Genomic DNA, 54597 nt, shown 5'->3' with positions numbered 1-54597 from the left:
CGACCGACAGATGACCGCCGTCGTCCAGTCGTTCCAGGTTCGAATCGGCGACCGCTGTCGTCCGACTCTTGAGTCGCTGGATCGCCTGTGTCGCGGACTCGACCGGGTCGCGGGCCTCCTTCTCGTGAGAGGCCCCCCGGAAGTTCGTCAGGTACCGGTAGATGGCCTGATGCGAGACGAAATCGCCCGTCACGTCGTCGACGTCGACGCCGTCGCGTTCGAGACTGCGGGCGGCCTGTGTCCGGGCGCTCGGGCCCACGTCGTCGCCGGTCAGCAGCTCGTATTTGGTCTCCAGTTCGGGGTCCGAGAGATAGATTCCTTCGCGCTCGAGCGCGGCCTGCAGCACTTCGAGGTTGAAGTAGTCCGCCAACTCGCGGAGGCTGTACTGATCGTCGCCGTCGGTGGTCCAGAGTCGTTCGAGGTCGTCCCCGAGGGTATCGAGCCCGTAGGACTCGATGACGCGACCAACCTTGCTGCGAGCGTGGTCGCTGGACGAAACGCTGGGGGAAGTCACAGGGATACCTATCCGGTTTGGGGATTAAAAGCTACCGTCGAAAATTGAAGAACTGGTGATATGTTGGGCCGAGGTGGTCAGATATCCAGTTCGACAGTCGTCCCGGCACCGATACCGAGTTCGTCTGCGTAGCCCTGGTTGACGGCGATGACGTACAGTACGGGTGCGTCGCTCTCGTAGCGAGTGAGCTGGTCGTCACTGACGCCCGGCTGTGGGTTCGCCTGCTCGACGTTGACCACCACGTTGTCCGCGCCCACGAAGATGAGGTCGAGCGGAATCGTGGTATCCTTCATCCACATCGAGACGAGGTACTCCTGGTCGAAGACGAATGCCATCCCGGCCTGGTCGGGCAGCGCGGTCCGTCCGCTCAGACCCACTTCCTGTTCGGCAGGGGTGTCGGCGACCTCGAGGCTCGCGCTCCCGACGGTGAAGCCGTCCACGACGAAGATGGCGGTTCCCTCGTTGGTGAACTCGCTCTCACCGCCCGTGTCCGGCGTGGTGGTCGGCGGAGCCGTCGTCGGCGGGGTCGTCGTCGGCGGCACGGTGGTCCCGTCGTCCGGAGCGCCGTCACTGCCGGGGTTCGCTGGCGGTGTCACGTCCGGCCCGAAGTCGTCGTCCGAGCTGGTGGGTGATTCGTTCCCCTCGTCACCGATGGGCGGGAGGATGATGTCGTCACCGGAGCTGTTCGCGCCGGGGTCTGTCACCGGGTCCTGGCTGTCTCCGGGATTCACTGCAGCCTGTCCGCCACCCTGGAGCACGACGGCCGCGACCAGTACGACGACGATAGCGACGAGTATCAGGGACTCGCTTCGCACGTTCATGGCAGTACAGAGACGCAGCAAGGGGAAAAGTTCTCCATAACTGTGCAGTCACGGAATCACGTTGAAAACACGAACGGGGCACCCGACAGGTGTGGAGAATGTCAGGTCGGTGTCACAGCGACTACGGCAGTCGGGTGCCCGGGACGCGACCGCCTCGTCAGGGAGTTCGGCGACGTGACCTCGCCCTCACGCTCAGTACCAGTAGCGGCGACCGTAGTAGCCGTCGACGCTGTCGACCTTGATGAAGCCGCCGTCGACGTACCGGATGTCGAGTTCGCCGGCCGCCTCGTCGATGTCGAAGTGTGCGACCGCACACGGGCCGCCGTCGAGGAGCTGCACGTCGAGGCCGCTGTAGTCACAGTCGATGTAGACGCTGGGGCTCTCGAACTCGAAGCCGCCGTAGGGGTCCTGTTCGAAGCGGGCGTAGCCGTACGGCCCGACGAACTCGACCTCGGTGTCACCGGCGTTCCAGGCGTCGAGCGAGTCGAAGTCGAACGTCGCCCCGGTGCCGCAGTAGTCGTTCACACGGAGCCGGAAGGCGTTGCGGTACGGCGCGAACCGGCGTCCGTAGTAGCCACGATAGTAGTTGCTGCGGGCGAACGTCCCACCGACGTCGGCGGTCGGGGTCGCCGTGTTACCGACGGCGGCCGAAGCGGAGCCCACCACGGTACCGGCAGTGAGCAGCCCGGTGCCGAGGGTCTTGAGTAGCGTGCGTCGCGAGGTTCCTGAGTTGGTAGTGCTGTCCATTGGGTGATTTCCTCCTTCTCACTAACTCATAGGTGGGCTCCACAGATAACACGTCTACTATCCAACCAGTTACGACAGTACGCCGAAGTTTACCGATGGAATGGAAGTTCCACAGTGACGAGACGACGATACATCTGGTCACAGATGGGCCGAACCGGTGGTTTGGCAGGTTCCAGCGCGGTGAGGAGCCGCGCCTCGACGGGGAACAGGACATCGTGCGGAGAGCTCGGCTGGACGCTGCGGTGAAGCCGAAAAAGCGGTGTGGCAGCCCCGAACCGCCGGTTCACGGAACCCAGGTACTGAAAAGGCAGACCGCAAGCGGTCTGTGTGGCCGCTGTCGTCGCCGGCCACCGAGGCACTGAATGGCAGGTTTGCGTCGGTGGTGACGGCGGTCGTCGGCCGGTGGTAGCGTCTCGCGCCCGCTCGACCGGTAACGGTCTATTCGCGGGCAACCAGACCAGGTGTGGCACGTATGGGCAGTCTCGAATCGGCTGTTCTCGGCGTTCGTGAGTCGGTGGTGCTGTCTATCGTGAGATTTCGTCCGTCTCAGTTACCCATAGGTGTGCCATGGTAATGAATAGCTCAGTTTCCGGATGGAAACGTCGACACCTGCCGCTCGTTTCGTCCGGGAAGTCCTCGCGCGAGAGACACTACCTCAGTGACCGACCCACCGAGTGCGGTCGCTCAAGAGCCGGACTCACAGAAAAATCGACGACCGGCATTGCTATGGTTCAGACAGCAAGGAGTACCCTGGGTCCGGTCGACCCAGTTAGCCGTTCTCAGTAGCAGGCACCGAAGTCCGCCTCGAGGTCGTCACCTTCGACCTCGAACTTGATCACGTCACAGCGACCGAAGGTCTCGAACTCCATGTCGCCGTAGGCGTAGTCGTACTCGAAGTCGATCTCGGCGCTCTCGAACTCGATGTCACCGGTGTAGTCGTCGCGCTCGTACTCGAACCCGCCGGCGAGGATGTCGCCGCGGACCTCGACCTCACCGTGGTCGAACTCGAACGAGCCGCCGTAGTACGGACCGTAGTTGCTGCCGTAGTACGGGGCCGGGGCGTTGTGGCTCGATGCGCCGATGTTCTGGCTCCCGGCAGGACCGTTGCCCGAACTGAAACTCCGGCTGGGGCCGCCGCGGTGGCCGTAACTGTTGCTGCGGCCGTAGCCGCGGTGGCCGTAGCTGTTGCTGCGGCTGTAGCCACGGCCACCGTAACTGTTGCTGCGGCTGTAGCCACCGCGGGTGTTGTAGTTCCGGCGGTTCCGCCGGAAGTTGCGGCTGCGGTAGCCGCCGTCGTCGGACGCGGCGACCGCCTGGGAACCCACCCCGATGGTGAGGAGGCCGGTGCCGATGGTCTTGAGCAGGGTACGTCGCGTGCTTTGCTTCGAGGAATGTTGTTTCATGGTGGTAGTTCCCTCTCAGCCAGTACCTAGGCAGTGTCCGGGAATATAATGTTAGCTAATAAACTGGTTACGCGGGTACCACGGAGTTGTCCGGAAGAATGGACTTACCAGCTGGAAGGTGCAAACGGAGATAACGTAACGACTGCATTATGAGCCGCGGGATGCGTACTTCCTGCCCGGTCAGGGAACGTGACGCGTGTCAGTGTGACGAGGCCGGTTCGCCGGTGCCCGGCTCTCCTGTTCCGGCCGCCTGCCCCAGCTCTCCGAGTCGTCGGGTGCTGCGCGAACAAAAACCGCTCGGGTCGATGTTGCCCCGCTCAGTACCAGTACGAGTAGTAGTACGGGTAGTAGTACCCTCTGTAGTACGGGTAGTAGTACGGGTAGTAGTACGGGTAGTACCCGCCGTAGATGCGGATGTCGATGTCGTCATCGCGGTACCGCCGGCGGTAGTACCGACGACCGTAGCGGCGGCGGCGGAAGCGGCGGCGGCCGTGGCGGCGGCGACCGCGACGGCGGCCACGACGGCGGCCGCGACGGCGACCACGACGGCGACCACGGCGACCACGGCGGCCACCGTCACCGCGCTGGTACTGCCCGTCATCGACGGGGCCACCAGGCGAGACGGCCGGAGCCTGCGGCTTGCCACCTTCGGCAGCGGAAACGGCCTGGCTGCCGACGCCGAGCGTCACCAGTCCGAGTCCCACGGTCTTCAACAACGTTCGTCGATACACTCCCTGATCACTTTCGGGATACATTTTCAACTCCCTCCAGGTAGAAATTGGCGTTATCACCGGATAATAACGCGGTAGTAACGGGGTTACGCGGCTACCACCAAGTTGCACGACGACACGAAGTTTCCATCCAGAAACGTAGTCCCGCGGACGGTTCGGTCGGCGCATCCCGCGTTCTTACCCCGAGAAACGGGAGTCGAGACGACCGGGTCAGTCGAAGTCCACCTCGACGTAGCCGCCGGGCCCGAAGTAAACGTACTCGTCGTCGTCCACGAAGACCGGGCCGTACCCGCCGTAGTAGCCCGAGTAGTACGGGTCGCCGTACACCGTGATTTCGACGTCGTCACCGTAGTAGCCGGGGTAATAGCCGGCCCACCCGTAACCGTGGCGGCGGTAGCGGCGGTAGCGACGGCGACCGTGCCGGTAGTACCGTCGGCCGTAGCGACGATAGCGACGACGACCATATCGGCGGTAGCGACGACGATGGGACGCCTGGGTCGGCAGCTCGCCGGACTGGACGGTCGGTTGGCTGGGCCCGGACCGGTCGGCCGCGGCGGCGATGCCGCTTCCGAGGCCGAGCGACACCAGCCCGATGCCGACGGTCTTGAGGACGGTTCGTCGGGACGTTCCCTCGATGAAATTTCGTTTCATGGGTGAAAGCCTCTCGAACAGAAGCTATGCGAGCCTCGAATATATCTCTGAAGTGATGATTCGGTTACCGGGACACCACCGAGTTGTCCGACCACACGTAATCTCTCACTGAAACGTCCTCACCACGGGGACGTAACCGCGCGGAGACCGACCGGTGTTCGCTGCAGCGACAGGCGAGAAAGAGGGCCGAGTCCGCGGTCAGACCCGGTAGTAGACGCCGTCGAACCCGACGTAGCCACAGTAGCCGTACTCGAGCTCGATGATGCCCTGGTCGTGATCGACACCCGTCACGCGGCACGGACGACCGTTGACGTACACCACGTCGAAGTAGTCGTCGTCCCAGTAAACGTCGTACCCGTACACCGGGATGAAGGTGTAGGTGAACCGCCGACGCGGGTAGTACCGCCGGTAGTAGAACCGGTGACCGTAGCGGGGCCTGCGGTGTCTGCGTCTCCGCCGCCGTCGGTCGTCGCCGTCACGGCGGCGTCGTCTGCGGCGCCGGCGATCGTCATCATCGTCGCGGCGTCTTCGTCTGCGGCGGCGGCGATCGTCATCGTCGTCGGGGCGTCGTCTGCGGCGTCTGCCGTCGTCATCGTCGTCACGGCGTCGTCTGCGGCGTCTACCGTCGTCATCGTCGTCGGGGCGTCGTCTGCGTCTTCTGCCGTCGTCATCGTCGTCGGGGCGTCGTCTGCGTCTTCTGCCGTCGTCATCGTCGTCGCGGCGACGTCGTCTGCGGCGTCTGCCATCGTCATCGTCGTCGGGGCGTCGTCTACGGCGTCGACTATCGCCATCGTCGTCACGGCGGCGTCTGCGCCGTTGCCCGTCGTCGCCACCCTGGCCACGGCGGCGATCGACGGGGTCGTCGCCGTCCTGGCGTCGGCGACCTCGGTCTCGCTCCTGTTGGTGCTGCAGCGCTCCCTGGGGTCCGGCAGCCGCGGCGGTACCACTGCCGAGGCTCAGCAGGCCGAACCCGACGGTCTTGATGAGTCGTCGTCGAAGTCGAGACGACGGTGAACGTAACGTCATGATCGAGTCTACGGGAGTACTTTGCCCTCGACGGGGATAATCACCAGTTGATAATCTCGTTACCAGAGTACCATCGGGTTACTAGAGACACTGGACTTTCCAGCGGATACTACCGGCAGGTAATCACGTCGTGGTGTGCTCCCTGGCACGCGCGTCTGCTCCGTGGGTGAGAGGGACTCGAAAAATACGTGGAGACGACGGCTGGGCGATGCCAGCCGCTCGTTCGTTCAGGCGGCGATATTAGTAGAGAGCGGGCCGGGCGTACCGGCGGCGGCGGGAACGGAAGCGGCCACCGTAGAGACCGCGGCCGTAGGAGCCCCGGCGGTACAGGCCACCAGCGCACGGGTCAGCACAGGGGTCGACCGCACAGGGGTCGACGTCAGCGCAGGGGTCGGCGCACGGATCGACGTCCGCACACGGGTCAGCACAGGGATCGATGTCCGCACACGGGTCGGCGCACGGGTCGATGTCCGCACACGGGTCGGCACACGGGTCGACGCCACAGCCACCGACGCCACCGTAGTAGCCGAAGCGGCCGCGGTAGCCGTAGCCGCGGTGGCCGTAGCCACCGTAGTAGCCACGGTATCCGCGCCGGCCCCAGTACGGCCGGAGAATCTCCGAGCCTTCACTGTTGCCACCCTGGGCCGCCGAAACGGCCTGGCTACCGACGCCGACGGCAACGATGCCGACACCGACGGTCTTCAGGAGCTTGCGGCGGAACATTCCGTGAGAATCTTGGTTGGTCATTGTTGTTCGAACCTCACACTGACAAATGTGCTATTGAGATATATTACTGAGCTGACATTCTGGTTACCCGGACACTACGAAGTTGTCTAACGTAGCGATACTACCAGTCGAAATGACCATCGCGGAATCACTTCCTCGACCGGGAACTTCGGTCGCGTGACGTCGGAACCGAGTCGGAATGTCCCGCCGGGTACGCAACTGCGGAACGAACTGTCCGTTCTGGTGCGAGTTGGTCGCGAAGGATGTGGGTGAGCCTCTCGACATGCTTCGAGAGATCGACGCTCTCACCAGGATGAGCGGATCCGACTACCGTCCAACGAGTTCTGTGGTTGCAGTCGCTCGGTGGCGGTCAAGTTCAGACGAGCGAAAAATAATCACCCTCGACTAGAGTCGTTCTAGTCGATATTTCGACAGCTTACACGACGATTTCAGTAGAGAGCGGGCCGGGCGTACCGGCGGCGGCGGGAACGGAAGCGGCCACCGTAGAGACCGCGGCCGTAGGAGCCCCGGCGGTACTGGCCACCAGCGCACGGGTCAGCGCACGGGTCGACGTCGGCGCAGGGGTCAACTGCGCACGGGTCGGGTGCAGCACACGGGTCGACGTCGGCGCAGGGATCTGCGCACGGGTCGATGTCCGCACACGGGTCAGCACACGGGTCGACGCCACAGGGGTCGACACCGTAGTAGCCGATGCGCCCGCGGTAGCCGTAGCGGCGGCCACGGAACCGGCGACCGTAGAACCGGCGGCCACGGAACCGGCGACCGTAGTAGCCGCGGCGGCGGAACCGGAAGCGGCCACCGTAGTAGCCGCGACGGCCGTACCACTGTTCCTCACCGAGGCCACCCTTGACACTCGGCGATGCGCCCTGGTTCGCAGAAACAGCCTGGCTCCCCACACCGACAGCAACGAGGCCGACACCGACGGTCTTCAGCAGCTTTCGTCGATACATTCCTCGAGTGTTATCTTGAGTCATTTTGGAGTTCAACCCCCGCACTTCGATAAGAGTTAATAAAATATAGCTCCGAGGTAATAATTCTGTTACTTCGGTACTACGAAGTTGCACAATGTAACGGAATTACCAGCGAAAACGACCAGCAGGGAATCACGTCCCGGTATCGAACTCCCTGTCGGTAGTCGCCTCCTGGTGAGGGCCTTCCCAACCGGGGACGACTGGGCATCGCTCACGGGGACAGTTCCGGAAAAATCGGCGACGTCCGACGGCTGGACAGCAGCACATCGGTGGTCGTGGTTAGTACAGGCGGACTTTCACGCGGCCACCGCGGCGGCTGTACCGGAAGTACGACGGGCCGTAGCCGTAGCCACCGTAGTAGCCACCGTAGTAGCCACCGTAGTACGGGCGGTAGTAGCCGCGGTAGCCGTAGCCGTACGGGCGGTAGTAGCCGCGGTAGCCATAGCCGCCGTAGTAGCGACCGTAGTACCCACGGTGATACGGCTGGGCGGTGCCGGGAGCGCCGGTGTCGACGCTGGGCTCGACGGGCCGTCCCTGGTTCGCGGAGACAGCCTGGCTGCCGACCGCGACGGCGGCGAGGCCGATGCCGACGGTCTTCAACAGCGTGCGGCGTCCCATACTCCGAGTATCGTTATGAGTCATGAATTCTCAACCCCTCGGCGCAGCTATAGGGGTTGTTAAAACATAATTACACGGTAATAATCTGGTTACGGGCGAACCACGAAGTTACACGACGACACGGAACTACCAGTCGAAACGAGCACGCCGTAGTCACGTTTCGCTCCCGGTATCACTGCCGGGTAACCACGACACAGAGTCTCGGAGCTGGGCAGTGCTTTCTGGGACTTTGGCCGACGAGCTGCGAACGCTCTCTGGAGACGGGAAAATAAACAGGATGGGACGACGACGGCTGGACAGCGAGCCGTCTTGATGTTCGACTAGTAGTACCGGAACCGGAACCCACGGCCGCGGAACCGGAGGTACGGGCGGCCGTAGAAGCCGCGACCGTAGAACCGGCGTCCGTAGTAGCCACGGCCGTAGAACCGGCGTCCGTAGTAGCCGCGGTAGCCGTAGCCACGCCAGAACGCGTGTCCGGCACACTCGTCACAGTACGGGTTGTAGTACCCACCAGTACGCCAGTAGGCACCCCACGGGCCGCCCCAGTACGCACCGAACTGCTCCTCGGTGGGCTTCTGTCCGGGTGCGACAGCAGGGGTCTGGCCCTGCTTGGCCGAGGCAGCCTGACTGCCGACGGCGACGGCTGCGAGGCCGACACCGACGGTCTTCAGGAGCTTGCGACGATACATTCCTCGAGAGTCGTTGTGAGTCATTTTCCCAATTCCCCCGCAAACAGTAGGCGATTCCGAAGTATAATTTCGCGGTAGTGATGCCGTTACGTCAGTACCACGGAGTTGTCCGACGAAACGTAATCACGGCCCGAAATGACCAGACCGATACGAGGTTTCCCCGACGAAAGGAGCGGCTCCAACAGGTCTGTCACGAGCTGTGCGAAGACGGCCGATCTCCGGCCGCCCGGAACTCCAAAAAACGGTCGGGCCACCTGGAGTGGCCCGGTCCTCGACGAACGGTTCGACTAGTAGTACCGGAAGCGGAAGCCGCGCCCACGGAACCGGATGTACGGCCCGTAGCCGTAGCCACGGTAGCCGTAGTAGCCGCGGTAGTACGGGCGGTAGTACGGACGGTAGTACGGGCGGTAGTACCGGCGGTAGTACGGACGGTAGTAGCCGTACGGGCGGTAGTAGCGGCCGTAGTAGCCACCGTGGAACGGCTGTTCGGTGGGCTCGGCTCCGGCTTCGATGCTGGGCTCTTGGCCCTCTTTCGCGGAGGCGGCTTGGCTGCCGACCGCGACGGCGGCGAGGCCGAGGCCGACGGTCTTCAGCACTTTACGACGATACACCCCTCGAGAGACGTTGTGAGTCATAGTTTTTCAACCCCCTCGGCGAGCAGTAAGCCATCCCGAAATATAGCGCCGAGGTAGTAACGTCGTTACACCCGTACCACGGAGTTGCCTGCAGATACGTAAGTACCAGCCGAACTGACCGAGTAGTAGTATCGTTTCGTCGAAGAAACGAACGATTCCAGAGCTACGATTACAGATTCAGTCGCGCTGGATACTGCAGAACCGGCCGGTTCTGGGCACCGTCGAACTCGGTCGCAGACACGACCCACCGCCGCGATGTTGAGGTGTCGATGCGCTCTCAGGTCACCGGGAGATGGGGCGTGCACTCCCCATACTCGTGGAACATTATTCTTCCCATGGACGCTCCTACGTCCGACACAGAGGGAGTACAATGAGTGAAGAGACACACGAGTTCGGTGACATCGAAGAACAGATCGAAGCGGGACCGCAGATGACGACGCTTTCGGGCGACTGGCGACCGCTGCTGTTCGCGGGTATCGCCCTCGCCATCGGGGGCGTCCTGGCCATCATCTTCCCGTTCGTCACGGGTATCTCGATATCGGTGCTGCTCGGTGCGATACTGGTGCTCGGCGGCCTGGTCAACGTCGGCCACGGGATATCACAGATGAACTGGAAGGGGTTCGTCAGCCAGAGCCTCCTCGGCGTGCTCTACGCGGTCGCCGGGATATTCCTGATGGCGAATCCGGTCATCGGACTCGCGTCGCTGACGCTGCTACTGGTCGGGTTCTTCATGCTCGACGGCATCATCGAGATATTCCTCGGCCTGAAGCTCCGCGAGGAGCCGAACTGGGGATGGCTCGTCGCCAGTGGCGTCCTCTCGCTGGTGCTCGCGTCGTTCGTCCTGGCCGAGTTCCCGAGCAGTGCAGTGTGGGCCATCGGGCTCCTGTTCGGTATGAACCTGCTCTCGACGGGTCTCTCGTTCGCCCTGTTCGCTATCGGTGCACGCAAGACGACCGAACAGGAGACGACCCCGCCGGTCAGCAAGCCGAGGCAGGCGTAGACCTCGCGGTCACAGCGGTTCGGATTTTTCGAAGAAAGTGGTCACCAGTACCGACGTCAGACCACGCCGGTCACTGCGAACCGGAGTCGGGCTCGCTCTCGACGCGGGCCTCGCCCGCGCCGGAGCCGAACGTGAACTCACCGAGCGTGTCGCTCGCGGCGCGCGAGAGTCGGTCGAGCATCGAATGCTTCGTCGTCCCGGTGACCATGGCGGCATCCAGGACCTCGCCGATGTGTCTGACGGGGATGATCTCGACCTGCTCGCGAATCTCGGGCTCGACGAGCACGTCACGCTCGTTGGCGAACGGGATGATGACCCGCTTGCTGCCGGCTTTGACGGCGGCTTCGACCTTGTGGGTGACGCCACCGACCGGGAGCACGTCGCCCCGGACCGACAGCGAGCCGGTCATGGCGACGCTCTGGTCGACCGGCACACCGGTCAATGCGGACAGGATGGCGGTCGCGACCGTGACGGAGGCCGAGTCGCCCTCCACGCCGTCGTACGCCTGGACGAACTGGATGTGGATGTCCTTCTGGTCGAGGCTCTCGTCGGAGTACTTCTTGACGACCGCGGAGACGTTCTGGACCGATTCGGTCGCTATCTCCTGGAGCTTGCCGGTCGCGATGACCTCGCCCGTCCCCTGTGACGGTGCGACCTCGGCCATGACGGGCATCACGATACCGCTATCCTCGCCCATGACGGCGAGCCCGTTGACCCGACCGACGACCGCGCCCTCGTTGACCGTGAGGTCGTACTCGCGGCGGCGGTCGATGTAGTCGTCTGCGATCTGTTGCTCGATGGAGCGCGCCCGGCGCTTGGCCTGGATGACGTGCTCACGGGTCGTGAACAGGGTTCCCTCGTCTCGCGCGATGTCACCGGCGACACGGACGAGCCCGCCGAGGTCACGGAACCGCAGGGTCAGGTGGTCCTGCCGGCCGGCACGTCGCTGTGCCTCGCGGACGATCTCCGCGATGGCGCCCCGGGTGAAGTGGGGAAGACGCCCGTCGTTCGCCACTTCCTGGGCCACGAACCGAACGAACTTGCGCCGGATCTCCGGCGAGTCGTCGATGGTGTCGTCCATGTAGACCTCGTACCCGTAGCCCTTGATACGGCTGCGGAGTGCGGGGTGCATGTTCTCCATCGCGTCGAGGTTCCCTGCAGCGATCATGACGAACTCGCACGGGACCGCCTCGGTGTGGACCATCGCCCCAGACGAGGTGTCTGACTGGGCGGTGATGGAGTACTCGCGCTCCTGGAGCGCCGTCAGTAGCTTCTGCTGCGTGCGGACCTCGAGCGTGTTGATCTCGTCGATGAACAACACACCCTTGTCGGCCTTGTGGATCGCGCCGGGTTCGACGCGGTCGTGGCTCGGCGTCTCCATCCCACCGGACTGGTACGGGTCGTGGCGCACGTCGCCGAGGAGTGCCCCCGCGTGGGCACCGCTCGCGTCCTGGAACGGCGCACTTGTGCGCTCACTGTTGTCGACCAGTATCTTCGGGACCATCCGGTTCCGGTTCCGGGCACCGCTCCGGAAGATGTAGTAGATGACTGCGATGGCGAGGATGCCAAGCAGCAGTTGCTGGACGATGATGGTGTAGATGAACACGAGCAGTATCGTCGTCCACATCGCGAACCAGCGGAGCTGGAGCCCCTTCCGGGCGCGCTGGCGGTGCTCCCTGATGACGAGCTCGCCGCCACCGGCCGGGACGATCTCGACCTTCGGGCGGTTCCCGTCGTCCTCGTTGTGCATGACGAGCACGTCGGAGAGTTCACTACTCGGGAGCAGTTCGGCCATCGCCTTTGCGAGCATCGACTTCCCGGTCCCCGGGGAGCCGATCATCATCACGTGGCGGCGCTGTGTCGCGGCCTTCTCGATGATATCGCGGGCCCGGTCCTGCCCGATGACCTGGTCGATGAGCATGCGCGGGACCTCCACGTCGGCGGTGCTCTCGATCTCGAGGCCGCCGAGAAGCTCGGCTGTGGCCTCGTCGGCGTCGTCGTCCGGCGCTGGCGCTGGCGGGAACGGCCCGTATTCCCTGCTCGTGGGCGGGGTGTCGGTACTTGCAGCTAACTCAGAGGTGTCCTTCTCGATTTCCATGGTCTGATCGGTACATCACTCGTGTGTGATATAGACGCACAGGCTTCATATCCTTTCTACTTACCTGATGGTTCTCTGTCGTTACCCCGTTACGACGCGGCGTGAAAGCCTTATCAGACAAAATACCGTTTTTATACGCATGAAGGGGGTCCCAGCAGTGCTTCTCGCACTCCTCGTGTTACTCTCGGGTACCGTTGTCTTCGTCTCGTTCGACGACGCGCCCGTGAGCGCCGTACCAGACGACGATTATCCACCGGTCGTCGATGACCCCGCACCCACACCGGACGTGACACCACCTGCGGGCGAGGGGAGCGACGGTGGGGAGAGCCCCGACGTGGACGGCCCGGCGACCGGGACTGACACCCCCGCGCCCGATGTCGACACGCCCGACGAACCGGCCGTTGGCGACCCGGACAGTCCCGACACACCTGTCACCGACGGCGGCTCCGGTGCGGGTGAGCCCGACGTCTCCGACCCTGAGGCTGGCGGCAGCGACGGCGGCGACCCGGCCGTTGACCCATCCCCTGACGGGACACCCGACACGCCCGACACCGACGGGCCGTCCGGCGGGGGCGACGCCCCAGGCACCGACGGCGGCTCGGATGCCCCTGCAAACGACGGTGGCTCGGACGCCGGCCAGCAAGGCGGTGACAGTTCGGCGGGTGGCGACCCCGACGTCATCCCCGGTGACACCGGCGGCACGACCGATGGCGGCGTCCCCATCGAGGACGGCGGTGAGGGCACGCCAATCGGCAGTGAGGACGACGGCATCATCGGCTACGAGGCCGGCTACTGGTACAACCAGACCGTCCTCATCGACCAGAGCGACGGCGTCTCCGACGCCGAACTCGACGCCCTGGTCGCGGTGACGATGGCTCGCGTGGAGTACATCCGCGGGCTGGAGTACCTCGAACCGGTCGACGTGAAGATCATCTCCCGCGCGGAGTACCGTGAACAGCTCGCAGAGGGCTCCAACGAGACCGAGGACCACTCCCTGTGGAACAACCAGGTCTGGGAGGCGCTGTTCATCGTCGGCGAGGACGAGAACATCTCCGACGAGTTCAACAAGCTGTTCGGCTCGAACGTGCTCGGCTACTACGCACCGAAGACCGACGAGATGATAATCGTCTCGACGGACCCCGACCAGCCGACGGTCGACCCGAACGTGCTCGTCCACGAGATGGTCCACGCCCTGCAGGACCAGCACTTCGACCTGACCTCCTCGCTGAAGGACGTCCAGGACGAACAGCTCGCCCGCAACGGCGTGGTCGAGGGTGAGGCCAACTACATCACGGCGCTGTACAAGCAGCACTGTGGCACCACCTGGACCTGCACCCAGAGCCCGCCGAACACCGGCGCGGACACCAGCGGCGAGTCCCCGGCGACCGGGCTGCTCATCGCCATCTTCCAGCCCTACTCCGACGGTCCCGTCTGGATGGACTACATGGTCCAGCAGAAGGGCTGGCAGGCCGTGACGTACTCGTTCGAGAACATGCCGACGACCACCGAGGCGGTCATCCACCCGGCCAACACGGACCGCCCGACCCGCGTCGAGGTTACCGACGCGACCACGGGCGGCTGGGCCCGGTTCGAATCCGGTGACGAGGGTGCGGACGTCCTCGGCGAGGCGTCCATCTACGCGATGTTCTACCACCTCGCGAAGGAGGAGAACTCCCGCGTCATCAGTGCCTACGACATCACCAACGTCGAGTCCAGCTACGACACCTACAACTACGTGAGCAAGCCCTCTGCTGGCTGGGCCGGCGACCGCATCGTCCCGTACCACAACGAGGGCGAGTACGGGTACGTCTGGGCCACCGAGTGGGACACCACCACCGACGCACGGGAGTTCTACGAGGCGTACACCGACGTCCTCGAGGAGTTCCGTGCCGACCGTGTGGGCCAGAACACGTGGGTCATCGAGCGCGGCCCGTTCGCCGACGCCTTCCACGTCACCCTCGACGGCACCCGCGTCACCATCGTGAACGCCCCGACCGTCGACCAGCTGTCGGAGATTCGGACCGACGTCGTGGTCCAGCCCTACTCGCGTGTCTGGCGCTAAGTCACCGCGGCGGACCCCGTGACGCCTCGGTCTTGAACCCGACCCGTTCGACCGTGTAAGCGCCTGACCCGCGAGTTATCGGATTTCCTCGGTAGAAGGGTTATCTTCGAGCATCGCTTCTCTGAGTATAGAATGGTGACGATACCGCTGTTCATCGGAGGCATCGGCGGCCCCGAACTCATCGTCGTGCTTCTGCTCGTCGTTCTCCTCTTCGGCGCGGACAAACTGCCGAAGCTGGCACGAGCGAGCGGTGAAGCGATGGGCGAGTACCAGAAGGGCCGAGAGAAACTGGAAGCTGAGATCACCGGCGTGAAAGAGGAGACTCGACGCGCCGTCGTCGGCGACGAGATGGACGACGACATGTCGGTCGACGCTGCCCCGGCCGACGAGCCGGCAGCGATGGACGACGATGTGGCGGAACCCGTCGAGGATGCGCCACCCGAAACCGACGCTGCCGAGTCGGGCGAGCGCGAGGTCGAAACCGAGCGCAATTCGGACTGATCTCGTCGGCTGCGGACCGATTCTGTTGACGCTCCCGACGCACCCGGAGAATCGGTTTTAATTAACAAACGTGGGTACAATTCTTTATTGGGGTTGCTGAATACGAGTGTCTGAAGCGATATGTGCTGTTCTGGCACCACGGCTACTCGCTATTAGTTAATAAAAATACCGTCGCCCGATTCGCCGCTCTCACCGTCAATCCGCCCGCCGGCCGTGGACCTGTTCCACGGCGGACTTTGCAGCGTCCCTGACCTCCGGTTCGGTGTCGGTCTGGCACTCGTAGAGGTCGTCGAGGGCGGTCTGGACGCCGAGGTTTCCGAGCGCGATACACGCGTTCGCCCTGACCTGTGGGTTGTCGGCCGAGAGCAGGTCGAGGACGGCTTCGACCGGCAGGTCGCCGACCGAGACCTGCGTGCTCGCGTCGGTCAGCGCGACGAGAGCACTACTCGCCAGGCGAACGTCGTGGGGGTCGCCCCCGTCGGCGAGCATGTCGAGGACGGCCTCGACGGCGGTCTCGGGTGGATTTCCGAGCAGGCCGAGGGCGATGCCGGCGTTCCCCCTGACGGCGACGTAGTCATCGTCCAGGGCCTGCACCAGCAGGTGGCGGTACCGCTCGACTGCGGCTGGCTGGTCCTCTGCGATGACCGCGACCGCCCAGGCCGCGTTCCGGCTCACCCGGTCGACACCGCCGGTGAGCTGTTCGAACAGGGCGTCGAGGTAGTCCGCCACGACCACCGGGTAGGTCTCGGCGAGCACGCCGAGCAGGTAGGCGGCGTTGTGACTCACGCCCTCGGTTCGCGTCAACCCGTCGGCGAGCGGGTCGAGGTGGTCTACCAGTTCCTCAGGTTGTGTCCAGCCGATGGTCGCCAGTCCCAGGTAGAGGTTCGCGGCGACGCGTGTATCCTCATCGCCGGTGGCACGAACCAGCGTCTCGAGATGGTCGCTCAGGACACCCGGCCGGTAGTCGGCGACCGTCGTGAGGACGTTCGAGGCGCTCGTGCGGGTCTCTTCGTTCTCGTCGTCGAGCAGTGAGACGAACGCGGCGTGGTGGTCCAGCGAGACCTCCGGGTACGCCTTGACGATCTGCTGGACGACCGCGGCGACGTTCTGGCGGACCCGGCCGTCGCCGTCATCGAGACAGCGGACCAGTCGGGGGACGGCTGGCTGGATGCGTCCCGGGAACACCGTCGCGAGCGGGCCGAGCGCGGCGGTCGCCATGACGCGGACGTTCTGCCGGCGGTCGAAACACCGCTCGATGAGGTCCTCGGTCGCTCGGACGCAGACCTCCGGGTGCTCCGAGGCGATTCCACGGAGCACCGCGACCGCACTCAGGCGAGTGGCCTGCTCCGGTCGGGTGAGGAGCCGGCGGAGCGGGTCGACCGCCTCGACGACCTCTCCGGGCGTCGTCCAGGCGATCGGCCACAGTGCGACGGCGGCGGCCTCGCTGGTCCCCCTGCGGTCCTCCTCGAGGAGTCGACAGAGGTCGGAGGCGACCGGCTGGACCAGCGACGGGTCTTCGTCGCTGACGATTGCGACCACGTTCACGGCCTCTCGAACCGTCTCCGAATCGGGGTCGTCCAGCGCGTCGAACACCACGTCGAGTACCGGTTCGACGGGGTCGATACTGGTCTCCGCGAGTTCGCACAGTCCTTCGACCGCGAGACGACGGACAGCAGGCTGGTCGTGTGCGGCGAGCGCGGCGAGGTCGTCCGCCAGCCCCATCGGGTCTGTCGGGTCGTCCATGGCCGCGTCCCGCAACCGTTCCGCCTGCCGGGAAGCGTCGTCTTGGCCCATTTCTATCAGTACACTCCGGGGGGTGACTTAGTTCTGCGCATTAGCATGATAGGTGTCAGCTAGCGCCCTCGTCCCGGCCGGTCCGGTTCCCGCCTTTCCGGTGCCTGTGTGTCTTTAGGCTTCGAGTCCCTACTTCATCCCATGACGACGAACAGTGCCACATTCGGCGGTGGCTGCTTCTGGTGTATCGAGGCCGCGTTCGAGGAACTCGACGGCATCGAATCCGTCACCTCCGGCTACGCCGGCGGGCACGTCGAGGACCCGACCTACGAACAGGTCTGCTCCGGGAACACCGGCCACGCCGAGGTCATCCAGGTCGAGTACGACACGAACGTACTCGGGTACGAGGACCTGCTCAAGGTCTTCTTCACCGTCCACGACCCGACCCAGCTCAACCGACAGGGGCCCGACGTGGGCAGCCAGTATCGCTCGGCCATCTTCACCCACGACGAGGACCAGCAGGAACTCGCCGAGGGCTTCATCGCCGAACTCGAAGCTGAAGGAGCCTACGACGACGACATCGTGACCGAGGTCGAGCCCCTGGAGACGTTCTACGAGGCCGAGGACTATCACCAGGACTACTACGAGAAGAACCCGAACGACACCTACTGCACCTTCCACGCGCAGCCCAAGATCGAGAAGGTTCGCGAGAAGTTCGCGACCAGAGCGAACCGCTAGGTCGGTTCGCCCACCAACCGGCTTCAGTCGTCCGCTTCCGCATCACTTCCACTCTCAGTGCTGTCCTCCGATTCCGCAGTCCCACGTCCGTCACTCTCGGTGTCCTCCGTGACGGACGCGACCTGGAGCGTCATCCGCACGTGCGCCCCGTCGTCGTTCCAGATGGCCAACTCACCGTCGGACTTCGAGACGAGCCAGTGGACGAACCAGAGGCCGAGGCCGTTCGAGTGCACCAGCGGTGTCTCCTCGGTCGATTCCAGGACCGCAACCTCGTTCTCGGGGATGCCCGGGCCGTCGTCGCTGACGGTGACCGCGACGTGGGCGTCGTCGACCTGTGAGACGTCGACGTGGACCGCCGGTGCCTCGGTGTCAGCGTGTGTGACGGCGTTGTCCAACAGGTGGTCGAGGGCCAGCCGGAACCGCTCGTGGCCCGACACCGCCGGCACCGACTCGCAATCGAGGACGAACTCCGCCGCCGGGTGTGTCTCCCTGGCGGCCGTGACCGCCGCCTCGGCCATCTCGTCCACGGACACCCGGACCCGGCCGGTCCGTTCGAACGCCTGCTCGATCTCGCGTGCCTGCTTGCCCACCTCGGCCAGATGGTCGATGGAGTGCTGGATGGTCTCGAGCTGGTCCGGCCTGGCCTCGCCGCGCTCCCGGACGAGGTCGACGACCCCACCGATGATCGTCAGGTTCGTCCGCAGGTCGTGTCGGAGCACGCGATTCAGGACGCTCACGCGCTCGGCCTGGTTCTGCAGGACGCGCTGGCGCTCTTTCTGGGCGGTGATATCCGAGAACGAGACGATGACCTCCGTCCCGGTCACGCTGTCGGCCGGTGCAGCGTTGAACAGCAACCACCGACGTTCTCCCGACGGGTGCGTGACGATCCGGACCTCGTTGAACACCGATTCGCCGGTCTCACGGACGGACTCGAAGACGATTTCGTCCCCGTCGAGTGGCTCACCGATCTCGTCGGTCAGCAGCCACGACCGCTCCTGGAACGAGTCCGCGATGGTCTGGTCGGAGTCGAGTCTGAGGATGTCGTGGGCGCGTCGGTTCTCGCGTCGTACCGCCCCCCCGGGGCCGAGGACGACGATGCCGACCGGGCTCGTCGCGAGGATGCGGTCGAGTCGCTGGCGCTCGGCCTCCAGGTCGTCCTGTGCGAGGCGGCGCTGGAGGACCGCGCCGAGGTGGGTGGAGATGGACCGGAGGAGCTTCAGGAAGCGCTCGTCACGGTCGGTCGGCTTGTCGGCCATGAACACCAGGACAGCCACAGGTCGGTTCCCCTCACCGAGAATCGGGACGCCGACGGCCGACTGCAGTCCGTGGGCGTGTGCGAGGTCGGTTCGGGCGAACGCGCTGTCCCCGGTGTTGGTCAGGGACGTCAGCCACTCCGGTTCCCGGGTTTGCCAGACGCGCCCCGGGAGTCCCTCGCCGACGTCGAACGTGAGGGTCTCGCTTCGAGTACCGAACGGAGCCGAGGTCTCCTCTGTGCTGTACCACGACTTTGCCAGACCCAGTACGTCACCGTCTTCGACCCAGCCTTCGCCGTACACCATCTCGGTCGATTCGACGACGCGATTGATCGTCTCTTCCAGCGCGTGGTCGAACGTCGTCGCCTGTGCGGCCGCCTGGATGGTGTCGAGGAGTAACTCGCGCTCCCTGGTCGCGAGCACCTGTTCGGTGATGTCGATGCCCTCGGCGATGATAGAGCGCACCGTCCCATCGTCGGTCGCGACCGGGCGGAGCGAACAATCCAGGTACACCAGCTCGTCGCCCTCGCCTCGATTCGTCGTCTTGAACCGGACGAATTCACCGTCTGCAGCCCGGGAGACCGCCCGTCTGGCACGCTCTCGCTCGTGCTCCGAGTGCTGCCACCAGGGCAGCTCCCAGAACGTCCGTCCGAGGACTTCACCGCGTCCAGCGTCGATGAAGCCGACCGCCCGGTCGTTCACGTCGATGAGCGTCCCATCGGGGGAGAGCAGCCCCATGAACGCGACGGGGTCGTCGAACACCGCCTCGAACCGCCGGTGGCTCGTCTTGAGCTGGTCGAGCCGGCGTTCGCGCCCGCGGACGTCCCTCCCGACGCCGCAGGTGCCGACCACGTCGTCGTCCTGTCGCAGTGGTGCAATCGTGAACTCGTACGGAATCCGTTGCCCGTCTGCCCTGTCGAGTGTGGCCCTGACCGTCACGGTGCGCCCGTTCATCACCCGTCCGAGTGCGTCACGAATGCGGGTTCCGTCCTCGTCTGTCAGCAGGTCGGTGAGGTGTGCGGACGCCAGGTACTCCGAATCGTAGCCGGTCGCCGCCGCGGTTCGTTCGTTCCAGAAGGACAGTTCACCGTGTTCGTCGAGGACGTAGAAGAGGTCGGAGACGGCGTCGAGGGCCGTTCGCGCGAACGTCTGTTCCTGTCGCAACTGTGCCTGGGAGCGTTTCGCCTGCGCGAGCAACCTGAGACGGTTGACGAGCAGCGCGAGTGGGCCGTCCACCGGGAAGAACTCGACGGTCATCGTCTGTTCGACCCGGTCGACGACCGATTCGGTCATCTCCTCGACGATGACCAACAGGTTCGGTCCGACGTGTGATGCCGCGAGGGCCGACAGCTCGTCGGGAGCCCGGTCGAAACAGTCCCAGTCGACGAGGAGACAGTCGTACGCCTCGCCGTCAGCGAGTCGGTCGAGTGCCGCGTCCAGCGACTCGGCCTGCGTAAGTTCCACTCCCCACTCCTGGGATTCGGCGGTGAGTGCCTCGTCCAGCCCGGAGTCCGTGACCGTCAGTATCTCCACGGGGGTGGATGCCGGGTCGGCGGGAGAACGAGGAATCATTGCGAGCGGTTCGGTTCAGGCCCAGTTCTTGCCGGACCTACTTGCCTGTTTCCTTCAGATGCGTTTCTTGCCTTCAGAGACCCGCAAGCGGGTGGTCCTTCGACTCGTCGAGTCGCTCGAACTGCGCCTCCGTGAGGGTGACGTCGGCCGCGCCGAGGTTCTCCTCCAGTTGCTCGACCGTGCGCGCGCCGATGAGCGGGACGGACACCTGGTCGTGGTGCATGAGCCACGCGAGCGCGACCTGTGCCGGCGATGCCTCGACTTCGTCGGCGACCGCCTGCAGTTCGTCGAGGGCATCGAAGTTCTCCTCGGTCAGGTAGTTGTCACGGAACCGGTCCTCGCTGGCGACCTTGGAGTCCTCCGGGTTCCTGTCGTCACGGCTGTACTTCCCGGTCAGGAAGCCCTGCCCGAGGGGGCTCCAGGGACACATGCCGAGGTCGTAGTCGGCACACATATCCAGGTAGTTCACCTCCGCCTCGCGGTCGACGAGGTTGTACCGGGGCTGGGTCACGGTGAACGGTTCGTAGCCGCGGCGTTCGGCAAGTTCGTTCGCTTTCGCCACCTTCCAGGCGTTCGGGTAGAACGTGGACGCGCCGAGGTAGTTCACCTTCCCCGAATCGACGAACTCGTTCAGGGTGCGCATGAACTCCTCGGCGGGCGTGTCGTCGTCCCAGCGGTGGATGTACAGCAGGTCGATGTACTCCGTCCCGAGGCGGTCGAGCATCAGGTCGATCTGGCGTCGGAGGTGCTTTCGAGAGAGGCCGCGCCCGTTCGGGTCCTCCTCGCGTGTCGGCCAGAATATCTTCGAGGCGATGACGTAGTCCTCGCGGTCGCGGTCGGCCAGCCAGTTGCCGATCCACGTCTCGGACTTGCCGCCCCCGTACACGTCGGCGGTGTCGATGAACCGGCCGCCGTGCTCCTCGTAGGCGTCGAGCAGGTCGTAGGCGCGGTCCTCGCCGATTTCGAGTCCATCCTCGGTCTCGCGACCGAAGCGCCAGGTCCCGAAGGCCAGTTCGCTCACCATCGTCCCGGTGCGACCGAGGGGAACGTAGTCGAGTTCCATGTGCCGTGGTTTCGCCCCCGAGTATTTAAACTCGAAACTCTCGGCAGGCGGTTCCGTTTCGTCGTCCCGACCGGCCGGAATACTCCGGACAGAATCGAATCACAAAGAAGATAAGACAGAGAAAAGTAGCCCCTCGCACCGCAATCAGTATCCATGGTCTGCTTCACGGAGAGCTATGATGATTCACTTACCAGACCCCGGCGACGGCCACCAGTATGATGTCCGGTGATTCGACCATCTCTGTCGACGGGCCGAGCACGTTCCGTGGTGCCGTGCTGTTCCTGGTCGTCGGCCTCGCGATGACCGGCTTCGGCGCGTACGACTACCTCCAGCAATCCGACGCGATGGAGAACGCCGTCTCGGTGGACGCGGAGATGACCGAGGTCGGTGTCGAGTCCGATTCCGCCGGCAGCAGCACCGACGTCGAATACACCCCGACCGTCGAGTTCTCGTACACCTACGAGGGTGAGTCGTACACGAGTACCAACCTCTACCCGGCGGAGACGACTCCGAGCTACGATACGCGGTCGGCAGCCCGGGACGCAGTGGCGGACTACGACGAGGGTGCGACGGTCACCGCGTACGTCTCCCCCGACCAGCCGGGCAATGCCTTCCTGAAGAACGAGAAGTCCAACAGTCCGCTCCTGTTCGCCGGTATCGGGCTGTTCTTCGTCCTCGTCGGGGGCAAGTCGACGCTCACACAGTACGGCGGCAGCTGACGGGTTGCCCCGTCCCCCGGCTCAGTGCGTGACGCCCCGGACCATCGTCAAGATATTCTCCGCCTCCCCTTGCATCTCGGCGGGGTAGCCCCCGAACAGCACCACGATGTCTTTCTCGTGTGGCACCGTGCCGATGTCGAGATGTACGTCGAACTCCGTGCTCGCCAGTTCCGCGATGCCGGAGAAGGTCGCGAGTTCGTGGGCCGCCCCGAGGACGTCGACCTGCTGGGTCCCGAGAAGCTCCTTTACGCGAAGCGACCCGTAGCTGTCTTGCGCCCGTTTCGCAAGCTCTTCCTTCTCGACCTCTGCGATGGGGTTCAGTGTCCGGCCGAGGATCTCGAACTTCGGTGTCGAGAGCGTCGCGAACACCGCGGCCGGCTGCTCGCCGATTCCGGGGATGTCGACCATGCGCTGGTACGTGCTGATGTAGTTCGTCAGGGTGACCGTCCGCTCGTTCCCCTGGATCTCGAACGTCTCCGAGATGGTGTTCGCTTCGGTCTCCAGGTGCTCGTAGTTCGTCTCGCCGAGTGCTGCCGCCCCGACCTCTGCCGCGGTCGCCTCGAAGGACTGCTCCTCGCCCAGGACCATGTCCAGACAGCCGCTGGTCGCCGCAAGTCCGCCGGTCGCCGCCGCGAGGAACCGTCGTCGTGATAATTGCATGACTACAGTCGGCTGAACTAGTACAAAGCGTTTCTGACCGTTCTCGTCGGCGGTGAATGCGGACTTTGCGGTCAGATGGTCGCCGTCTCGTCGCCCGCAATCGCCTGCGAGAGCAGCGGGCGCATCATGCTGACGAGCGGGGCGTCGTCCCCATCGGTCCAGACCGCGCGATGGGTTCGAACCCCGGGCAGGTCGGTCGGGGCGTCGGCGCTCACGAGCAGCGAGTGGCCGTCGACCATCAGGACGCTGCTCATCGCGCCGGGTCGGATGGGGTGTGACTCCCACCACGTCCAGGTCTCGACCACGGTGGCACCGGTGACACCCGAAGAGACGGTGTCGCGGACCGCCGGGGCGGGCGAGCCGACCGTCACGGCCACCCCGCGGGTGGTGGCAGCCCGGAGCGCGTCGAGGAGGGTGTCGGTGAGGAGGTCCTCGACCGCGACCGCGAGCAACACCTCCGTTTCTGCCTCTCCGACGAGCCGAGCCATGCGCTCTGCGACCTCCGCGTCACCTTCGGTCACCCATATCTCGCCGCCCTTCTCCTCGCGGGCGTCGGCACCGAGCTGTGGGAGCAGCTCCCCGAGCCGAGAGAGTTTCTCGTCGACACGACGCTCCAGGGTGTCGACGGCCTCGTCGGGACCAGTCCCCCGGTAGCGACGGGGTTTCGACTGCTGGGCGTCGGCGAGGCCGCGTTCTTGCAGCGAGTCCATACAGTCGTACACACGGGCCTGGGGGACGCCAGCGACCTCGCTCACCTCCTTGGCGGTGCCCTGTCCGATACGACAGAGGGCGGTGAAGCATTTCGCCTCGTACTCGGTGAGTTCGAAGGCTTTGAGCAGGTCGACGGCTTCCGCGGCGAGTTCCTCGGGTGAATCGGTGTGTCTGTTGGTCATGGCTCGGTGGCGTGGATAGCCGGGGCTTGGGAAGGGACTTCTATAATCGTTTCTCCGCGGGGACTCCCGTCGTAGTTGGTCTCGAATGACCGTGCTGGCCGCTCGTCGGGTATGAAAACACGGGAGAGGGAGACGCGCGACATGGCTTCGGGAAGGGAGGTTGGGGTGGATGACAGGCTGTGGGATGGCGCGTCTCGGGGATGGGACAGCGGAATCGGGGTGGTCGGCGCGTGCCGACAGGTGGGTCAGGCGGTCGCCTGCTGCTGGCTCTCGTCGTTCGCGTGCAAGAGCTCCTTGTAGCGGTTGCGGATGGTGACCTCGCTGACCTCGGCGGCTTCGCCGACCTCCTTCTGGGTCAACTTCTCGTTGGCCAGCAGGGAGGCAGCGTAGATGGCCGCCGCGGCGAGGCCGACCGGGGACTTGCCGCTGTGGACGCTCTGGCGCTTGCCGGACTCGATGAGCTCGTGGGCGAGGGTCTTGACCTCGTGGGAGACCTCGAGCTCCGAGCAGAACCGCGGCAGGTACTCGGCCGGGTCGGCGGGCTCGACGGCGAGGCCGAGCTCGCGCCCGATGTAGCGGTACGCCCGAGCGAACTCACGGCGGTCGACGCGGCTCACGGGGGCGAACTCGTCGAGGCTCCGGGGCACGTTGCTCTGCCGGGCCGCGGCGTAGAGGGACGCGGTCGCCATGGCCTCGATGGACCGACCGGGGAGGAGGTCCTCTTCGAGGGCGCGGCGGTAGATGACCGATGCGGTCTCCTGGACGTTGTCGGGGAGGTCCAGCGCGCTCGCCATTCGGGTGATCTCGCCGAGCGCCTGCTTCAGGTTGCGGTCCCGGGCACTGGTGGCACGGAAACGCTCGTCCCAGGTGCGCAGGCGCTGCATCTTCTGGCGCTTGCGCGCCGAGAGCTGGCTGCCGTAGGCGTCCTTGTTCTGCCAGTCGATGACCGAGGAGAGGCCCTTGTCGTGGAGCATCCCGGTCGTCGGCGCGCCGACGCGGGACTTCTTGTCCTTCTCGGCCTTGTCGAACGCGCGCCACTCCGGCCCACGGTCGACGTTGCCCTCGGCGAGCACCAGGCCGCACTCGTTGCAGACCGTCTCGCCGTGTTCTTCGTCGGCGATACTGTCGGCACCGCACTCGGGACAGGAGGTCTCTTCACGTTCCGCAGTGGTGGACTCGTCCGTCTCTGTTCGGGCACCGTTTGACCGGTAGGTCGTCGGGCGGTTGTCGGTCGTCTTGACGGTCTGGTTGGCTCCGTTCATGGTGAACCTCCGAGCGGGGGTGCTCGGCCTTCGCAACTACCTCTATGGCGTTGACTATCTTAATAGTTTCCCCTACACTACTACGATAGTAGAAAACGAATACTCTGGCGGTTCGGGGCGTCTATCTACAGAATCGGCCACAATCGAGCCCGTCGAACTGTAGGATTCCTCGAGTACGACCAGGCCCGTGGCGGTCCGAACCGTGATGGTGTCGCCGCCGTTGTTCCAGATGGCGCGGTCGCTCCCCCAGTAGAGGGTGGACTCGGTGTCCTGGCCGCGGCCGCTCCGGAGCGTCAGCTCGGCTCCAGGGGCCAGCGTCACGCCCTCCGGGATGACGAACTCGTGGTTCGCCGCGTCCGAGACGACGAAGCCAGAGAGGTCGACCGTCGCGTCGCCCGTGTTCCGGAAGGTGACGTACTCGCCCGTCGGGTTCTCGTTGTCGTTGCCGGGTGCGTCAGCCTGGATGGTGACCACCGAGAGTTCGACCGACGTGCTGGCACCGCTGCCGCCGCCGAAGCCCCAGATGCCGACACCCTGCTCGCGGGCCTCGGTTTCCAGCGCGTAGAAGTGCTCCTTCTTCGAGAACTTCGAGTCGTACACGCGTGCGAGGCCCCGCCGCAGCAGCTCCTCGTTGAGCATCACGCCGTCATCGTAGTAGACGTAGGCGAGCAGGCGGCCGTAGTAGCCACGAACGTCTGATTCCGGGTCGACGACGACCCGGACCGTCTCGCCCGCGAGGTTCTGCTTGACGAACGTGCTGGCGTTCTCGCCCCAGTTGCGAAGCCAGTCACGCCCCGCGAGGCTGTCGGGGATGCCCGGATACTCCTCCGGTTCGACTCCCTTGTGGACTTCCGGGGTGTCGACGCCGAGCAATCGAACCGTGTCGACGGTCCCGTTCTGGTACCGGATCTCGATGGTGTCACCGTCGATGACGCGTGTGACGGTCGCGGTCGTCCCAGCCTCCTCGCCGCCGGGCGAATCAGGAGCCGGTTGTCCCGGCCACGAGCCCACGCAGCCGGCGCTCACGAGCACCAGCACGAGCACGACGGCGAGGGTGGCCCTTCGCATCTACATATACGAACGTGTTCAGGACGTATCGACTTGTACCGGAACAGGTTAGGTATGCGTGAAAATCGAGGCCGAGCGTGGGCCGTCAGTCGTCGTCGGTTGCCATCCGGGTCGCGACGACGCCGTCGGACTCGTCGGCTGCCGTCACCTCACGCTGGGCGAACAGCTTCTCGACCACGTCGTAGGCGAACAGCAGCGTCCCGGCGATGAGCATCGTGTCACCGGGCAGGCGAGCCCAGAACAGCAACTGGACCAGCTCGCCGTTGTAGAACGCCAGGCTCCGGGCCGCGTCGTAGTTCGCGGTGAACGCGGCTTCGAGCTGCAGGAAGCCGACGGGGAGCACCGAGACGAACACCATCAGCGCGAGGCCGACGTTCCACAGCCAGAACGCGGCCCGGAGACGTCTGGGCTTCCAGTCGGTCGTGGTGAGGCGGAGCATGTAGGTCGCCATCCCGAGCGCGAGGAAGCCGAACGCGCCGAACATCGCGGCGTGAGCGTGCCCGACCGTCAGGTAGGTCCCGTGCTCGTAGTAGTTCACCAGCGGGAGGTTGATGAAGAAGCCGAGGACGCCGGCCCCGACGAAGTTCCACACCCCGCTGGCGATGATGAACATGAACGGGAGCCGGTAGGGGAAGTCCTCGCCGCTGGCCGAGAGCGCCCCGTACTCGTTGAGCGCCTCGTAGAGGATGAACACCAGCGGGATGAGCTCCAGCGTCGAGAAGACGCTCCCGATGGGCACCCACACGTCCGGCATCCCGACCCACCAGTAGTGGTGGGAGACACCGATGACGCCGGTCCCCATCACGAGCAGCGCCTCGACCATCACCGCCTTCTCGGCCGACCGCTTCTCCAGCAGGTTCATCGAGACGAGGGTGAGGCCGACGATGGCGACGATGAAGAACTCGAACGCACCCTCGACCCACATGTGGACGACCCACCAGCGCCAGAACTCCGTCACCGCGATGTTGGTCTGGGGGGTGAACATGAAGCCGGCGACGAACAGCAGGCCGATGGACCCGCCGGCGTAGAGTATCATGTGCGCGAGGCCGAACCGGGGCTCACGGTCGAGCAGTGGCCCGAACCCGCGGGCGACGAGGACCGCCCACGCGCCGAAGCCGAGCAGCAGCCCGAACTGCCAGACCTTCCCGACCTCGAGGTACTCCAGCCCCTCGTTCCCGAGGAGCCACCAGAGGTCACCCTGGAAGAACTCGTTCGCGCCGAGGTAGATGCCCGTCAGGCCGCCGACGGACACGACCACGAGCGCGCCGAGGAGCCCGTAGACGTAGCGCGACTGGTTCTCGGGCTCGTAGCCGGTCAGCAGCGGCGCGAGGAACAGCCCCGCGCCGAGCCACAGCGTCGCGATCCACAGGATGGCGAGGTCGATGTGCCACGTCTTCGCCAGTGCGAAGGGCAGCAGGTCGATAATCGGGATGCCGAACACCGACTCGATGCCGAAGAACGCCGAGCGCTCGACGTAGTAGTGGGCCAGTAACCCACCGAGCAGGACCTGTCCGGCGAACAGCAGCGCCGCGACCGGCACGAACTTCACCGCCGCGGCCTGGCTCGGGAGCAGGTCGCTCTCGTCGGGGTCGGGAACCTCGATACCGGCGGCCGACGGTTCGGGCAGGTCGACCGATTTGTAGAGCCAGACGCCGATACCAGCGCCCGCGACCAGCAGCACCATCGCGATGACGCTCCAGGTCATCGCGGAGGCACCGGGAGTGTTCCCGGCTGCGGGCTGGAACGGCCACTCGTTCGTGTACGAGTGCTCGCTGCCCGGTCGGTCGGTGTGGCTCATCCACGCCGTCCACATCGCGAAGTCGGCGAACTGTCGGGCCTCCTCCTCGGAGGCGACCATCCCCTCGGGCACACCTCGCTCGGGACTGCCTTCGTGGTAGCGTTCGACGTAGACCTCACGCACCTGCTCGTGCGCGTACATCTCCGCGGCGGAGTACTCGATGGTCTCGTCGACGGTTCCCGAGTCGAGATCGCGCTGGACGACCTCGTCGATGGCCGCCTGCTCGGGCGACGAGAGAGCCGAGTAGGACTCGCCATGGCGCTCGCGGGCGTAGTACTCCCGCATGTGTTGCACCTTCAGGTCCAGTGCATCGGCGGTGTAGTCCACGCCGAAGTATGCCCCGTTCCCGAGGATGGACCCGTGGTTCATCATGCCGTCCGACTGGAACACCGTCTTGCCGGTGCGTACCTGTTCGTCCGTCACCACCTGCTGGCCGTCCGGGCCGACCACCTCCTTCGGAATGGGTGGCGCGTTCTCGGTGGAGTACCATGCACCAAAGCCCATGACGGCCAGGTTGAACACGAAGACCAGTACCAGTATCTTCGCGAGCGTCTGTCGTCGTATCTCCATCTCATCTGGTGGTTCGAACAGGTGTAATAATGCACTACAGGCCAGCTACCGCGACCTGAGAAGGTGTCCGAACGTGTTCGCCCCGTTCGCCGACCCCAGTCGGTCCGTCAGTCCTCTCGCGACACCTGCGAGTCGGGAAGCTCCGCCACGAACTCCTTGATTATCGTCTCCTCCGCGCGGTGCAGCGTCTCGCTACAGGTCGACTTCGCGAGGTCGAGCGCCTCGGCCAGGTCGGTCAGCGTGCACTCCCGGGGCGTATCGTAGTAGCCACGCTCCACTGCCTCGACGATGAGGGTCCGCTGTCGTGGGGTGAGTGCCGGGTCGGGTTCGACCTGATGGCGAAGCTCTTCGACGTCGAAGGGGATACCGAACTCCTCGAGCTTCTCGCCGAGCCGGGAGAGGTGCTCCTGCGGGGCGTTTATCTCCCACTTCGCCTGCCCGTCCTTGATGTCGAACGGCATCTCCAGTGGGATACCCGAACTCTTGATGGGCTGGAGCAACAGCGGCGTCGTGGTCTCGAACTGGATCAGGGCGGTCTCGCCATGGTGCTGGAGCAGGTCCAGGTCGACGATCATCTCCGCGGTCCGGATGTCACCGACGAGGTCGGGGAGCTGGTCGCTCGTCACCTCCGCCAGGGCGACCCCGTGGTCGCCGTCGGGGAGCGCGGCGAGGATGCGGATCCGGGCATTCGGGTACGCTCTGGAGACGCGGCCGACCCAGACGTCTTCGGGCACGGTGATAGTCAGGTTCGCTCGGGCCATCGTTCCTACCCGAACGTATTCGGCCCAGGGAGGAAACAGTGGCGACGAACATGTTCGGCCGAACGGTCGGGTTGTCTCTCGCGGGCGACGAACACGTTCGGCAGAACGACTTCGACGGACCGCGGAGACCGTTCACCTGTGACCGAGACGACCATCGACGCACGTGAGTACGCACCGCGGAACCGCCACGAGAAGATATTCGAGGCGTTCGACGCGCTCGACTCGGGAGAGGCGTTGACGCTGGTCAACGACCACGACCCCCAGCCGCTGTACTACCAGCTACAGGCCGAGCGCGACGACTTCGACGCCGAGGGCTACGAACTCGACCAGGTGAGCGACACCGAGTTCATCGCGACGCTGCCCAAGCAGTGACAGCTGCCGCTGCCCAGGTACTCTCTTTTTCGAAGCGGTGAGTGTGCGGTTCGGCGAGGCAGAGTGTGAGGACTATCGGGCAAGAGTGTGAGGACTATCGGGCAAGAGTGTGAGGACTGTCGGGCAAGAGTGTGAGGAACGACTGAGGTGAGGTGGGTCACCGGCGGCGGTCCGAGGCCGCGGTGACTCCGAGGTGAGGGTGGGTGGTGAGGAATCGATGTCTGGCGACCGTCACCCCCGCCAGATGAGGGTCACGATGCGCCCGGCGATCTCCTCTGTCTCGTATCGGAAGCCCCGCTCGTTCAGCTTCGGATAGAGGTGTTTGGGCGCTCGGTCGTTGAACTGGACCAGCACGCCGCCGTCGAGGTCTGCGAGGTGCTCGAGCGTCTTCGTGAGCGGCTGTGGTGGCGGTAGGTCCGCCACGTCGAGCCGGTCCAGGCTGCCGTCGGTCGGCGCGTTGCTCCGTTCCAGGAACGCGGACAGCGTCGGTGGATCTGTCTTCGCCGCCATATTCGTCCATTCCGGTGGCTGGCATAGGTCGTTTGCCCCGAAGATGTTCGCACCCCGTGTCCACGAACATGTTCGCGATGAGGGTTTCGTGGGTCCCGGAACGACTCTCGCGTATGGCACCAGTCTCGCACGACGCAGTCGACCCGGTCACCGACACCGTCCACGACAACTCGTGGTCGGCGAACCTGGAGCGGCCGGCCCACGCCGACGACCGCGACCTCGTGCTCGCACAGGCCGTGGAGGCGGTCGAGCACACGGCAGCCGGGAACCACGTGAACCTGGTGACTCACGGCGACCACGGGCATCCCGAGACCTACCTCTTCGAGCACCTCGCCGACCGTTTCGGCGACGACATCAGCTGCGAGTACGTCGAACAGTGCGGCTGTGGCGGGCACGTCACCCGCGTCTCCGTCGAGTGACCATGAACCCGGCAACCATCGACACCGAGGAACGACCGTTCGTGCTCGTCTGGGAGGTGACGCAGGCGTGCGAACTCGCCTGCGAGCACTGTCGCGCCGACGCGAAGCCACAGCGTCACCCCGACGAGCTGACCACCGAGGAAGGAAAGCGCCTCCTGGAAGACGCCAGCGAGTTCGGCGACGGCCAGCTCGTCGTGCTTTCGGGCGGCGACCCGCTGGCACGTGGCGACCTCGCAGAGCTCGTCACTTTCGGGGCCGAGCAGGGGCTCAGGATGACGCTCACGCCCAGTGGCACGTCCTCGCTCACTCCCGACCGAATCGAGCGCCTGTCCGACGCCGGTCTTCGTCGGATGGCCCTCAGCATCGACGGCGGCTCCGCCGAGGCACACGACGCCTTCCGGGGCGAGCAGGGGAGCTTCGACGACACCGTCGCGGCAGCGCGGGCCGCCCGCGAGGTGGGGCTGCCACTGCAGGTCAACACGACGGTGTGTGCACAGACGGTCGACGAACTCCCCGCGATCCGCGAACTCGTGGCCGACCTCGGTGCGGTCCTCTGGTCCGTGTTCTTCCTCGTGCCGGTCGGGCGCGGTGCCCTGCTGGACCCGGTCTCCCCGGAGACGGCCGAATCGGTGATGCGCTGGCTCCACGAGGTGAGCGAGTCTGCGGAGTTCGGGGTGAAGACGACCGAGGCACCCCACTACCGGCGCGTCGCCATCCAGCAATCGGCCGGGGAGGACGACGGAACCGACCGGCCGGCGGCCGACGCCATCGGGCGTCGCGCTGGCATCAAGGCCGGTGACGGGTTCGCCTTCGTCAGTCACGTCGGCGAGGTGTACCCGTCCGGGTTCCTGCCACACCCAGCCGGGAACGTCCGACGGGACGATGTCGTCGACGTCTACCGGAACGCCGACCTCTTCCAGCGACTGCGCGACCCCGACGAACTCGGCGGCAAGTGCGGTGCCTGTCCCTTCCGCGGCGTCTGTGGCGGGAGCCGGTCCCGTGCCGCCGCGGTCACCGGGGACCCTCTCGCCGCCGACCCGCTCTGTCCGTACGTGCCGAAGGGATACGACGGCCCGCTCCCGGACCGCCACCCCGAGGCGAGCACCGGCGGCCCAGCCGATTGAGGGTCGCCCGTTTCGAGCGACACCCGTTTCTGTCCCGCGAGCACGAACATGTTCGTGCGCAACCATACCACGCAGGCGTCCGTAGGCACGGACGAGATGCAGTTCCCATCACCGTTCTCTGGCAGCGACGACGATGGCACGGAGGAGCCGTTCGACCCCCAGGACGCCTTCGTCCTCGAACACCTCCCCGACCCGGGACCGTTCCTCGCCGGCCACGAGGTGCTGACCGGCGATGCGCACGTCAGGGTCCATTCGGTGGCCAGGGAGTGTTTCGAGGAACGCGGCGTCTACGACGTGACCTTCGGGTACAACCTCGCGCGCCTCAACCGGGACAGTCGACACCCCGATGCAGGATTCCGGTACGCCGAGTCGTCGGACGAGGAGGGCGTCCTCCGCGTCGAGTTCACCCCGACGACCGAGTTCTGCCCGCAGGGGCAGACCCTCGTGACGGCCGTGTTCCGGGCCCTGAACGGGCTCTCCGACCGACACGACTACGACCTCGTGCGGGTCAGAATCGCTCCGTCCCACCAGGCGAGTGCAACCGCGAACGACGTGCTCTCGGTCCTGGAGACCGAGTTCCGCGAGACCGGCCAGATTCCGCACCCGGACGAACTCGACGCCCTCGAACCCACCGGCTCCGACGTCCCGCCCGGGCCCGGCCCGCAGGCACCGTACTGAGCGCGATGACGACCGCCACGGTCTCGAGGTGGGCCCGCCGGTTCGTGTTCACCGGCGCGCTCTTCCTCCTCGTCTGGGCACTCGCCGCGCTTATCGGCACCCCGAGACGCGTCGAGGTCGTCCTCGTCCTGTTCGGGTTCGTCCTGCACACCGTGTTCGGGAAGGGCTACTCGCTGATTCCGGTGTACTTCGACCGCGAACTCGCCGTGGCGCGCGCCCCATTCGTCCAGTTTCCGCTTTCGGTCGGGGGGACAGCCCTGCTTGCACTCGACGGACTGCGGGCTTCCCCGGCGTGGGTCGGGACAGTCGGCGCGCTCTGCTGGTCGCTCGGCGTCCTCGTCTTCGCCGGGTCGCTGCTGTGGACGGTCCGCGGTGACCTCTCCGGTGCGGCGACCGGGACCGGTGCCGTGAACACGCACCGGCAGGCACTCGACAGGGTGGCGAACGCGTTCGTCCCGGTCGCTCTCGTGTATCTCCTGCTCGGGTCTTACGGTGTGCTCGCGGCCGAAACCGGTCTCCCGGTGGTGTTCGATGGGAGCCTCGCCCGGTCCAGCCACCTGCTCGCGGCGGGTACCGGCGCACTGTTCGTGTTCGCCGTGGGATTCCGATTGCTGCCGCGCTTCTTCGTCGCCACCCCGCCGCGGTTCGCGCCTGTGCTCGTCTTTCCGGCCGCGGCAGGTGGGCCGTTGCTCATCGCCACGTACCTCCCGAGCGGGCAGTGGTTCCGGCTCGGGGCCGTCCTCGAAGCCTCGGCCGTCGTCGCCTTCGCCATCGTGCTCGGGGTGCTCTCCTACCGGTCCGAACGCCGTCGGGTCGGGTTCTACGGCGTGCTCGCGGGCGCAGTGTGTGGCTGCCTCGGGGTCGGCCTCGGCCTGCAGTTCGCGCTGGGTGGTCTCCAGCCCGGCCTCGGGCTCGCACATGCCCGCCTGAATCTCGTCGGCTTCCTCGGGCTGACCATCGTCGGCGTGAGCTACCAGTTCTACCCGCCTGCGGTCGGGACCTTCCCGGGCGCTGGGGACCGGACGGCGCTCGGCGCGATCGCCTGTCTGCTGGTGGGGCTCGTGCTGGGAGTGACCGGCCTCGCGTTCGACGTCCCCGTCTTCGAACTCCTCGGCGGTGTCAGCGCACTCGCCGGGGCCGTGGCTCACGTCTGGCTCCTCGGGGGTCTCTTTCGAGAGCGCGCGAACCGCTAGTCGGTGCAGGCACCCAGTCGGTGCAGGCAACCGGGATCGGGCAGGACCAGAGTGCAGGGTCTCGTCCCACCCACCCGATTCGCTTCTTGCTCACTCAGTCGTACAGAAGAACAGCAGCGCTTTCGTGTCCGAGAGGGCGCGCGGCTGGATGTCCTGGTCCCCGTCGAACCGGATCAGTTCGTCCCCCTGGAGATGATTCGGTTCGCCGTCGAGCCTGAGGTCGAGTTCACCAGCGAGCACGTGCAGGACGATGGTCTCACCCGGATGGCTGTGTTCGGGCATCTCGTCTCCGGCTTCGAGCTGGAGCCGAACCACGCGAGGACCGGGGGCAGCGAACACTTCCGCGTGAGGGGTCGACTCGAACTCGTTCAGGTCGGCGATGTCTGTCATGATACACCTCTACGTTGTCCCAGCCGGGATAACAGTGCCCTGCCTCGATTGTCAGGGTGATTTATATCGTTCTCCGACCGTTCCGGCTCAGTCCGCGTCAACAGCGCCCCGGTCGGGCTGGCCCGCATCCCGGTGCACGACGAGTCCCATGTTGGCCGCCACGAGCAGGAAGCCAGTCAGCAGCAACACGACCCCACCGGTGAAGACCGTTCCAGGGACCCAGCGCAGGTCGGCTCCGGCGACCAGTCCGGTCCCGGCCACCACCAGCCAGAAGTCGGCTCTCGCCAGCCGGTGGTCGAACAGGTCCTCGACCATCGGCACCGGCTCGTAGCCGAGCAGGTCGCTGTAGCGCTCCAGCCAGACGAGGAACGGAATCACGTGATAGAGGCTCCCGACGACCACGACGGCGACCCCGCCGAACAGCAGGAGGGCGACCCCACCAGTGCCGCCGTACCGGGCCGTCGCCGCCGTCGGGTCGCCGCCCACCCACGCTGGGACCGTCAGGACCACCCAGCACGCGAGGGCGACGGCGACGACCCCGTACCGGGCCAGCGTCGGCGTGGTCTCGACGGTCCGGCGACGGAGCACTCGACCTAACACGACGGTGAAGGCGGCCACACCCACGAGGACGAGGGCACCGCCGAGGCGGGCGACCGGCGACGAATCCAGCAGCCGACCTGCCGCGAGCACGCCGACACCCAGTGGGTACACCGCCGTCTCCACGCGCTGGAATCGTTGGTCACGCTCGTCGAGGCTCGTCCCGGCGAACATCACCGCGAGCTGGTAGAGCGCCCCGAACACCGTCGGCAGGATGACCCCGAACACCGCCATGGTGGCGTGTGCCGACACGAGCCTGTCCCTGGGAGGGAGCGAGTCGAGTACGGCCGGGTCGAGGAATCCCGCACCGAGTGCGAGTCCCACCGCCGGGACCGCCGAGAGGAAGGCGAGTGCAACCGCGAAGTGGGTCTCCGTCACGTCGCGGTCGCCACGGGGCGGGAGCGTCCGCCAGATGTTGTAGGTGAACAGCCAGAGGCCGAGACCGGCGAGGAGCCCACCCGCGGGCACCAGCCAGAGCGTCATCGACCAGAACCCGGCCACGATTCCGACGACCCCGCCGGCGACGAGTGGCAACTGGAGTCTGGCCAGCCGGGTCGAGTGGAGTCGCACTCCCGACCACACCGGGACGAACTGCGTCATCGCGCCCATGATGGTGAGACAGATCCAGCCCACGACGACCGCGTGTACCACCGCGGGCGGCGGGGCTACCCGCTGCGGTGTCGGGTACAGTCGAATCACCCACAGGCCCATCCCGGCCGCGAGGAAGGCGAGGGCGACGAGGAAGTGGCGCAGCGGGATGGCCGTCGGGGGGCCCTGTCCCGTGTCGAGGTCGGTCACGGCTGGTCGCATACGTGGATAGAGGACCGCGGGTCCCCTCGATTTAGTTCCGAACGTGTTCGCCCGGGTCGGGGCCGTGACCGACCGCGGCTTCCATCGTCGGTATCGAACGTAGGTCGCCCCGGGTGTTGACGTTCACCGTCGACCGGGCGAGGGGGATGTTCTGGGGTGCCTCGTGCTGTGGAACCCGGTCGACGGTCAGCCGGTCGAGCACGACCCGGAGCCGGTCGTCGTCGGGGCGCGTCTCGAACAGCGACGCGAGCGCGTCACGGTCGAATACCCCGTGGAGGAGCTGTGGCTGCCCCTCGACGTCCATGGGAACCACCGCGTTCGCTTCGGTCGTCTGCAACCGGGCCGCCTGCCAGGAAACCGCCGCGGGCGAGAGCAGGGGCATATCACAGCCACAGACGAACACGCGGTCGGTCTCGACCGCATCCAGCGACCCGGCGAGACCGGCAACCGGGCCGCCACACCAGTCCGCATCGGGGGTGAACCGGACCGGTTCGGAGACGGCCTCGGTGACCAGCTCGCGTTTCGCTGCACTGCGAGCCGCGACCACCGGCGGTCGCCCGGTCGCCCGCCAGAGCCGGCGGACGACCCGGTCCACCAGGGGCCGTCCGTCGAGCGTCGCCGTCGCTTTCGGAGTCGGTCCGAACCGCGTGCTGGTCCCACCCGCGAGGACGACGCCCGTGAGGGAAGAAGCTGGCAGCACCGACGTCTCCCGGTCGCCCGTCATGGCCTGGTCGTCCGCAAGAGCCAGTCGTGTGGGGTGGCCCGCTTGACGGTGAACGGGTCGAACGCCGACGGTTTCGCACCGGCGAGTTCGGCGAGGAACGCCCGGATGGGTGAGGGGTCCCGGTCGCTGACGACCACGAAGGGGTCGCCAGACTCGAGGTCAGCGAACGCCTCGCGGACTTCCTGCTTGCGGTCCTGTGGCGGGAGCCCGCGGATATCGACCGCCGACTCGGGCGCGCCGACGTCCCAGGTGGTCTGGGCGGCCTCGGTGACCGCGTCACCCAGTGGCTCGACCACCTCGGGCACGGCTCCCGGGACCGGCGGCTCCTGCAACTCGGTGGCGAACGGGAGTTCCGCCAGCGTCGTCGTCTGGAGGTCGTCCATTGGCGAGCCGTCCGGGAAGAGGTCGTGGGTGTCGCCACAGGACGGGCAGGTGAACCCGCCCATGTTGACGACGGTCCCGAGAACCGGCACGTCGTTGTCCCGGAACAGCTCGACGCTCCTCGCGGTGTCCTCGACCGCCGACGGGAACGGCGTCGTCACGACGACCACGCCGTCGACGTGGACCTCCTGCAGCGTCGTCAGCACCACGTCGCCGGTTCCCGGCGGGAGGTCGAGCACCAGCGTGTCCGTGTTCGACCAGGCCGTGTCCTCGAACAGTTCCGTCACGGCGTCGTGTGCCATCGCGCCGCGCCAGCCGAGTGGTGCGCCCTGCTCCATCAACCCGATGCTCATGGCTTCGAGGGTGCCCTCCCCGGGCACCTCGACGGGTAATGGGTGCCCGTCGTCGTCGGAGTGGATGGGGCCCGCGATGTCGAGCAGGGTCGGGACGTTCGGCCCGTGCACGTCCGCATCGAACAGGCCGACCGCCTGGTCACCGGCGAGTGCGCAGGCCAGCATCGTCGAGACGGTCGACTTGCCGACGCCGCCCTTCGCGCTGGCGACCGCGATGACGGTGTCGAAGGCGGCCGTCCCGCTGTCGCGGTCCACGTCCGAATCCGGCGTCGGAGCTACCGGTTCGACGTGGGCCGACTCGATTCCGGGGACGGATCGGACCGCCTGCAGGACCGCCCCGACCACCTGCTGCTCGCCGGCCGGGTCGAAGTCAGAGAGGTCCGCCTCGACGGTCGCGCTCCCCCCGTCGACCACGAGGTTCTCGACCAGGCCCGCCTCGAACACGTTCACGCCGGCCTCGGGGTCGCGGACCTGCCGGAGTGCGGCTTCGACGCGCGCTTGCAGGTCTGGCTGTTCGTCCACTCCCTCGTCCTCGTCCTCGTCCGTCTGGTTGTCTGTCTCGTGCATGGTCACAGGTCGGGCCGGCGGTTCAGGCGGTCCTCGCCGGGGAGGGTCGTGTCAACCTCGTCGAGCGCACCGCTGAACTGCCGGCGGAACGCCCCGGGGTCGGCCTCGTACGCCCTGGCCGCGGTTCGGCAAACGATGTCGCTGTCGTCCGAATCCGCCAGTGCTGCGAGGCGCTCCCTGGCGTCGTCGTCGTCCACGCCCGCGAGCAGGTGTGCTGCCCACTCGCGAACGCGCTCGCTCTCGTCGTCGGTCTGGGCGAGCAGCAGGTCCTTCGCGGCCTCGCCGCGGAGTTTGAACAGTGAGATGGCGGCGTTCCGGCGGACTGCGTGGTGCTCGTCGTCCAGTGCGCCTTCGATCGCCTCCTCGTGGCTCTCACGGTCCAGCCGGTCCAGCGAGACCAGTGCCTCCGCGCGCACCCACGGCTCGGGGTCTTCCAGCAGTTTGCGGGCCGTCTGCGCGGCGATGTCACCGCCGAGTTTCCCGAGGGCCTCGACCGCGAACTGGCGGACCTCGGGCTCGTCGTCGGTGGCCGCGGCCGCCGCCAGCCCCTCGATTGCGGCGTCACTCGGGTCGCGTTCGGCCAGCGCGAGCGCGGCTCGGCGGCGCTCGATGGGGTCGTCGCCCGCGAGGGTGGCGAGCAGGTCGTGCTCGGCCGCGTCCTCGACGGGTTCCGTGTCGCTGGCCGCGAGTTCGGCCGGGTCGGCCTCCCCGATGGTCACGTCCTCGCGGGAGACCTCGATATCCTCTAGCCCGACCGGTTCCTCGCCGAAGCCGGGACTGTTCTCGGGGTGGAGTTGCGGGTCCGGCGGCCCGTCGGTGGCCTCCTCCTCGTCTCTCACGCGAGACCACCTCGAGTCTCGGTACCGGCACCGCCATCGGCGACGAGCAGTGCGAGCGCGACCACCGCCCCGACTGCTCCGGGCAGCGTCGCCGGGACGCCCGAGACAAGCAACAGGACGGCTCCCAGGGCGACCGGCCAGCGCCCGGTTCTCACACCTGCCACGGTCGCGGCGACGCCGCCGCCGGCCGCCAGCGCGACCAGCACCACGGACCCGCCGACGACGTTGCTCCCGACGAGCAGCGCGGCTCCGGCGACGAAGGGCGCACTCGTCGCGGCCTGGTACACCGCCACCGCGGCCAGTGCGCCGGCACCGAGGTCCGGCCACGAGAGGCTCCGTCCGGCGAACGCCGGTGCCAGGGCGATTCCCAGCAGTGCCACGGTCGTGCCCGTGGTTCGGAGGGTAGTTGCGACGCCCGAGGAGGCCGCCAGTGAGAGTGCAATACCGAGCAGCACGACGGTACTCGAAACGAGTCCCAGCGGGGTGACCTGCCGGTTCGCCTCGTGGATCCGGGCCGCGACGGCGAGCGAACCACCGCCGAGGACCGCCCCCGCAGCCGGCAGCCACGCCGCCGGGGAGAGTCCGGCGAGGACGCCGAATACGCCGACGAACGTCAGGCCGACGCGCTCGGCAGGCGAGGTCGAAGCCGTACTCGCGCCGAGGACGAGTGCCGCGAGTGCGGGCCCAAGGAGCGCCGCGAACAGCACCGGCCGCAACAGGGAGGCGTCGACTACCGGCCCCTGGAGCGAGGCGTTCACCGCCAGCCTGAGGACGAACACGGCGGTCGCGGGGACGACCGCGAGCAGTGCAGCTGCGGTCCGGGTGGTGACGGGGAGGCCGTCTACCACGGTCGCGACCGCGCCGCGCGTCCGGGTACTCCAGTGGTCGAACGTCGAACTGCTCACGGGTCGTCACCTCGCTGGTCCTCAGCCGGGGGCGTTCCCTCGAAGCGCGCGGCGAGCGCCTGCTGGTCGGCCCGGGAGAGCCGGTCACAGAAGTCGGCGAGCACCCCGTAGAGACCGGTCCCGGACTGCGCTGCCATCGATTCGGCGACTCCCGGGACCGTCACCCTGAGGTGTCGGTCGAGGAAGTCGAGGCGGGCCCTGGCGAGGTCGCGACCCTCGTCGTCGGCTGCGACTGCCTCCTGCCGGGCGAGGTAGCCCGCGAACTCCAGCAGGTAGGGCAGGAAGTCGTGGTTGTCGCGCGTCTCCTGGTTCACCTCGACGCCGAAGTACTCGTAGGCCCGGGCGAGGTCCAGGTTCACGTCGTTCCAGGACACCTCCGAACGATAGCGTGACTCGTACAGCGACACGGGCGGCCCCTGCGAATCGAGCGACCCGTCGGTCCGGTCCTCGTACTCCGCGTAGCCGACCGTGAACAGGTCGTTGTAGCGGGCACAGAGCGTGTCGTGGTCGTCGTCGGTCCCGAGGTCCGGCGGGTCGATATCCAGTCCCGAGACCGCGACCAGTTCGGCACCGGTCTCGGTGACCTCGCCACTGGCCAGTCGCTCGTGGACCGACGCGCTCGGTTCGCGGAACAGGGTCGCACACAGCCCGTACAGTGCGCCGCGGGCCGCGGCCTCCCTGTCCGTCTGGTCCGGCATCGGTGGCTCGTCACTCGTCGTCCCTGCGGTCGATTCCTCGTCGTCTCGCGTGGTATCGGGTTGTTCTTGCATCAGCTCACCTCAGGTTCGTCGCATCGCCGTCACGGTCGCGACCGCCACCCCGACGATGGAGACGCCAGCGACCGACCACAGCAGCGTCTCGTACGGTGGGCCTTGCGGGCCTGGACCCAGCGCGAAGTGGTACCACTCGCTGACGGATTTCCGGCCGGAGCGCTCCATCTCGGAGCCGTTCCAGACCGCGAAGGCGACGTCCATGTCCTCGTCCGTCGGGACGACCGTCCGGTTCTGGCCGGTGGCCTGCAGGTCGCGGGCCAACACGACCCGCCAGTGGCCGTCCTCGTAGCTGGTCGAGACGTTCACCGCGGGTTGTTCGAACTCGGTGGTCGTGGCGGGACCACCGGCCAGTAGCTCCTCTGCCCCGCTGGGCGAACTCCAGTACCAGACGTTGACCGGGTTGCGCGTGCTGCCCATGGAGATGGGCGGGCGGGCGCTCTGGTTCACCGGGACCTGGACCGCGAGCGCGTCGGCGAACTCCCGGGGGCTGCTCGCGTTCCGGTCTGCGGTTCCGTCGGCCCACGACAGGCGGACGTAGAACCGTTCATCCGTCTGGATCGCCTGGACGGTGACCTCCTCGACCGAGGTCGTATCGGCGTTTGGGACGCCACTCGGGGCGCTGGTCATCGGGACCTCGACGGGGGGTGCGTCACCCCAGGCGGCCGCGTCCGGGCTCGCGGCGCTCGTCTCGCCCACCGGCTCGTGGACGGGAATCTGGTGGGCCGGGCGGGCACTGGCGAGCATCGGCACCAGCAGGGCCGACGCGACCACCAGCGCCGTCAGCGCCAGCGTGACCGCGATGGTCTGTCTGGTCTCACGGTCGGCCCGTCTCCCGCTCCCCGTCTCCGTTCGCTCAGTCATCGTCGAACACCTCCATGCGGTACTTCTGGGCCGGATTCTCGTCGGTGAGCATCGAGAGGAGTTCGCTCTCGCCGCCGCGGTTCACCTTGTCGCGCTCGCGTTCGATGGTGTCGAGCGCGTCGTGGACTCGCTCGCCGAACAGCTCCTCGAGGTAGGTTCTGGGGATGCGGTCCACGTCGACGGTCTCGCCGTCCTCGGAGTGCTGTGGCGGCGCGTAGGGCGGGATGTAGTAGACGTTCGGGTCGGTCTGGTACTCGGGGTGCAGGGGCAGCGCGACCTCGTACTCGTTCACCAGCTTGTGGATGGGGCCCTCCTCGTCGTCGAGGAACCCCACGAGCCGGAGCTGTGGCGGACACTCCTCTGCGCAGGCCGGTTTGAACGTCTCCCCGTTCGGCCCCTCGCCTTCGAGCCGCGGGTAGCAGAAGATGCACTTCTCGGAGGTCTTCTTGACCGCGTTGTAGTACACCTTCTTGTACGGACAGCCCTCCACGCAGTAGCGGTAGCCCCGGCAGCGCTCCTGGTCGACCAGCACGATGCCGTCCTCCTCGCGCTTGTAGATGGCCTTGCGCGGGCAGGCCTCGACACAGGAGGGGTGCGTGCAGTGGTTGCAGATACGCGGGAGATAGAAGTAGTACGAGTTGGGGTACTCGCCGGCCCCCTGGTCCTCGTCCCAGTTCGGCCCCCACTCGGGGTCGCCCTGGGGGCGAAGGGGCTCGTCGCTCCCGTCGTACATGATGGCCTCGTGGTTGAACTCCCAGTGGTGGCCGTAGTCCTCCTGTTCGGGAATCTCGCCGGGGTTGCGCTCGTTATGCTCGCTGGATTTCCAGCCGCCGCCTTTCTCCTCCCAGTTCTTCGGGTAGCCCTTGCCGGGGCGGGTCTCGACGTTGTTCCAGTACATGTAGTCGCGGCCGCCGCCCTCGGTCCAGAGCGACTTGCACGCGACCGTGCAGGTCTGGCAGCCGATGCACTTGTTCAGGTCCATCACCATCGCGACCTGGTGGTCGACGCCGTCGGCGAGGTTCACCCCGTCGTCGGACTGGCTGCTCATCCGTCATCACCTCCCTTCTTCCGGACGTCGACGCGGACGTCCGAGTTCACCCCGGTCGGCCCCCAGTAGTTGGGGAAGAAGTAGAGGTGTTCACCCGAGTCCTCGGGGTACTGGACGAGCTGGGTCGGTTTCATGTACATCGGCACGAGCGAGTTGAAGTTGTCCCGGTCGGGGAACTGGAACTGCTCCCAGGCGAAGTACATCCGGGCGGTGCCGCGCTGGCTGCTCGGGTACTCCTTCGCCTGGACCTCGACCTCGGCGAGGTCGTTGTGGACGACGACCGTGTCGCCGTCCTCGATGCCGCGTTCGTCCATGTCCTCGGGGTGCAGGTAGACCAGCGGCTCGCCGCGCTGCAGGCGCAACATCTTCTCGGAGTCGCGCCACGTCGAGTGGATGGACCACCGACCGTGGGGCGTGTTGTACTTCAGCGGGTACTCCTCGCGGTCCTGCTCGGCGACCGGTCCCTTGTGCGTGGGCAGCTGCTCACCAAGCTCGATGAACCAGTCGTGGTCGATGTAGTACTGCTGGCGGCCGGTGAACGTCGGCCACGGCTCCTTGTCCTGCACGAAGCGCTTCCACGGCGTGTAGGCCTCGCCTTCCTCGATGTCGGAGGTCCAGTGGTCGCCGGCGGCCTTCAGCCGCTGTGGCTGTTCGACCGTGTCGGCGAAGGTTATCTGTTCGTCGCTGTCGTGTGGATTGGACTCCTCGGAGTGTTCGAGGACGAACTCGCAGGCCGCCCGGTCCTCTTCGAGAGCACCTTCCTCGTCGTCGAGCCAGTCGCGAACGTAGTCGTCGTAGATGGTCGTGAGGTCGATCTCGCGGTCGAACTTCCGGTCCTGCACGGGTTCGATGCCGCGGTCACGGGCGACCTCCTGAATCTTCGCGGCGAGCTCGCGGAAGATCTGCCAGTCAGTCTTGGACTCGCCCAGGGGTTCGACCGCCGGCGTGAACGGGTGCACGTAGGTGTGCATGTCCGTCATCGAGAGGTCGTGTTTCTCGTAGTGGCTCGCGGTCGGGAGGACGATGTCCGCGTTCATCGCGGTCGAGTCCATGCGGAAGTTGATGTCGACGACGAGGTCGAGTTTGGGCCACAGCGTCTCCTCGACGGCGACGTTCCCCTTGGACTGGTTGAAGTAGTTCCCCCGCCAGACGAACATGGTCGTCGGGTCGGGTCTGGACCCGTCATCGCGCTTCTCGGGGTAGAGCGGCATCCAGCCCTTATCCAGTGACTCCTGTATCTTCGCCCGGGTGTCCTCGTCGGTGTTCTCCATGATGCCGGCGTGGTAGTACGTCCACAGCGTCGTCGGGACGCCACGGACGTTCCCGGTCGGGAACGAGAGCTTCTTCCAGCCGTGGATAGTCCAGATCTTCTCCTGGCCGACGTAGTGGTCGAGGCCGGTGCCCTGCCGACCGAGGTTGCCGGTGAGGGTGACGAGCAACTGGAGCGCCCGGTTCCCGAGGTCGTTGTGGTACCAGTCGTTGACGCCCTTCCCGTGGATGATCTTCGCGCGCTCGGCCTCGGCGAACTCGCGGGCGATGCGCTGGTGCGTGTCTTCGCCGACACCCGTCTCGTTGTAGACGTACTGCGGGTCGTAGTTGGATAACTCGTCCTGCAGGTTCAGCCAGACCGAGCGGACCGGAATCTCGGCGTCGGCCCCGTCGACCGTCCGCTCCACCGCGAGGTCGGGCTCGAAGTCGAGTTCGATGCTCGCGGACTTGTCGTACTCGCCGTCGCGGTCGCCGAGGGATGCGGGCGCGACCCGGAGCGTCCCCGATTCGTCCTGCATGACGAACGTCTTCTCGGGGTCCTCGACCTCGTCGCCGAGGCCGGGCACCTCGCTGGCGCGGAGGAACTTCCCGGTGTCCTCGCGGACCAGCAGCGGCATGTCCGTCTGCTCTTTCAGGTGGGCCTCGTCGTGCAGGTCCTCCTCGACGATGGTCCTGGCCATGCCCAGCGCGAGGGCCGTGTCGGTCCCGCCCTCGGGACTCATCCACTCGTCGGTGTGGATGGCGGTCTGGGAGTAGTCGGTGAAGACGCCGACGCGTTTCGTCCCGTTGTAGCCGGCGTCGAGGAAGTACTTGGCGTCGGGGATGCGCGTGACGTTGATGTTCGACCCCCACGCGATGATGTAGTCGGCGTTGTACCAGTCCGCGCTCTCGGCGTTGTCGGTCTGGACGCCCCACGTCAGGGGCTGGCCCGGCGGCAGGTCCGAGTACCAGTCGTAGAAGCTGTGGGAGACGCCGCCGAGCAGGTTGACGAGGCGGCTGCCGGAGGCGAACGAGATGGGGCTCATCGCCGGAATCGGCGTGAACCCGGAGATGCAGTCGTACCGACCGGCCTGCACCTCGTCGACGACGTGGTCGGCGATCTCGGCGAGCGCCTCGTCCCAGGTGATGCGCTTCCACTTGCCCTCGCCGCGCTCGCCGACGCGCTTGAGCGGGTGCTTGATGCGCTGGTCGGCGTTGACGTAGTCCGTGTAGCAGGCACCCTTCTGGCAGCCCCGCGGGTTCGGGTCCGGGAGGCTCTCGTCGAAGCGGGGGTAGTCCCCGGCCTGCTCCTCGCGCCACACCTGGCCGTTCTTGACGTAGACGTTCCACGAGCAGGAGCCGGTGCAGTTCACGCTGTGGGTCGACCGGGACACCGAGTCCCAGTCCCACTCCTCGCGGTAGAGGTCCTCCCAGTCGCGATAGGGGTAGTTCCCGATGGGGTCGTCGACGACCTGGAGCCCTTCCATCTGGAAGAGGTCATCGGCTGCGCCGATGCCGGTCAGTCCTGCGGCCGTCGCTGCGCCGAGTCCCTTCAGGAACCCGCGTCTGGACGGCGTCACGTCGCTCTCGTCTCGCTCGTCGTGGGTCGGTTCTTGGTTACTCATGTTTCGTGACGAAGACGGTGGTCAGTGCGAGCGCGGCCCCAGCCACGCCGAAGGCGATACCTGCGGGGTCGCTCCCGCCCAACTCTAGTCCGATGGCGACCAGCGCCAGCCCGCCGAGCTTGGTCGCCCGGTCGAGCCGGGTGTAGGCCCGCGCCGAGACGGTCCACTCAGTCATCGGCAGGCACCTCCTGCTGGCCCTCATCGCTGGGCGTTCTCCCGTCCGACAGCACCCGGTAGACGATACCACCGGAAGCGGCCGGGGCGACCAGCAGCGCCACGATGAGGAACGGGTTGACGGCACTGGTCGTCGTTCCGAGCACCTCTGCGAGGATGTTGTTCATCCCCGCGATGGAGGCGATCATGATGAACACGATGGCGGCGACGCCGGTGGCGGTCTGCCAGGGTCGCTCCAGCGGGTCCGAGGTGAAGTGGGTCTGCTGGCTGTGATAGTCGATGAACGGCCAGGCGAACACCGCCAGGAACACCAGTCCCGGGAGCACCACGCCGCCGAGGAACTCGGTGCTGACGTGGATGTCGACCACGGGGATGGTGAAGCTCAGCCACGTCGGCAGGAGCTTCAGGAAGCCGTACAGCCACATGAAGAACCAGTCGGGCATGATGAGTTCCGGCGTGCCCGCCGGGTCGTTCGGGCCGTACTCGGCGATGTTGTGGACCGGCAGGAAGCCGGCCAGCACCGACAGCGTGGCGAGCGTCAGGAAGAACACCACGGCGCTGACGGCGACCTGGTTGGGGAACGCCGGGAGGCCGATGATGACGTCGCCGTCGTCCTGCTCGACCGGTTTGCGTCCCGACTTCACGTCACCGTCCCGGGGTGCCTCGGTGTGCTTCTGGCGTATCAGGATCGCCATGTGTAGCGCCAACCCGACCCCGATGAGCACCGGGATGACGAGGACGTGGAGGAAGTACAATCTGGGGATGGTCGCACTCGACGGGAACTCCCCGCCGAACATCACCTTCGCGGCGATGCTGCCCACTACCGGTATCGAGTTCGCGATGTTGAAGCCGATACCGGTGGCGGTGCTCGCGAACTCGTCGAACGGGAGCGCGTACCCGGTGTAGGCCGCGCCCATCGCGAGCACGGCGAGCCCGGAGCCGACGACCCAGTTCGCTTCCCTCGGGTTCCGGTACGCCCCGGTGAAGAACACCCGGAGCATGTGCAGTCCGATGGAGGCCACGAACAGGTGGGCCGCCCAGTGGTGCATCCGCCGGATGAACATCCCGTAGGGGATGTCGTAGGTTATCTGCAGGACGCTGACGAACGCCTCGGGGAGTTCCTGTCCCTGGAACTTCTCGACGCTGCCCTCGTAGGTCACACTGCTCGTGCTCGGCTCGAAGAACATCCCGAGGAACATCCCGGTGAGCGCGAGCACGATGAAACAGAACAGCGCGACCTCGCCGAGCAGGAACGAGTCCTCGGCGGGGAACGCCTTCCCGAGCGCGTTCCGCCCGCTGTCGAGTTCGAAGCGCTGGTCGGCCCAGTCGTAGGCCCGGCTGGGGGCGTCGGTCGCGCCCTGCCGGATGGAATCGAGTCGCGACATCACTCACCACCCGCGCCGACGGGCGCTTCGAAGTCGCCGGTCGCCATCAGGTAGCCGTCGCTCGACACCGTGATGGGGAGCTGTGGCAGCGCCCGCGGTGGCGGGCCGCCGACCACGGCTGCGCCGCTCTTGGGGTCGAACTTCCCGAAGTGACACGGACAGACGAGGGTGTCGCCCTCCTCCTTGGAGACCATGCAGCCAGCGTGGGTACACACCTTGGAGTAGGCCGCGTAGCCGCCGGTCGTGAACTCCAGTTTCGTCTCGCCGCCGTAGGCGGACTCTGGATACTTGACGAGGAGGGTCGGTGCCTCCTCGATGCCGGGCCGGGGTTCCGGGAAGACGGTCATCTTCTCGCCCTCGCCCAGGGCCTTCTCGGTGATTCGCTCGCCCTCGCTGTCGACGAGGTAGATACCGTCGGAGTAGATGGGTCCGGTGTAGTCCCGCTCGAACACCTGCGTGAGGCCGGCGAGTGGTGCGGCCAGCGTGCCCACGGCGGTCAGACCGCCGACCGTGGCCATCACCTTCGCGAAGTCACGGCGCTGGAGTTCGGCGCGGCTGTCGGAGTAGATGGTCGGTGCCCCGTAGCCGTCGTCGCCGCAGTCCGAACAGCAGCCGTCGCAGTCGTCGCCGCTCATGAGTGACCCCTCCGTTCGGCGACCTCGACGTGTGGCATGAAGAACGCGTAGTAGCTGACCGTGAGCATGGCGAGCGAGGTGAACATCCCCGCGGCGTAGACGCCGAAGTACTGGGTCCGGGCGAGGGTGAGGTACTCACCGGTGAACAGCGCCGCGAACGCGATGGCGAGGATGGTCAACCCGCCCATCGCGACGATTCCCTCGACCGCGTCCGAGGCGTCGTGGTACTCGACGACCCAGCGGTTCTCGGTGTCGAACCAGGGCAAGCCAACCTGCCCGCCGTCGGCCACCGCGGCGTCCGCCGAATCGTCTGGCCTGACTGCCTCGTTCATGAAGCGGTGGACCGCGGTCAACGCGCCGACGAGGCCGAACAGGGCGACCCAGACGATGACGCCGACCTGGCTCGGCGAGAGCTTGTTCGGCGTATCGATTATCTCCTGGAGGGGCCGCATCTCCGAGACGCTCTGGTCAATCTCGATCTCCTCGCTCGGTGGCTCGCCATGGAGCGCGACGTACCACATCGGCAGGAGCACCAGCGCGATGATGACCGCGATGACGATGGTTCCTCGTCTCATGGTTTCACCGCCGACTCACCTCGATACTCGATTCCAGTCGGGCGATTCGACCGCAACCTGCCGTCGTTCGAAGCCATGTGCGGGTCTTTCCGTTCCACCCCGGTAACTCGCGGACCACAGAATAGAGGGGGTTTAAGTGCTAAATCCGGCCGAACATGTTCGGGAAAAGGAACAACAGACGAGCACGGGAAATATCAGGTGTTATGGCGAGTGGTATCCGCGCGGAGGTATCGATACGCGAACCCTCCGTATGCAGGGTCGCGGCGGTCTCTGCAGACTACGCGCCGGTCGAGACCGTCACTCGCAGTGGCCATCCGGGCGACGGCAAGGTCGTCGGCGAGTTCTCGATAGGCGAGGAACTCGACGGTGAGGATGACCTCGAGGAGGTCTACAGCACGGGGTCGGACCACGTCTACCGGTTCACGCGCGACTGTGGCTGTGGCTGCGTCTGCGAGCACGTCGAACGCCACGGGTGTCCCGTCCGCGACCTACGGGCCGAAGGCGGCGTCATCTACCTCACCTTCTACGTCTCGGACGTAGAGTCGCTCCGGGCGGTCATCACGGACCTCCGCGACGAGTTCGACGGCGTGGCGGTCCGCCGGCTCACGCGGTCACAGCCCTGCGAGGACGCGGACGACCTCGTCTTCGTCGACCGACAGTCGCTGACCGACCGCCAGCGCGAGGTGCTGGAGACCGCCCACCAGCAGGGCTACTTCGCGCATCCCCGGGACGCCAACGCGACCGAGGTCGCGGATCGCCTCGACATCACGCGCTCGACGTTCGCGGAACACCTCGCCGCCGCACAGAGGAAGTTACTCGACGACATCCTCGCCCAGTAGCGGGATTCCGTTCGCGTCCGGTCTCAGCGCACCTCGACCCGGAGGTCCGTGTCGGGGGCGGCCGAGCGAAGGTAGGACATGACTGCGATGGTCCCGACCAGGACGATGGTCGCGAGCGCCGCGATGCCGATACCGAGGTTCACGGTCATGAGGGCGAAGCTGCCCAGGACCAGCGTGAGCGCCAGCCACACCGAGAGGGCGGCCAGCAGCCAGTCGAGGCGACGAAGGAGTCGGTCGTCTATCACGAGGGACGTACGCGATTCCAGGCGATAACCTTTCTCGGCCGGGACGTCACCGCCGACAAAAACCGCCTCCACTCGTTGGGTGTCGTCTCATTGTACTATCTCCCCTTCAGGGAGGCAGGGTCGAACCGTGTCCCGACACTTCGAGTTCGACTGTCCGAACTGTGAGGCGAGAACGGTCGTCGACCGGGAGGTCCGGGAACTCGTCATGCTGGACGGCTGTATCGTCTGTGGTGAACCGATAGACGAACGCGCGTTCGCCAGGGTCGAGAACTGAACGCCCATCAGACGGCGGTCGACAGCTCACTCGCTGTCGTCGTTCCGGTCACTCAGGTGCAACTCGTCGACCAGCCGTTGCGTGACGATGGTCTCGACGATGTCGACGAGGCCGCCGTCGTCGGCGTAGTCGGCGAACAGCCCGAGTGGAATCTGTCCGCCAGCCATCTGCCGGTGCCCACCCGCGCTTCCCACGTCGCCGAAGGCGGCCTTGAGCGCGTCGCCGATGTGGATGCGGGAGTCGGTCGACCGGGCGCTTATCTCGACCACATCGTCGATGAGGCCGAAGATGACCGTGGTGTCGACGCCCTCCATGTCCGAGAGGTAGTCCGCCGCCTGCGGGAGGGCGTCACGCTCCGTGGTCCGGCCCGCGTGCGAGATGAGGACCGAGCCACGGATGATCCGGTTGTCGATCGCGTCGCTGATGGCGTCGATGGTCGCTTCGCTGATGGAGGGGTGGGCGACCTTTCGTAGCAGGTCCATGTCGACCGCCTCTTGCAAGCGCTCGGCGGCGGCAAAGTCGGGTCCGGAGACGCCCCGGAGGAACTCCAGGGTCTCGCGTCGCAATGCGAACATCAGTGCGGTCGCGAGCCGCGTATCGACGTCGATGCCGAGTTCGTCGAGATACTCTACGAAGATGGTCGCGGTCGCCCCGTAGCCTTCCCGTCGGTCGATGAAGTCCGCGACGACGTTCTCTGCGGGGTGATGGTCGACGACGACATCGACATCGACCTCCGCGGGAACCCTGTTGTTCTGTCCGGGGACCGAATGGTCGACGAAGGCGATGATATCACCCGCCGTCAGCGACTCCACGGAGAACTGTTCCAGTTCCAGCTCCAGCAGGTTTACGAAGGCACGGTTCTGCTGGTGGGAGATGTCGCCCGCGTACAGGACTGTCACCTCCTCGACGCCCGCGTCGCTGGCGATCTCGTGGAGCGCCATCGCGGACGCGAGGCTGTCGGGGTCGGGGTTGTCGTGACAGACGATGACGAGCGATTCCGCGCCGGCCAACAACTCGTGGAGGTCTTGACCTCGGCCCATACCCCGATTAGGTGCCCGTCGGTCAAGGGTCTGTGGTCGAACCGGACGGACTTTTGATGGATGCCCGCGTAGAGTCGGGTAGTTCGTGTCCGCCCTGCAGTCCCTCTACAACGTCCTCGTCACGCTCGTGCTCGCACCCGGCATCGTCAGCCACGAGTTCGCCCACGTGCAGGCGTGCCGGCTGTTCGGCGTCCGCGTCACCGCGAGTCGCTACCTCAACCCCTTCGCGGAGGACGCCTACGTCGACCACGAGCGCGTCGACTCGTTCGTCGCCGACCTCGGTATCGCGGTCGCGCCGCTCGTCGTGAACACGGTCCTCGGTGCGGCCGCCTTTGTTGTCTTCGGCGCTCTCGCCGGCTCGAGCCTCGCCTACCTGTTCGGCTGGCTCGGGGCTATCTTCGCCCTGACTGCGGTTCCCAGTTCGAGCGATACCGCCTCGCTCTTCCGAACTGCGGGGAACCTGCCGCGAGGCCCGCGAACGGCCGCATACGTCGTGGCCGCGCCGGTTCGGGCGCTGACGGCGATTCCGTTCGCCAGCGGGGTGTACGGCTACCTGCTCGCAGTCGGGCTGTTTTCGTTCGTTTCCTCCCCGGTCTGACGACGGAACGATAGACGAATGTGTCCCCGCCCGAGAAGGAAATGGATATGAGCTATCGATACCGGGCGGTCTTCGTCGACCTCGACGACACGCTCTACCCGTACGAGCCGTGCAACGAGGCCGGCAAGGAGGCCGCGCTGGAGACGGCCCGGGACCTGGGGTACGACTTCGAGCGTGCGGAGTTCAGGGAGTACTACCAGGCGGCCCGAAGCGAGGTGAAACGCGAACTCGCCGGGACCGCCTCGGCCCACGAGCGCTTCCTCTACTTCAAGCGACTCATCGAGATATACACCGGGACCCACAAGTCCCGCCACGCGCTGGAGCTCGGCGAGGCGTACTGGGACACCTACATCCAGGAGATGGAGTTGTTCGACGGCGTCGAGGAGACGCTGGCGAGATTCCACGACGAGGGCGTCAAAGTCGCCGTCGTGAGCAACCTGACGACCCGAATCCAGCTGAAGAAGCTGGAACACCTCGGGCTCGAATCCGCCATCGACCTCGTGGTCACGTCCGAGGAGACCGGGTCCGAGAAGCCCGCCTCGGTGATGTTCACGCTCCCGCTGGCCCAGCTCGACCTGCGCCCGAGCGAGGCCGTCATGGTCGGGGACAGCGTCGAGGCGGACGTCGAGGGCGGGAACGCGGTCGGGCTGTCGACGGTGCTGTTCGAGGGCGGGTCGCAGGCCGAGGCCGACCTGGAAGGTCGCCGTCGGCCGGATTTCCGAACTGCTAACTTCGCAGACCTCACAGAGTTGGTATTATGACACTCGAACAGGAACGCGACGCCGTCGTCCAGTGGGCCCCCGACCTCGCAGACCTCACCCCGGGTCGAACCGGCAACCTGAGCGTCCGGTCGGAGGACGCGTTCGCGGTGACGCCGACCGGCGTCCCGTACGATAGTTTCAACGCCGAGGACGTGCCGGTCGTCGACTTCGAGGGCGAGCAACTCGCCGGGAACATGAAGCCCTCCAGCGAGGTGCCGATGCACCGCTACCTCTATCGCGACATCGACGCGGGTGCCATCGTCCACACTCACTCCACGTGGGCGACGACGATGTCGGTCCTGCACGAACCGCTCCCGCCGGTCCACTACATGATCGTCTCCGTGGGCCACGAGGTGCCGGTGGCGGAGTACGCCCCGTACGGCTCGCAGGAGCTCGCCGAGAACTGTGTCGCGGCCATGGAGGAGGCGGACTCGCAGGCGTGTTTCATCGAGAACCACGGCCTCGTCGTCACGGCCGAGGACCTCCCGACCGCCGTCGAGAACACCGGCCACATCGAGAATCTCTGTCAGGTGTACCTGCAGGCCCGGAACGTGGGTGAACCGACGGAACTGACGACCGCGGAACTGGAGACGGTCGAGGAGAAGTTCGAATCGTACGGCCAGTAGACCAGTCAACCTGCGAGAAGTGCGTCTAGGCTGGTTGGTTTTCCCGGTACCGGCTGGCAGTGTCGGTCTTTCGTAGTAATGCGGTGTAGTTAAATAACGGAACTGTCAATTCATGGATGGTGCGTTCGGGGGTCGTCACCTGAGACAGCGGTCGTTGGGGGAATACGACCGCCCCGGAGCACCCACATCCACCAACCGTTTCCGGAACGAGCCACCCCCCATTGGCTCGTTCCAATGCGTCTCCACCCGACAGTCTCGACTGCCATGGCCGCGTATTATGCCACCTCGAATCGACGGTGAGCACGATGCTCGTGGAACTCGGGCTGTTCGTCGGCGGGCTGGCGCTCCTCATCATCGGGGCGGACCAGACCGTCCGGTCCGCCGGCGAACTCGCACTCTACTACGGCGTCTCGACGTTCTTCGTCGGCGTCACCGTCATCTCCATCGGCACGTCCATCCCGGAGATGACGACCTCCATCTACGCGGCCCTGTACGGCGCGGGCGACCTCGTGGTCGGGAACATCGTCGGTTCCGAGACCGCCCAGATAACCCTCGCCATCGGCATCGTCGCCCTGATCGCTCCCATCGAGGCCGAGCGCCGGAACGTCGCCATCTACGGGGGCGCGATGACGCTCTCGATGATCATCATGCTCCTGACGCTCGAAGACGGTCTGCTCATCCGCTCTGAGGGCTTCCTGATGATGCTCGCGTACGTGTTCTTCATCCACGACCTGTACTCGAACGAGGGCGGCGAGGAGATCACCGAGGAGGTCATCGAGGAGCGCGCGCCGCCCGCGAAGACGCTTCCGCGGATCTTCGCAGGGCTGCTGATGGTCGTGGTCGGGGGCCACCTGATGGTGACGAACGGGATCGAACTGGGTGCCATCCTCGGCGTTCCGACCTACCTTCTCGGGCTGCTGACGGGCCTCGGGACGACACTGCCCGAGATCGCGGTCGCGGGCATCGCGGCGAAAGAGGGTGATGCCGGTATCTCGGTCGGGTCGCTCCTCGGCAGCAACATCACCGACCCAGTGTTCTCGCTCGGCATCGGGGCGCTGTTCGCAGACGTGACGGTGAACAACGTCGCCGCGCTTCGGCTGTCTGGCGCGTACATGCTCGGTGTCTCGCTGTTCGTCCTCGCGCTCTTCTACTGGCGTCGGGGACTCTCCCGGCCAGCGGGCGTGCTCTGTCTCCTGCTGTACTTCCCCTCGTTCGTGCTCCTGTGACCGGGACCCGGGTCGGCGAGCGGGGAACGCGGTCTCAGAACACCAGGTCGGCGACGACCGGCCAGTGGTCGGAGGGATACGGTGCGCGACTGATGACCGTCTCGAACCGGGAGACGGCGAAGTCGTCGCTGGTGAAGATGTAGTCGATACGGTCGTCGGCGTGGCCGTCGAACTGGTGGAAGGTCCCCTGTGGTCCCTCGACCCTCGCCGCGGCCTCCCGGGCGGTCTGGAGACCGCCTCCCGTGAGGTGTGACACCGGGCGGGACTGCGGTGTCGCGTTGAAATCGCCCACGACGAGTTCGGGCCCCTCCCCGGTCAGGAAGGTATCACGAAGCAGTCGAGCGCTCTCGTACCGGGCTTCGATGCCCTCGTGGTCGAAGTGCGTCGCCAGGAACCGGAGCGGTCGCCCGTCGACCTCGGCGTCGAGCCAGGTTGCGACGCGGGGGTACGCCGCGTCCCAGCCGACGCTCACCTCGTCCGGCGTCGGGGACAGCCAGAACGCGCCCGTCTCGAGCGCCTCGACCTTCTCGGGACGGTAGGCGACCGGGACGTGTTCGCCCTCCTCGCCACCCTTCCGGCCGACGCCGAACCACTCGTAGCCCGGGAGCTGGTCCTGCAGGTAGTCGAACTGGTGGGGCGTCGCCTCCTGTACCCCGAACAGGTCCGCGTCGATGTCGCCGAGCAGGTCGACCACCTGTTCGCGCCGATTCGGCCAGGCGTCCGGACCGTCGTAGGGTGTATCGTACCGGCAGTTGAACGTCGCCACGCGGAGTTCCGTCATTCTCTGCTGTTCGCAAGGGCGCTCGCGAGCAAGGGTCTTCCGCCTTCTGTTGGCTGGTCAGAACTGCAGGTGCGACGACGACCCCGGCATCCCGTCGTCACCGTCGTCGATACCGCCGTCGTGGAGGTACTCGCAGTCGTCGTCGGTCAGGTAGACGACGCCGCGGTTGACGCTGATGTCGACCGGCACGAGCGAGAGCCCCTCGGCCTTCCCGTTGTCGCAGTCGCCCGAGCAGGCGTCGAACATGGAGCCGTGCTTCGGACAGATTATCTCGCCGTCGCGCATCGCGGCGCCCATCCCGCGGTCGAGGCGCTGGTCAGTCTCGTGCTGACAGAAGTTCTTCCACGCCTCGATGCAGTCCGGCTGACGGACGAGGATGACCTCCTCTTCGGTGCCGTGGGACTCGCGGACGGTGAACAGGTACGACCCGTTCTCGGGTATCTCGTCGACGGTGGTCAGGCGTGTGAGGGCCATGGGGGAGGGTTTCGGCGGGCAGCTACAAATGCTGTGCGCCTGGCCTGGCGTCGCTCAGGAATCAGGGACGGCGGTATCTCGCCGGAACACGACTCTTCCGACATGACGCTCGAAGGGAAGCGGGCCATCGTGACAGGCGGGACCTCCGGCATCGGTCGCGCCACCGCGACACGGTTCTGCGAGGCGGGCGCGTCGGTCGTGGTCGCCAGCCGCAGCGAGGATGCTGGCCGGCAGGTCGCCGA

The 54597-nt window shown here is 66.2% G+C and carries 58 protein-coding genes (2 of these 58 cut by a window edge); 17 read left to right on the top strand and 41 right to left on the bottom strand.

All coding sequences use genetic code 11. The features are described from left to right. From rdfA to ACSC1S_RS20605, 12 genes are all read right to left on the bottom strand, one after another. Nucleotides 1-514 carry the 5' portion of a rod-determining factor RdfA gene (gene rdfA / locus ACSC1S_RS20660; protein WP_435365969.1) on the bottom strand. Its footprint begins 116 nt before the window's first position, so 514 of the gene's 630 nt are visible here — the first part of the coding sequence; the start codon lies at nucleotides 512-514; the stop codon falls past the left edge of the window. A 77-nt stretch (nucleotides 515-591) separates the two neighbouring features. Then, nucleotides 592-1335 carry a DUF192 domain-containing protein gene (locus tag ACSC1S_RS20655; protein ID WP_435365968.1) on the bottom strand — a complete coding sequence of 248 codons (744 nt, stop codon included), beginning with the start codon at nucleotides 1333-1335 and terminating at the stop codon, nucleotides 592-594. Between the two features lie 192 nt (nucleotides 1336-1527). Next, nucleotides 1528-2082, bottom strand: a complete 555-nt coding sequence (locus ACSC1S_RS20650; RefSeq protein ID WP_435320495.1) for a hypothetical protein — start codon at nucleotides 2080-2082, stop codon at nucleotides 1528-1530. Nucleotides 2083-2861: 779 nt separating this feature from the next. Then, entirely contained in the window at nucleotides 2862-3485 is a 624-nt protein-coding gene (locus tag ACSC1S_RS20645; RefSeq protein ID WP_435365967.1) for a hypothetical protein, read from the bottom strand. A 317-nt stretch (nucleotides 3486-3802) separates the two neighbouring features. After that, a complete protein-coding gene (locus ACSC1S_RS20640) occupies nucleotides 3803-4198 on the bottom strand; it encodes a hypothetical protein (protein WP_435320493.1) in 396 nt (131 codons plus the stop codon). 228 nt (nucleotides 4199-4426) lie between these two features. Further along, on the bottom strand, nucleotides 4427-4867 hold the full coding sequence (locus ACSC1S_RS20635; RefSeq protein WP_435320492.1) for a hypothetical protein: 441 nt from the start codon (nucleotides 4865-4867) through the stop codon (nucleotides 4427-4429). Nucleotides 4868-5154: 287 nt separating this feature from the next. Next, a complete protein-coding gene (locus ACSC1S_RS20630) occupies nucleotides 5155-5814 on the bottom strand; it encodes a hypothetical protein (RefSeq protein ID WP_435365966.1) in 660 nt (219 codons plus the stop codon). A 319-nt stretch (nucleotides 5815-6133) separates the two neighbouring features. After that, nucleotides 6134-6640, bottom strand: coding sequence for a hypothetical protein (locus tag ACSC1S_RS20625; protein ID WP_435365965.1), 507 nt, complete (start codon nucleotides 6638-6640; stop codon nucleotides 6134-6136). Nucleotides 6641-7068: 428 nt separating this feature from the next. Continuing rightward, entirely contained in the window at nucleotides 7069-7590 is a 522-nt protein-coding gene (locus ACSC1S_RS20620) for a hypothetical protein (RefSeq protein WP_435365964.1), read from the bottom strand. A 300-nt stretch (nucleotides 7591-7890) separates the two neighbouring features. Further along, on the bottom strand, nucleotides 7891-8229 hold the full coding sequence (locus ACSC1S_RS20615; protein ID WP_435365963.1) for a hypothetical protein: 339 nt from the start codon (nucleotides 8227-8229) through the stop codon (nucleotides 7891-7893). Nucleotides 8230-8549: 320 nt separating this feature from the next. Further along, nucleotides 8550-8918 (bottom strand): hypothetical protein, encoded by a 369-nt coding sequence (locus tag ACSC1S_RS20610; RefSeq protein WP_435320487.1) that lies wholly within the window; start codon nucleotides 8916-8918, stop codon nucleotides 8550-8552. Nucleotides 8919-9205: 287 nt separating this feature from the next. Next, a complete protein-coding gene (locus ACSC1S_RS20605) occupies nucleotides 9206-9553 on the bottom strand; it encodes a hypothetical protein (RefSeq protein WP_435365962.1) in 348 nt (115 codons plus the stop codon). 370 nt (nucleotides 9554-9923) lie between these two features. Between ACSC1S_RS20605 and ACSC1S_RS20600 the strand changes: the two genes are divergently transcribed. After that, the gene (locus ACSC1S_RS20600; protein WP_435365961.1) at nucleotides 9924-10553 is read left to right on the top strand and encodes an HdeD family acid-resistance protein; all 630 of its coding nucleotides are present in this window, start codon (nucleotides 9924-9926) and stop codon (nucleotides 10551-10553) included. A gap of 70 nt (nucleotides 10554-10623) precedes the next feature. Here ACSC1S_RS20600 and lonB read toward each other — a convergent pair whose 3' ends face one another. Then, nucleotides 10624-12651 (bottom strand): ATP-dependent protease LonB, encoded by a 2028-nt coding sequence (gene lonB, locus ACSC1S_RS20595; protein ID WP_435365960.1) that lies wholly within the window; start codon nucleotides 12649-12651, stop codon nucleotides 10624-10626. A gap of 139 nt (nucleotides 12652-12790) precedes the next feature. On the opposite strand from lonB, the gene ACSC1S_RS20590 reads away from it, so the two are divergent. Then, a complete protein-coding gene (locus ACSC1S_RS20590) occupies nucleotides 12791-14713 on the top strand; it encodes an Hvo_1808 family surface protein (RefSeq protein ID WP_435365959.1) in 1923 nt (640 codons plus the stop codon). A gap of 132 nt (nucleotides 14714-14845) precedes the next feature. Continuing rightward, nucleotides 14846-15214 carry a twin-arginine translocase TatA/TatE family subunit gene (gene tatA, locus ACSC1S_RS20585; protein ID WP_435365958.1) on the top strand — a complete coding sequence of 123 codons (369 nt, stop codon included), beginning with the start codon at nucleotides 14846-14848 and terminating at the stop codon, nucleotides 15212-15214. 195 nt (nucleotides 15215-15409) lie between these two features. Here the strand turns inward: tatA and ACSC1S_RS20580 are convergent, their stop codons facing one another. Then, the gene (locus tag ACSC1S_RS20580) at nucleotides 15410-17008 is read right to left on the bottom strand and encodes a HEAT repeat domain-containing protein (protein ID WP_435365957.1); all 1599 of its coding nucleotides are present in this window, start codon (nucleotides 17006-17008) and stop codon (nucleotides 15410-15412) included. A gap of 141 nt (nucleotides 17009-17149) precedes the next feature. Between ACSC1S_RS20580 and msrA the strand changes: the two genes are divergently transcribed. Continuing rightward, the gene (gene msrA, locus ACSC1S_RS20575; RefSeq protein WP_435365956.1) at nucleotides 17150-17686 is read left to right on the top strand and encodes a peptide-methionine (S)-S-oxide reductase MsrA; all 537 of its coding nucleotides are present in this window, start codon (nucleotides 17150-17152) and stop codon (nucleotides 17684-17686) included. 23 nt (nucleotides 17687-17709) lie between these two features. On the opposite strand, the gene ACSC1S_RS20570 is transcribed toward msrA, so the two are convergent. Together ACSC1S_RS20570 and ACSC1S_RS20565 are read right to left on the bottom strand one after the other, a co-directional pair. Then, nucleotides 17710-20511, bottom strand: coding sequence for a PAS domain-containing protein (locus tag ACSC1S_RS20570; RefSeq protein WP_435365955.1), 2802 nt, complete (start codon nucleotides 20509-20511; stop codon nucleotides 17710-17712). A gap of 73 nt (nucleotides 20512-20584) precedes the next feature. Beyond that, on the bottom strand, nucleotides 20585-21574 hold the full coding sequence (locus ACSC1S_RS20565; protein WP_435365954.1) for an aldo/keto reductase: 990 nt from the start codon (nucleotides 21572-21574) through the stop codon (nucleotides 20585-20587). A 218-nt stretch (nucleotides 21575-21792) separates the two neighbouring features. On the opposite strand from ACSC1S_RS20565, the gene ACSC1S_RS20560 reads away from it, so the two are divergent. Next, nucleotides 21793-22293 (top strand): DUF3592 domain-containing protein, encoded by a 501-nt coding sequence (locus ACSC1S_RS20560; protein ID WP_435366014.1) that lies wholly within the window; start codon nucleotides 21793-21795, stop codon nucleotides 22291-22293. A 21-nt stretch (nucleotides 22294-22314) separates the two neighbouring features. Here ACSC1S_RS20560 and ACSC1S_RS20555 read toward each other — a convergent pair whose 3' ends face one another. The 6 genes from ACSC1S_RS20555 to ACSC1S_RS20530 all read right to left on the bottom strand — a co-directional run bounded on the left by ACSC1S_RS20555 (nucleotide 22315) and on the right by ACSC1S_RS20530 (nucleotide 29305). Further along, nucleotides 22315-22953 carry a DUF6517 family protein gene (locus ACSC1S_RS20555; RefSeq protein WP_435365953.1) on the bottom strand — a complete coding sequence of 213 codons (639 nt, stop codon included), beginning with the start codon at nucleotides 22951-22953 and terminating at the stop codon, nucleotides 22315-22317. Between the two features lie 71 nt (nucleotides 22954-23024). Beyond that, nucleotides 23025-23846 (bottom strand): TrmB family transcriptional regulator, encoded by an 822-nt coding sequence (locus ACSC1S_RS20550; RefSeq protein WP_435365952.1) that lies wholly within the window; start codon nucleotides 23844-23846, stop codon nucleotides 23025-23027. 245 nt (nucleotides 23847-24091) lie between these two features. Beyond that, nucleotides 24092-25108: a transcription initiation factor IIB gene (locus ACSC1S_RS20545; RefSeq protein WP_435365951.1), complete on the bottom strand. Its 1017-nt coding sequence runs from the start codon at nucleotides 25106-25108 to the stop codon at nucleotides 24092-24094. A gap of 72 nt (nucleotides 25109-25180) precedes the next feature. Further along, nucleotides 25181-26176, bottom strand: coding sequence for a thermonuclease family protein (locus ACSC1S_RS20540; RefSeq protein ID WP_435365950.1), 996 nt, complete (start codon nucleotides 26174-26176; stop codon nucleotides 25181-25183). 85 nt (nucleotides 26177-26261) lie between these two features. After that, nucleotides 26262-28544, bottom strand: a complete 2283-nt coding sequence (locus ACSC1S_RS20535; protein ID WP_435365949.1) for a nitric-oxide reductase large subunit — start codon at nucleotides 28542-28544, stop codon at nucleotides 26262-26264. Between the two features lie 107 nt (nucleotides 28545-28651). Beyond that, nucleotides 28652-29305, bottom strand: a complete 654-nt coding sequence (locus ACSC1S_RS20530) for a helix-turn-helix domain-containing protein (protein WP_435365948.1) — start codon at nucleotides 29303-29305, stop codon at nucleotides 28652-28654. Nucleotides 29306-29443: 138 nt separating this feature from the next. On the opposite strand from ACSC1S_RS20530, the gene ACSC1S_RS20525 reads away from it, so the two are divergent. Continuing rightward, nucleotides 29444-29677 carry a DUF2249 domain-containing protein gene (locus ACSC1S_RS20525; RefSeq protein ID WP_261652994.1) on the top strand — a complete coding sequence of 78 codons (234 nt, stop codon included), beginning with the start codon at nucleotides 29444-29446 and terminating at the stop codon, nucleotides 29675-29677. A 231-nt stretch (nucleotides 29678-29908) separates the two neighbouring features. Here the strand turns inward: ACSC1S_RS20525 and ACSC1S_RS20520 are convergent, their stop codons facing one another. Then, a complete protein-coding gene (locus ACSC1S_RS20520; RefSeq protein ID WP_435320468.1) occupies nucleotides 29909-30187 on the bottom strand; it encodes a DUF2249 domain-containing protein in 279 nt (92 codons plus the stop codon). A 113-nt stretch (nucleotides 30188-30300) separates the two neighbouring features. Between ACSC1S_RS20520 and ACSC1S_RS20515 the strand changes: the two genes are divergently transcribed. Genes ACSC1S_RS20515 through ACSC1S_RS20500 form a run of 4 tightly spaced genes read left to right on the top strand, consistent with a single transcriptional unit; the run spans nucleotide 30301 to nucleotide 33601 of the window. Then, nucleotides 30301-30606 (top strand): CGCGG family putative rSAM-modified RiPP protein, encoded by a 306-nt coding sequence (locus tag ACSC1S_RS20515; protein WP_261652992.1) that lies wholly within the window; start codon nucleotides 30301-30303, stop codon nucleotides 30604-30606. 2 nt (nucleotides 30607-30608) lie between these two features. Then, the gene (locus ACSC1S_RS20510) at nucleotides 30609-31730 is read left to right on the top strand and encodes a TIGR04053 family radical SAM/SPASM domain-containing protein (RefSeq protein WP_435365947.1); all 1122 of its coding nucleotides are present in this window, start codon (nucleotides 30609-30611) and stop codon (nucleotides 31728-31730) included. A 48-nt stretch (nucleotides 31731-31778) separates the two neighbouring features. Beyond that, nucleotides 31779-32408, top strand: a complete 630-nt coding sequence (locus ACSC1S_RS20505; protein ID WP_435365946.1) for a DUF7998 family protein — start codon at nucleotides 31779-31781, stop codon at nucleotides 32406-32408. Nucleotides 32409-32413: 5 nt separating this feature from the next. Then, complete coding sequence (locus ACSC1S_RS20500) at nucleotides 32414-33601, top strand: hypothetical protein (RefSeq protein ID WP_435365945.1); 1188 nt, start codon at nucleotides 32414-32416, stop codon at nucleotides 33599-33601. A gap of 90 nt (nucleotides 33602-33691) precedes the next feature. Here ACSC1S_RS20500 and ACSC1S_RS20495 read toward each other — a convergent pair whose 3' ends face one another. From ACSC1S_RS20495 to ACSC1S_RS20430, 14 genes are all read right to left on the bottom strand, one after another. Next, nucleotides 33692-33991: a cupin domain-containing protein gene (locus tag ACSC1S_RS20495; protein ID WP_261652988.1), complete on the bottom strand. Its 300-nt coding sequence runs from the start codon at nucleotides 33989-33991 to the stop codon at nucleotides 33692-33694. An 87-nt stretch (nucleotides 33992-34078) separates the two neighbouring features. Further along, nucleotides 34079-35398 carry a hypothetical protein gene (locus tag ACSC1S_RS20490; RefSeq protein WP_435365944.1) on the bottom strand — a complete coding sequence of 440 codons (1320 nt, stop codon included), beginning with the start codon at nucleotides 35396-35398 and terminating at the stop codon, nucleotides 34079-34081. Between the two features lie 31 nt (nucleotides 35399-35429). Next, nucleotides 35430-36122, bottom strand: a complete 693-nt coding sequence (mobA, locus tag ACSC1S_RS20485; protein ID WP_435365943.1) for a molybdenum cofactor guanylyltransferase — start codon at nucleotides 36120-36122, stop codon at nucleotides 35430-35432. Further along, nucleotides 36119-37429: a P-loop NTPase gene (locus ACSC1S_RS20480; RefSeq protein WP_435365942.1), complete on the bottom strand. Its 1311-nt coding sequence runs from the start codon at nucleotides 37427-37429 to the stop codon at nucleotides 36119-36121. The genes mobA and ACSC1S_RS20480 overlap by 4 nt, the downstream gene beginning before the upstream one ends. Further along, nucleotides 37426-38262, bottom strand: a complete 837-nt coding sequence (locus ACSC1S_RS20475) for a HEAT repeat domain-containing protein (protein ID WP_435365941.1) — start codon at nucleotides 38260-38262, stop codon at nucleotides 37426-37428. The genes ACSC1S_RS20480 and ACSC1S_RS20475 overlap by 4 nt, the downstream gene beginning before the upstream one ends. Beyond that, nucleotides 38259-39167, bottom strand: a complete 909-nt coding sequence (locus ACSC1S_RS20470; protein ID WP_435365940.1) for a DUF8068 family protein — start codon at nucleotides 39165-39167, stop codon at nucleotides 38259-38261. The genes ACSC1S_RS20475 and ACSC1S_RS20470 overlap by 4 nt, the downstream gene beginning before the upstream one ends. Further along, on the bottom strand, nucleotides 39164-39937 hold the full coding sequence (locus tag ACSC1S_RS20465; protein WP_435365939.1) for a molecular chaperone TorD family protein: 774 nt from the start codon (nucleotides 39935-39937) through the stop codon (nucleotides 39164-39166). The genes ACSC1S_RS20470 and ACSC1S_RS20465 overlap by 4 nt, the downstream gene beginning before the upstream one ends. Nucleotides 39938-39946: 9 nt before the next feature. Then, a complete protein-coding gene (locus tag ACSC1S_RS20460; protein WP_435365938.1) occupies nucleotides 39947-40801 on the bottom strand; it encodes an ethylbenzene dehydrogenase-related protein in 855 nt (284 codons plus the stop codon). Then, complete coding sequence (narH, locus tag ACSC1S_RS20455) at nucleotides 40794-41849, bottom strand: nitrate reductase subunit beta (RefSeq protein ID WP_435320455.1); 1056 nt, start codon at nucleotides 41847-41849, stop codon at nucleotides 40794-40796. Before narH ends, ACSC1S_RS20460 begins: the two co-directional genes overlap by 8 nt. Beyond that, on the bottom strand, nucleotides 41846-44722 hold the full coding sequence (gene narG / locus ACSC1S_RS20450) for a nitrate reductase subunit alpha (RefSeq protein WP_435365937.1): 2877 nt from the start codon (nucleotides 44720-44722) through the stop codon (nucleotides 41846-41848). The genes narH and narG overlap by 4 nt, the downstream gene beginning before the upstream one ends. Further along, nucleotides 44715-44897 (bottom strand): DUF8120 family protein, encoded by a 183-nt coding sequence (locus ACSC1S_RS20445; RefSeq protein WP_435365936.1) that lies wholly within the window; start codon nucleotides 44895-44897, stop codon nucleotides 44715-44717. The genes narG and ACSC1S_RS20445 overlap by 8 nt, the downstream gene beginning before the upstream one ends. Continuing rightward, nucleotides 44890-46281 (bottom strand): cytochrome b, encoded by a 1392-nt coding sequence (locus tag ACSC1S_RS20440; protein WP_435365935.1) that lies wholly within the window; start codon nucleotides 46279-46281, stop codon nucleotides 44890-44892. The genes ACSC1S_RS20445 and ACSC1S_RS20440 overlap by 8 nt, the downstream gene beginning before the upstream one ends. Next, a complete protein-coding gene (locus tag ACSC1S_RS20435; RefSeq protein ID WP_435365934.1) occupies nucleotides 46281-46916 on the bottom strand; it encodes a Rieske (2Fe-2S) protein in 636 nt (211 codons plus the stop codon). Before ACSC1S_RS20435 ends, ACSC1S_RS20440 begins: the two co-directional genes overlap by 1 nt. After that, entirely contained in the window at nucleotides 46913-47491 is a 579-nt protein-coding gene (locus ACSC1S_RS20430; protein WP_435365933.1) for a hypothetical protein, read from the bottom strand. Before ACSC1S_RS20430 ends, ACSC1S_RS20435 begins: the two co-directional genes overlap by 4 nt. A 203-nt stretch (nucleotides 47492-47694) precedes the next feature. On the opposite strand from ACSC1S_RS20430, the gene ACSC1S_RS20425 reads away from it, so the two are divergent. Then, nucleotides 47695-48330 (top strand): helix-turn-helix domain-containing protein, encoded by a 636-nt coding sequence (locus ACSC1S_RS20425; RefSeq protein WP_435365932.1) that lies wholly within the window; start codon nucleotides 47695-47697, stop codon nucleotides 48328-48330. A gap of 23 nt (nucleotides 48331-48353) precedes the next feature. Here the strand turns inward: ACSC1S_RS20425 and ACSC1S_RS20420 are convergent, their stop codons facing one another. Next, nucleotides 48354-48575, bottom strand: coding sequence for a hypothetical protein (locus ACSC1S_RS20420; RefSeq protein WP_435365931.1), 222 nt, complete (start codon nucleotides 48573-48575; stop codon nucleotides 48354-48356). A 127-nt stretch (nucleotides 48576-48702) separates the two neighbouring features. Here ACSC1S_RS20420 and ACSC1S_RS20415 point away from each other — a divergent pair, with 127 nt between their 5' ends. Then, on the top strand, nucleotides 48703-48849 hold the full coding sequence (locus tag ACSC1S_RS20415) for a DUF7560 family zinc ribbon protein (RefSeq protein WP_435365930.1): 147 nt from the start codon (nucleotides 48703-48705) through the stop codon (nucleotides 48847-48849). A gap of 26 nt (nucleotides 48850-48875) precedes the next feature. On the opposite strand, the gene ACSC1S_RS20410 is transcribed toward ACSC1S_RS20415, so the two are convergent. After that, nucleotides 48876-49889 carry a DHH family phosphoesterase gene (locus tag ACSC1S_RS20410; RefSeq protein ID WP_435365929.1) on the bottom strand — a complete coding sequence of 338 codons (1014 nt, stop codon included), beginning with the start codon at nucleotides 49887-49889 and terminating at the stop codon, nucleotides 48876-48878. A gap of 85 nt (nucleotides 49890-49974) precedes the next feature. Between ACSC1S_RS20410 and ACSC1S_RS20405 the strand changes: the two genes are divergently transcribed. The 4 genes from ACSC1S_RS20405 (at nucleotide 49975) to ACSC1S_RS20390 (ending at nucleotide 53100) form a co-directional block, all read left to right on the top strand. Further along, nucleotides 49975-50487: a hypothetical protein gene (locus ACSC1S_RS20405; protein ID WP_435365928.1), complete on the top strand. Its 513-nt coding sequence runs from the start codon at nucleotides 49975-49977 to the stop codon at nucleotides 50485-50487. Between the two features lie 47 nt (nucleotides 50488-50534). Beyond that, the gene (locus tag ACSC1S_RS20400) at nucleotides 50535-51248 is read left to right on the top strand and encodes a ribulose-1,5-bisphosphate 5-phosphatase (protein WP_435365927.1); all 714 of its coding nucleotides are present in this window, start codon (nucleotides 50535-50537) and stop codon (nucleotides 51246-51248) included. Further along, entirely contained in the window at nucleotides 51245-51874 is a 630-nt protein-coding gene (locus ACSC1S_RS20395) for a ribulose-1-phosphate aldolase (RefSeq protein WP_435320444.1), read from the top strand. The genes ACSC1S_RS20400 and ACSC1S_RS20395 overlap by 4 nt, the downstream gene beginning before the upstream one ends. A gap of 305 nt (nucleotides 51875-52179) precedes the next feature. Beyond that, on the top strand, nucleotides 52180-53100 hold the full coding sequence (locus ACSC1S_RS20390) for a sodium:calcium antiporter (RefSeq protein ID WP_435365926.1): 921 nt from the start codon (nucleotides 52180-52182) through the stop codon (nucleotides 53098-53100). 34 nt (nucleotides 53101-53134) lie between these two features. On the opposite strand, the gene ACSC1S_RS20385 is transcribed toward ACSC1S_RS20390, so the two are convergent. Together ACSC1S_RS20385 and ACSC1S_RS20380 are read right to left on the bottom strand one after the other, a co-directional pair. Further along, nucleotides 53135-53881: an endonuclease/exonuclease/phosphatase family protein gene (locus ACSC1S_RS20385; RefSeq protein ID WP_435365925.1), complete on the bottom strand. Its 747-nt coding sequence runs from the start codon at nucleotides 53879-53881 to the stop codon at nucleotides 53135-53137. 57 nt (nucleotides 53882-53938) lie between these two features. Continuing rightward, nucleotides 53939-54355 (bottom strand): Rieske (2Fe-2S) protein, encoded by a 417-nt coding sequence (locus tag ACSC1S_RS20380; protein ID WP_435320441.1) that lies wholly within the window; start codon nucleotides 54353-54355, stop codon nucleotides 53939-53941. Nucleotides 54356-54457: 102 nt separating this feature from the next. Here ACSC1S_RS20380 and budC point away from each other — a divergent pair, with 102 nt between their 5' ends. Further along, a protein-coding gene (gene budC, locus ACSC1S_RS20375) for a meso-2,3-butanediol dehydrogenase (RefSeq protein ID WP_435365924.1) crosses the window boundary here: on the top strand, nucleotides 54458-54597 show its start. The gene runs 592 nt beyond the window's last position; 140 of the gene's 732 nt are visible here — the first part of the coding sequence; the start codon lies at nucleotides 54458-54460; the stop codon falls past the right edge of the window.

Source organism: Haloarchaeobius pelagicus (genome assembly GCF_051207375.1).
Lineage (GTDB): Archaea > Halobacteriota > Halobacteria > Halobacteriales > Natrialbaceae > Haloarchaeobius.
Note: the sequence above shows the minus strand (reverse complement) of the source record. Positions and strands in the feature narration are given on the sequence as shown.

Excerpts from the sequence above, each read along its gene's own strand:
- ACSC1S_RS20655 (WP_435365968.1), bottom strand. The coding sequence starts at position 1,335 with ATGAACGTGCGAAGCGAGTCCCTGATACTCGTCGCTATCGTCGTCGTA.
- ACSC1S_RS20650 (WP_435320495.1), bottom strand. The coding sequence starts at position 2,082 with ATGGACAGCACTACCAACTCAGGAACCTCGCGACGCACGCTACTCAAG.
- ACSC1S_RS20645 (WP_435365967.1), bottom strand. The coding sequence starts at position 3,485 with ATGAAACAACATTCCTCGAAGCAAAGCACGCGACGTACCCTGCTCAAG.
- ACSC1S_RS20635 (WP_435320492.1), bottom strand. The coding sequence starts at position 4,867 with ATGAAACGAAATTTCATCGAGGGAACGTCCCGACGAACCGTCCTCAAG.
- ACSC1S_RS20625 (WP_435365965.1), bottom strand. The coding sequence starts at position 6,640 with ATGACCAACCAAGATTCTCACGGAATGTTCCGCCGCAAGCTCCTGAAG.
- ACSC1S_RS20620 (WP_435365964.1), bottom strand. The coding sequence starts at position 7,590 with ATGTATCGACGAAAGCTGCTGAAGACCGTCGGTGTCGGCCTCGTTGCT.
- ACSC1S_RS20615 (WP_435365963.1), bottom strand. The coding sequence starts at position 8,229 with ATGGGACGCCGCACGCTGTTGAAGACCGTCGGCATCGGCCTCGCCGCC.
- ACSC1S_RS20610 (WP_435320487.1), bottom strand. The coding sequence starts at position 8,918 with ATGTATCGTCGCAAGCTCCTGAAGACCGTCGGTGTCGGCCTCGCAGCC.
- ACSC1S_RS20605 (WP_435365962.1), bottom strand. The coding sequence starts at position 9,553 with ATGACTCACAACGTCTCTCGAGGGGTGTATCGTCGTAAAGTGCTGAAG.
- ACSC1S_RS20600 (WP_435365961.1), top strand. The coding sequence starts at position 9,924 with ATGAGTGAAGAGACACACGAGTTCGGTGACATCGAAGAACAGATCGAA.
- lonB (WP_435365960.1), bottom strand. The coding sequence starts at position 12,651 with ATGGAAATCGAGAAGGACACCTCTGAGTTAGCTGCAAGTACCGACACC.
- ACSC1S_RS20590 (WP_435365959.1), top strand. The coding sequence starts at position 12,791 with ATGAAGGGGGTCCCAGCAGTGCTTCTCGCACTCCTCGTGTTACTCTCG.
- tatA (WP_435365958.1), top strand. The coding sequence starts at position 14,846 with ATGGTGACGATACCGCTGTTCATCGGAGGCATCGGCGGCCCCGAACTC.
- ACSC1S_RS20580 (WP_435365957.1), bottom strand. The coding sequence starts at position 17,008 with ATGGGCCAAGACGACGCTTCCCGGCAGGCGGAACGGTTGCGGGACGCG.
- msrA (WP_435365956.1), top strand. The coding sequence starts at position 17,150 with ATGACGACGAACAGTGCCACATTCGGCGGTGGCTGCTTCTGGTGTATC.
- ACSC1S_RS20570 (WP_435365955.1), bottom strand. The coding sequence starts at position 20,511 with ATGATTCCTCGTTCTCCCGCCGACCCGGCATCCACCCCCGTGGAGATA.
- ACSC1S_RS20565 (WP_435365954.1), bottom strand. The coding sequence starts at position 21,574 with ATGGAACTCGACTACGTTCCCCTCGGTCGCACCGGGACGATGGTGAGC.
- ACSC1S_RS20560 (WP_435366014.1), top strand. The coding sequence starts at position 21,793 with ATGTCCGGTGATTCGACCATCTCTGTCGACGGGCCGAGCACGTTCCGT.
- ACSC1S_RS20555 (WP_435365953.1), bottom strand. The coding sequence starts at position 22,953 with ATGCAATTATCACGACGACGGTTCCTCGCGGCGGCGACCGGCGGACTT.
- ACSC1S_RS20550 (WP_435365952.1), bottom strand. The coding sequence starts at position 23,846 with ATGACCAACAGACACACCGATTCACCCGAGGAACTCGCCGCGGAAGCC.
- ACSC1S_RS20545 (WP_435365951.1), bottom strand. The coding sequence starts at position 25,108 with ATGAACGGAGCCAACCAGACCGTCAAGACGACCGACAACCGCCCGACG.
- ACSC1S_RS20540 (WP_435365950.1), bottom strand. The coding sequence starts at position 26,176 with ATGCGAAGGGCCACCCTCGCCGTCGTGCTCGTGCTGGTGCTCGTGAGC.
- ACSC1S_RS20535 (WP_435365949.1), bottom strand. The coding sequence starts at position 28,544 with ATGGAGATACGACGACAGACGCTCGCGAAGATACTGGTACTGGTCTTC.
- ACSC1S_RS20530 (WP_435365948.1), bottom strand. The coding sequence starts at position 29,305 with ATGGCCCGAGCGAACCTGACTATCACCGTGCCCGAAGACGTCTGGGTC.
- ACSC1S_RS20520 (WP_435320468.1), bottom strand. The coding sequence starts at position 30,187 with ATGGCGGCGAAGACAGATCCACCGACGCTGTCCGCGTTCCTGGAACGG.
- ACSC1S_RS20515 (WP_261652992.1), top strand. The coding sequence starts at position 30,301 with ATGGCACCAGTCTCGCACGACGCAGTCGACCCGGTCACCGACACCGTC.
- ACSC1S_RS20510 (WP_435365947.1), top strand. The coding sequence starts at position 30,609 with ATGAACCCGGCAACCATCGACACCGAGGAACGACCGTTCGTGCTCGTC.
- ACSC1S_RS20505 (WP_435365946.1), top strand. The coding sequence starts at position 31,779 with ATGTTCGTGCGCAACCATACCACGCAGGCGTCCGTAGGCACGGACGAG.
- ACSC1S_RS20500 (WP_435365945.1), top strand. The coding sequence starts at position 32,414 with ATGACGACCGCCACGGTCTCGAGGTGGGCCCGCCGGTTCGTGTTCACC.
- ACSC1S_RS20495 (WP_261652988.1), bottom strand. The coding sequence starts at position 33,991 with ATGACAGACATCGCCGACCTGAACGAGTTCGAGTCGACCCCTCACGCG.
- ACSC1S_RS20490 (WP_435365944.1), bottom strand. The coding sequence starts at position 35,398 with ATGCGACCAGCCGTGACCGACCTCGACACGGGACAGGGCCCCCCGACG.
- mobA (WP_435365943.1), bottom strand. The coding sequence starts at position 36,122 with ATGACGGGCGACCGGGAGACGTCGGTGCTGCCAGCTTCTTCCCTCACG.
- ACSC1S_RS20465 (WP_435365939.1), bottom strand. The coding sequence starts at position 39,937 with ATGCAAGAACAACCCGATACCACGCGAGACGACGAGGAATCGACCGCA.
- ACSC1S_RS20460 (WP_435365938.1), bottom strand. The coding sequence starts at position 40,801 with ATGACTGAGCGAACGGAGACGGGGAGCGGGAGACGGGCCGACCGTGAG.
- narH (WP_435320455.1), bottom strand. The coding sequence starts at position 41,849 with ATGAGCAGCCAGTCCGACGACGGGGTGAACCTCGCCGACGGCGTCGAC.
- narG (WP_435365937.1), bottom strand. The coding sequence starts at position 44,722 with ATGAGTAACCAAGAACCGACCCACGACGAGCGAGACGAGAGCGACGTG.
- ACSC1S_RS20445 (WP_435365936.1), bottom strand. The coding sequence starts at position 44,897 with ATGACTGAGTGGACCGTCTCGGCGCGGGCCTACACCCGGCTCGACCGG.
- ACSC1S_RS20440 (WP_435365935.1), bottom strand. The coding sequence starts at position 46,281 with ATGTCGCGACTCGATTCCATCCGGCAGGGCGCGACCGACGCCCCCAGC.
- ACSC1S_RS20435 (WP_435365934.1), bottom strand. The coding sequence starts at position 46,916 with ATGAGCGGCGACGACTGCGACGGCTGCTGTTCGGACTGCGGCGACGAC.
- ACSC1S_RS20430 (WP_435365933.1), bottom strand. The coding sequence starts at position 47,491 with ATGAGACGAGGAACCATCGTCATCGCGGTCATCATCGCGCTGGTGCTC.
- ACSC1S_RS20425 (WP_435365932.1), top strand. The coding sequence starts at position 47,695 with ATGGCGAGTGGTATCCGCGCGGAGGTATCGATACGCGAACCCTCCGTA.
- ACSC1S_RS20410 (WP_435365929.1), bottom strand. The coding sequence starts at position 49,889 with ATGGGCCGAGGTCAAGACCTCCACGAGTTGTTGGCCGGCGCGGAATCG.
- ACSC1S_RS20400 (WP_435365927.1), top strand. The coding sequence starts at position 50,535 with ATGAGCTATCGATACCGGGCGGTCTTCGTCGACCTCGACGACACGCTC.
- ACSC1S_RS20395 (WP_435320444.1), top strand. The coding sequence starts at position 51,245 with ATGACACTCGAACAGGAACGCGACGCCGTCGTCCAGTGGGCCCCCGAC.
- ACSC1S_RS20390 (WP_435365926.1), top strand. The coding sequence starts at position 52,180 with ATGCTCGTGGAACTCGGGCTGTTCGTCGGCGGGCTGGCGCTCCTCATC.
- ACSC1S_RS20385 (WP_435365925.1), bottom strand. The coding sequence starts at position 53,881 with ATGACGGAACTCCGCGTGGCGACGTTCAACTGCCGGTACGATACACCC.
- ACSC1S_RS20380 (WP_435320441.1), bottom strand. The coding sequence starts at position 54,355 with ATGGCCCTCACACGCCTGACCACCGTCGACGAGATACCCGAGAACGGG.